General features: G+C 67.8%; 56 protein-coding genes, 1 tRNA gene and 1 pseudogene. 27 read left to right on the top strand and 31 right to left on the bottom strand.

All coding sequences use genetic code 11. The features are described 5' to 3' along the window. Nucleotides 1-362: 362 nt before the first annotated feature. Nucleotides 363-2156, bottom strand: coding sequence for a 2-isopropylmalate synthase (gene leuA / locus IU459_RS11455; RefSeq protein WP_195129473.1), 1794 nt, complete (start codon nucleotides 2154-2156; stop codon nucleotides 363-365). Nucleotides 2157-2422: 266 nt separating this feature from the next. Between leuA and IU459_RS11450 the strand changes: the two genes are divergently transcribed. The 5 genes from IU459_RS11450 (at nucleotide 2423) to IU459_RS11430 (ending at nucleotide 7647) form a co-directional block, all read left to right on the top strand. Further along, on the top strand, nucleotides 2423-3190 hold the full coding sequence (locus IU459_RS11450) for a sulfite exporter TauE/SafE family protein (RefSeq protein WP_195129472.1): 768 nt from the start codon (nucleotides 2423-2425) through the stop codon (nucleotides 3188-3190). 7 nt (nucleotides 3191-3197) lie between these two features. Next, on the top strand, nucleotides 3198-3275 hold the full coding sequence (locus IU459_RS40050; RefSeq protein WP_195129697.1) for a DUF1272 domain-containing protein: 78 nt from the start codon (nucleotides 3198-3200) through the stop codon (nucleotides 3273-3275). A 94-nt stretch (nucleotides 3276-3369) separates the two neighbouring features. Beyond that, nucleotides 3370-4965, top strand: coding sequence for an alpha/beta hydrolase (locus tag IU459_RS11440; RefSeq protein WP_324198835.1), 1596 nt, complete (start codon nucleotides 3370-3372; stop codon nucleotides 4963-4965). A gap of 76 nt (nucleotides 4966-5041) precedes the next feature. Then, a complete protein-coding gene (locus IU459_RS11435) occupies nucleotides 5042-6658 on the top strand; it encodes a GMC oxidoreductase (protein ID WP_195129470.1) in 1617 nt (538 codons plus the stop codon). A gap of 113 nt (nucleotides 6659-6771) precedes the next feature. Next, entirely contained in the window at nucleotides 6772-7647 is an 876-nt protein-coding gene (locus tag IU459_RS11430) for an ion transporter (RefSeq protein WP_324198834.1), read from the top strand. On the opposite strand, the gene IU459_RS11425 is transcribed toward IU459_RS11430, so the two are convergent. Continuing rightward, nucleotides 7625-8836, bottom strand: coding sequence for a low temperature requirement protein A (locus tag IU459_RS11425; RefSeq protein ID WP_195129469.1), 1212 nt, complete (start codon nucleotides 8834-8836; stop codon nucleotides 7625-7627). The genes IU459_RS11430 and IU459_RS11425 overlap by 23 nt on opposite strands. Before the next feature lie 103 nt (nucleotides 8837-8939). Next, complete coding sequence (locus IU459_RS11420) at nucleotides 8940-9398, bottom strand: SRPBCC family protein (protein ID WP_195129468.1); 459 nt, start codon at nucleotides 9396-9398, stop codon at nucleotides 8940-8942. A gap of 262 nt (nucleotides 9399-9660) precedes the next feature. On the opposite strand from IU459_RS11420, the gene IU459_RS11415 reads away from it, so the two are divergent. Next, nucleotides 9661-10065 (top strand): spore germination protein GerW family protein, encoded by a 405-nt coding sequence (locus IU459_RS11415; protein WP_195129467.1) that lies wholly within the window; start codon nucleotides 9661-9663, stop codon nucleotides 10063-10065. 130 nt (nucleotides 10066-10195) lie between these two features. Here the strand turns inward: IU459_RS11415 and IU459_RS11410 are convergent, their stop codons facing one another. Beyond that, nucleotides 10196-10381: a DUF1918 domain-containing protein gene (locus IU459_RS11410; RefSeq protein ID WP_040773002.1), complete on the bottom strand. Its 186-nt coding sequence runs from the start codon at nucleotides 10379-10381 to the stop codon at nucleotides 10196-10198. A gap of 64 nt (nucleotides 10382-10445) precedes the next feature. Further along, a complete protein-coding gene (locus IU459_RS11405) occupies nucleotides 10446-11024 on the bottom strand; it encodes a TetR/AcrR family transcriptional regulator (protein ID WP_195129466.1) in 579 nt (192 codons plus the stop codon). Between the two features lie 72 nt (nucleotides 11025-11096). Between IU459_RS11405 and IU459_RS11400 the strand changes: the two genes are divergently transcribed. Then, on the top strand, nucleotides 11097-11672 hold the full coding sequence (locus IU459_RS11400; RefSeq protein ID WP_195129465.1) for a dihydrofolate reductase family protein: 576 nt from the start codon (nucleotides 11097-11099) through the stop codon (nucleotides 11670-11672). A gap of 33 nt (nucleotides 11673-11705) precedes the next feature. Next, nucleotides 11706-12281 (top strand): dihydrofolate reductase family protein, encoded by a 576-nt coding sequence (locus IU459_RS11395; RefSeq protein ID WP_195129464.1) that lies wholly within the window; start codon nucleotides 11706-11708, stop codon nucleotides 12279-12281. A 43-nt stretch (nucleotides 12282-12324) separates the two neighbouring features. Here the strand turns inward: IU459_RS11395 and IU459_RS11390 are convergent, their stop codons facing one another. Continuing rightward, nucleotides 12325-12738 (bottom strand): secondary thiamine-phosphate synthase enzyme YjbQ, encoded by a 414-nt coding sequence (locus tag IU459_RS11390; protein ID WP_195129463.1) that lies wholly within the window; start codon nucleotides 12736-12738, stop codon nucleotides 12325-12327. A 164-nt stretch (nucleotides 12739-12902) separates the two neighbouring features. Between IU459_RS11390 and IU459_RS11385 the strand changes: the two genes are divergently transcribed. The 4 genes from IU459_RS11385 to IU459_RS11370 all read left to right on the top strand — a co-directional run bounded on the left by IU459_RS11385 (nucleotide 12903) and on the right by IU459_RS11370 (nucleotide 16387). Further along, a complete protein-coding gene (locus IU459_RS11385) occupies nucleotides 12903-14168 on the top strand; it encodes an aspartate kinase (RefSeq protein ID WP_040773009.1) in 1266 nt (421 codons plus the stop codon). A 3-nt stretch (nucleotides 14169-14171) separates the two neighbouring features. After that, the gene (locus IU459_RS11380; RefSeq protein ID WP_195129462.1) at nucleotides 14172-15206 is read left to right on the top strand and encodes an aspartate-semialdehyde dehydrogenase; all 1035 of its coding nucleotides are present in this window, start codon (nucleotides 14172-14174) and stop codon (nucleotides 15204-15206) included. Nucleotides 15207-15245: 39 nt separating this feature from the next. Beyond that, nucleotides 15246-15383 (top strand): hypothetical protein, encoded by a 138-nt coding sequence (locus IU459_RS11375; RefSeq protein WP_195129461.1) that lies wholly within the window; start codon nucleotides 15246-15248, stop codon nucleotides 15381-15383. Nucleotides 15384-15469: 86 nt separating this feature from the next. After that, nucleotides 15470-16387 carry an aminotransferase class IV gene (locus IU459_RS11370; protein WP_195129460.1) on the top strand — a complete coding sequence of 306 codons (918 nt, stop codon included), beginning with the start codon at nucleotides 15470-15472 and terminating at the stop codon, nucleotides 16385-16387. Nucleotides 16388-16488: 101 nt separating this feature from the next. Here IU459_RS11370 and IU459_RS11365 read toward each other — a convergent pair whose 3' ends face one another. The 3 genes from IU459_RS11365 to IU459_RS11355 all read right to left on the bottom strand — a co-directional run bounded on the left by IU459_RS11365 (nucleotide 16489) and on the right by IU459_RS11355 (nucleotide 19441). Beyond that, nucleotides 16489-17838, bottom strand: coding sequence for a serine hydrolase domain-containing protein (locus tag IU459_RS11365; RefSeq protein ID WP_195129459.1), 1350 nt, complete (start codon nucleotides 17836-17838; stop codon nucleotides 16489-16491). A 67-nt stretch (nucleotides 17839-17905) separates the two neighbouring features. Next, nucleotides 17906-18175, bottom strand: coding sequence for an aromatic-ring hydroxylase C-terminal domain-containing protein (locus IU459_RS11360; RefSeq protein ID WP_195129458.1), 270 nt, complete (start codon nucleotides 18173-18175; stop codon nucleotides 17906-17908). 21 nt (nucleotides 18176-18196) lie between these two features. After that, entirely contained in the window at nucleotides 18197-19441 is a 1245-nt protein-coding gene (locus IU459_RS11355; protein WP_440446485.1) for an APC family permease, read from the bottom strand. 156 nt (nucleotides 19442-19597) lie between these two features. Between IU459_RS11355 and IU459_RS11350 the strand changes: the two genes are divergently transcribed. Further along, a complete protein-coding gene (locus IU459_RS11350) occupies nucleotides 19598-20023 on the top strand; it encodes a hypothetical protein (RefSeq protein WP_228837765.1) in 426 nt (141 codons plus the stop codon). A gap of 99 nt (nucleotides 20024-20122) precedes the next feature. Here IU459_RS11350 and IU459_RS11345 read toward each other — a convergent pair whose 3' ends face one another. Further along, the gene (locus tag IU459_RS11345) at nucleotides 20123-20758 is read right to left on the bottom strand and encodes an HD domain-containing protein (protein WP_195129455.1); all 636 of its coding nucleotides are present in this window, start codon (nucleotides 20756-20758) and stop codon (nucleotides 20123-20125) included. Between the two features lie 71 nt (nucleotides 20759-20829). Between IU459_RS11345 and IU459_RS11340 the strand changes: the two genes are divergently transcribed. Then, a complete protein-coding gene (locus tag IU459_RS11340; protein ID WP_195129454.1) occupies nucleotides 20830-21765 on the top strand; it encodes a GlxA family transcriptional regulator in 936 nt (311 codons plus the stop codon). Nucleotides 21766-21857: 92 nt separating this feature from the next. Here IU459_RS11340 and IU459_RS40045 read toward each other — a convergent pair. Beyond that, nucleotides 21858-21980: pseudogene (locus IU459_RS40045) on the bottom strand (hypothetical protein); the annotation flags it as partial. Further along, nucleotides 21949-22368 (bottom strand): nitroreductase family deazaflavin-dependent oxidoreductase, encoded by a 420-nt coding sequence (locus IU459_RS11330; RefSeq protein ID WP_195129453.1) that lies wholly within the window; start codon nucleotides 22366-22368, stop codon nucleotides 21949-21951. The pseudogene IU459_RS40045 and the gene IU459_RS11330, both read right to left, overlap by 32 nt. 95 nt (nucleotides 22369-22463) lie before the next feature. On the opposite strand from IU459_RS11330, the gene IU459_RS11325 reads away from it, so the two are divergent. Then, a complete protein-coding gene (locus tag IU459_RS11325) occupies nucleotides 22464-23033 on the top strand; it encodes a TetR/AcrR family transcriptional regulator (RefSeq protein ID WP_440446481.1) in 570 nt (189 codons plus the stop codon). 305 nt (nucleotides 23034-23338) lie between these two features. Here IU459_RS11325 and IU459_RS11320 read toward each other — a convergent pair whose 3' ends face one another. After that, nucleotides 23339-23728: a VOC family protein gene (locus IU459_RS11320; RefSeq protein ID WP_195129451.1), complete on the bottom strand. Its 390-nt coding sequence runs from the start codon at nucleotides 23726-23728 to the stop codon at nucleotides 23339-23341. An 859-nt stretch (nucleotides 23729-24587) separates the two neighbouring features. On the opposite strand from IU459_RS11320, the gene IU459_RS11315 reads away from it, so the two are divergent. Next, complete coding sequence (locus IU459_RS11315; protein ID WP_195129450.1) at nucleotides 24588-25814, top strand: cytochrome P450; 1227 nt, start codon at nucleotides 24588-24590, stop codon at nucleotides 25812-25814. 61 nt (nucleotides 25815-25875) lie between these two features. Then, the gene (locus IU459_RS11310) at nucleotides 25876-26466 is read left to right on the top strand and encodes a TetR/AcrR family transcriptional regulator (protein ID WP_195129449.1); all 591 of its coding nucleotides are present in this window, start codon (nucleotides 25876-25878) and stop codon (nucleotides 26464-26466) included. A gap of 8 nt (nucleotides 26467-26474) precedes the next feature. On the opposite strand, the gene IU459_RS11305 is transcribed toward IU459_RS11310, so the two are convergent. The 4 genes from IU459_RS11305 to IU459_RS11290 all read right to left on the bottom strand — a co-directional run bounded on the left by IU459_RS11305 (nucleotide 26475) and on the right by IU459_RS11290 (nucleotide 33943). Next, nucleotides 26475-27710, bottom strand: a complete 1236-nt coding sequence (locus tag IU459_RS11305) for an FAD-dependent monooxygenase (RefSeq protein ID WP_195129448.1) — start codon at nucleotides 27708-27710, stop codon at nucleotides 26475-26477. Between the two features lie 173 nt (nucleotides 27711-27883). Beyond that, a complete protein-coding gene (gene atzF, locus IU459_RS11300; RefSeq protein WP_195129447.1) occupies nucleotides 27884-29611 on the bottom strand; it encodes an allophanate hydrolase in 1728 nt (575 codons plus the stop codon). After that, nucleotides 29612-33223 carry an urea carboxylase gene (gene uca / locus IU459_RS11295; RefSeq protein ID WP_195129446.1) on the bottom strand — a complete coding sequence of 1204 codons (3612 nt, stop codon included), beginning with the start codon at nucleotides 33221-33223 and terminating at the stop codon, nucleotides 29612-29614. A 12-nt stretch (nucleotides 33224-33235) separates the two neighbouring features. Then, nucleotides 33236-33943, bottom strand: a complete 708-nt coding sequence (locus IU459_RS11290; RefSeq protein WP_195129445.1) for a GntR family transcriptional regulator — start codon at nucleotides 33941-33943, stop codon at nucleotides 33236-33238. 180 nt (nucleotides 33944-34123) lie between these two features. Between IU459_RS11290 and IU459_RS11285 the strand changes: the two genes are divergently transcribed. Beyond that, entirely contained in the window at nucleotides 34124-34582 is a 459-nt protein-coding gene (locus IU459_RS11285) for a hypothetical protein (protein WP_195129444.1), read from the top strand. A gap of 8 nt (nucleotides 34583-34590) precedes the next feature. Here the strand turns inward: IU459_RS11285 and IU459_RS11280 are convergent, their stop codons facing one another. From IU459_RS11280 to IU459_RS11255, 6 genes are all read right to left on the bottom strand, one after another. Then, on the bottom strand, nucleotides 34591-35319 hold the full coding sequence (locus IU459_RS11280; protein WP_195129443.1) for an SDR family NAD(P)-dependent oxidoreductase: 729 nt from the start codon (nucleotides 35317-35319) through the stop codon (nucleotides 34591-34593). A gap of 72 nt (nucleotides 35320-35391) precedes the next feature. Beyond that, complete coding sequence (locus IU459_RS11275; protein WP_195129442.1) at nucleotides 35392-35970, bottom strand: hypothetical protein; 579 nt, start codon at nucleotides 35968-35970, stop codon at nucleotides 35392-35394. 151 nt (nucleotides 35971-36121) lie between these two features. Next, nucleotides 36122-36760, bottom strand: coding sequence for a Uma2 family endonuclease (locus IU459_RS11270; protein WP_195129441.1), 639 nt, complete (start codon nucleotides 36758-36760; stop codon nucleotides 36122-36124). 140 nt (nucleotides 36761-36900) lie between these two features. Further along, a tRNA-Pro gene (locus tag IU459_RS11265) sits at nucleotides 36901-36974 on the bottom strand. A 66-nt stretch (nucleotides 36975-37040) separates the two neighbouring features. After that, entirely contained in the window at nucleotides 37041-38222 is a 1182-nt protein-coding gene (locus tag IU459_RS11260; RefSeq protein WP_195129440.1) for a hypothetical protein, read from the bottom strand. A 1085-nt stretch (nucleotides 38223-39307) separates the two neighbouring features. Then, nucleotides 39308-40270, bottom strand: a complete 963-nt coding sequence (locus tag IU459_RS11255) for a metallophosphoesterase (RefSeq protein ID WP_195129439.1) — start codon at nucleotides 40268-40270, stop codon at nucleotides 39308-39310. Between the two features lie 133 nt (nucleotides 40271-40403). Between IU459_RS11255 and IU459_RS11250 the strand changes: the two genes are divergently transcribed. Then, entirely contained in the window at nucleotides 40404-40868 is a 465-nt protein-coding gene (locus tag IU459_RS11250; RefSeq protein ID WP_195129438.1) for a GatB/YqeY domain-containing protein, read from the top strand. A gap of 127 nt (nucleotides 40869-40995) precedes the next feature. Here IU459_RS11250 and IU459_RS11245 read toward each other — a convergent pair whose 3' ends face one another. Next, nucleotides 40996-43365 carry a penicillin-binding protein gene (locus tag IU459_RS11245; RefSeq protein WP_195129437.1) on the bottom strand — a complete coding sequence of 790 codons (2370 nt, stop codon included), beginning with the start codon at nucleotides 43363-43365 and terminating at the stop codon, nucleotides 40996-40998. Between the two features lie 367 nt (nucleotides 43366-43732). Here IU459_RS11245 and IU459_RS11240 point away from each other — a divergent pair, with 367 nt between their 5' ends. Continuing rightward, complete coding sequence (locus IU459_RS11240; protein WP_014981178.1) at nucleotides 43733-44056, top strand: WhiB family transcriptional regulator; 324 nt, start codon at nucleotides 43733-43735, stop codon at nucleotides 44054-44056. A gap of 95 nt (nucleotides 44057-44151) precedes the next feature. On the opposite strand, the gene IU459_RS11235 is transcribed toward IU459_RS11240, so the two are convergent. Together IU459_RS11235 and IU459_RS11230 are read right to left on the bottom strand one after the other, a co-directional pair. Then, entirely contained in the window at nucleotides 44152-45291 is a 1140-nt protein-coding gene (locus tag IU459_RS11235; RefSeq protein ID WP_195129436.1) for an ArsA family ATPase, read from the bottom strand. Continuing rightward, nucleotides 45288-46307 carry an ArsA family ATPase gene (locus IU459_RS11230; protein ID WP_195129695.1) on the bottom strand — a complete coding sequence of 340 codons (1020 nt, stop codon included), beginning with the start codon at nucleotides 46305-46307 and terminating at the stop codon, nucleotides 45288-45290. The genes IU459_RS11235 and IU459_RS11230 overlap by 4 nt, the downstream gene beginning before the upstream one ends. Nucleotides 46308-46464: 157 nt before the next feature. On the opposite strand from IU459_RS11230, the gene IU459_RS11225 reads away from it, so the two are divergent. The 3 genes from IU459_RS11225 to IU459_RS11215 all read left to right on the top strand — a co-directional run bounded on the left by IU459_RS11225 (nucleotide 46465) and on the right by IU459_RS11215 (nucleotide 47956). Then, a complete protein-coding gene (locus tag IU459_RS11225; RefSeq protein WP_157129445.1) occupies nucleotides 46465-46629 on the top strand; it encodes a DUF4177 domain-containing protein in 165 nt (54 codons plus the stop codon). Between the two features lie 13 nt (nucleotides 46630-46642). After that, nucleotides 46643-47101: a RidA family protein gene (locus IU459_RS11220; protein WP_195129435.1), complete on the top strand. Its 459-nt coding sequence runs from the start codon at nucleotides 46643-46645 to the stop codon at nucleotides 47099-47101. 63 nt (nucleotides 47102-47164) lie between these two features. Beyond that, nucleotides 47165-47956 carry an MBL fold metallo-hydrolase gene (locus tag IU459_RS11215; protein ID WP_195129434.1) on the top strand — a complete coding sequence of 264 codons (792 nt, stop codon included), beginning with the start codon at nucleotides 47165-47167 and terminating at the stop codon, nucleotides 47954-47956. 115 nt (nucleotides 47957-48071) lie between these two features. Here the strand turns inward: IU459_RS11215 and IU459_RS11210 are convergent, their stop codons facing one another. Together IU459_RS11210 and IU459_RS11205 are read right to left on the bottom strand one after the other, a co-directional pair. Further along, nucleotides 48072-48746, bottom strand: a complete 675-nt coding sequence (locus IU459_RS11210) for a Crp/Fnr family transcriptional regulator (RefSeq protein WP_039794544.1) — start codon at nucleotides 48744-48746, stop codon at nucleotides 48072-48074. Between the two features lie 209 nt (nucleotides 48747-48955). Continuing rightward, a complete protein-coding gene (locus tag IU459_RS11205) occupies nucleotides 48956-49198 on the bottom strand; it encodes a hypothetical protein (RefSeq protein WP_040686056.1) in 243 nt (80 codons plus the stop codon). A 223-nt stretch (nucleotides 49199-49421) separates the two neighbouring features. On the opposite strand from IU459_RS11205, the gene nth reads away from it, so the two are divergent. Genes nth through IU459_RS11185 form a run of 4 tightly spaced genes read left to right on the top strand, consistent with a single transcriptional unit; the run spans nucleotide 49422 to nucleotide 52693 of the window. Continuing rightward, nucleotides 49422-50123 carry an endonuclease III gene (nth, locus tag IU459_RS11200; RefSeq protein ID WP_228837790.1) on the top strand — a complete coding sequence of 234 codons (702 nt, stop codon included), beginning with the start codon at nucleotides 49422-49424 and terminating at the stop codon, nucleotides 50121-50123. After that, complete coding sequence (locus IU459_RS11195; RefSeq protein ID WP_324198833.1) at nucleotides 50120-50767, top strand: TlpA family protein disulfide reductase; 648 nt, start codon at nucleotides 50120-50122, stop codon at nucleotides 50765-50767. The genes nth and IU459_RS11195 overlap by 4 nt, the downstream gene beginning before the upstream one ends. Before the next feature lie 19 nt (nucleotides 50768-50786). Then, on the top strand, nucleotides 50787-51503 hold the full coding sequence (locus tag IU459_RS11190) for an NUDIX hydrolase (RefSeq protein WP_195129433.1): 717 nt from the start codon (nucleotides 50787-50789) through the stop codon (nucleotides 51501-51503). Then, nucleotides 51500-52693: a MarP family serine protease gene (locus tag IU459_RS11185; RefSeq protein WP_195129432.1), complete on the top strand. Its 1194-nt coding sequence runs from the start codon at nucleotides 51500-51502 to the stop codon at nucleotides 52691-52693. The genes IU459_RS11190 and IU459_RS11185 overlap by 4 nt, the downstream gene beginning before the upstream one ends. A 470-nt stretch (nucleotides 52694-53163) precedes the next feature. On the opposite strand, the gene IU459_RS11180 is transcribed toward IU459_RS11185, so the two are convergent. From IU459_RS11180 to nhaA, 3 genes are all read right to left on the bottom strand, one after another. After that, complete coding sequence (locus IU459_RS11180; protein ID WP_195129431.1) at nucleotides 53164-54099, bottom strand: alpha/beta fold hydrolase; 936 nt, start codon at nucleotides 54097-54099, stop codon at nucleotides 53164-53166. Between the two features lie 45 nt (nucleotides 54100-54144). Continuing rightward, nucleotides 54145-54645 carry a phage holin family protein gene (locus IU459_RS11175; protein WP_195129430.1) on the bottom strand — a complete coding sequence of 167 codons (501 nt, stop codon included), beginning with the start codon at nucleotides 54643-54645 and terminating at the stop codon, nucleotides 54145-54147. A 115-nt stretch (nucleotides 54646-54760) separates the two neighbouring features. Further along, nucleotides 54761-55978 carry a Na+/H+ antiporter NhaA gene (nhaA, locus tag IU459_RS11170; protein WP_195129692.1) on the bottom strand — a complete coding sequence of 406 codons (1218 nt, stop codon included), beginning with the start codon at nucleotides 55976-55978 and terminating at the stop codon, nucleotides 54761-54763. Nucleotides 55979-56310: the final 332 nt, after the last annotated feature.

Genomic DNA, 56310 nt, shown 5'->3' with positions numbered 1-56310 from the left:
TCCCCCATCTGCTCGGGAGTTCGAGCAGAGAGCTCGGCGCTTGGAGTGCGAATCCACGCTAGCACGGGGTTCGCTACGCCGGGTCGCGGTAGGTAGGGCAGACGCGCCGAGCGACACGCCATCGACAAATGGTCTGCGACAGCGAGATCGGGCGCCGCGCGGACGAACCGCCACGGCGCCCTCGCCAGACGCGTTCCGGGACAGGCGTACCTCCGCCTTCGCTCCGGCCATGCGCGCGGCTGAGGACGGACTACGTCCGACTGCGTCCTTTATGCGTACCTCCGCCTTCGCTCCGGCCGTGCTACCTCCGCCTTCGCTCCGGCCGTGCTACCTCCGCCTTCGCTCCGGCCGTGCGACGGGAATCAGTGCGCCCGGTTGACCGCCGACACCACCGCACGCAGCGACGCGGTGGTGATCGAGGTGGCGATGCCGACGCCCCACACCACCTTGTCGCCGATCGCGCATTCCACGTAAGCGGCGGCCTGCGCGTCGTCGCCCGCGGACATCGCGTGCTCGGAGTAGTCCAAGACCTCGACGTTGTAGCCGACGCTCGCGATCGCGTCGACGAACGCGGCCAGCGGTCCGTTGCCCTTGCCGGTGATCTCCTGCTCGACGCCGTCGACCTTCACCACCGCCGCGATCGAGTCGACCCCGCCGTCGGTCTCCGACGCGGTGACCCGCTGGCGCATCCGCTCCAGCGGACGGATCGGGCTCAGGTACTCCTCGGAGAAGACGTCCCACATCTCCTTGGGCGTCACCTCGCCGCCCTCGCCGTCGGTGATCCGCTGGATCGCCTGGGAGAACTCGATCTGCAGACGCCGCGGCAGCGCCAACCCGTGATCGGTCTTCATGATGTAGGCGACGCCGCCCTTGCCGGACTGCGAGTTGACTCGGATGACCGCCTCGTAGGTGCGGCCGACGTCCTTCGGGTCGATCGGCAGGTAGGGCACTTCCCAGACGATGTCGGCGACGTCCGCTCCGGCGGCGTCCGCCGTGGCCTTCATCGCGTCCAAGCCCTTGTTGATCGCGTCCTGGTGGCTGCCGGAGAACGCGGTGTAGACCAGGTCGCCGCCGTAGGGGTGGCGCTCGTGCACCGGCAGCTGGTTGCAGTATTCGACGGTGCGGCGGATCTCATCGATGTCGGAGAAGTTGATCTGCGGGTCGATGCCGCGGGAGAACAGGTTCATCCCCAGCGTGACCAAGCAGACATTGCCGGTGCGCTCGCCGTTGCCGAACAGGCAGCCCTCGATCCGGTCGGCGCCCGCCTGAAAGCCCAGCTCGGCCGCGGCCACGGCGGTGCCGCGGTCGTTGTGCGGGTGCAGCGACAGCACGATCGCGTCGCGACGGGCCAGATTGCGGCTCATCCACTCGATCGAGTCGGCGTAGACGTTCGGCGTCGCCATCTCCACAGTGGCGGGCAGGTTGATGATCAGCGGCTTGTCCGGTGTCGGCGCGATGATCTCCGAGACCGCGTCGCACACCTCCTTGGCGTACTCCAATTCGGTGCCGGTGTAGGACTCCGGGCTGTACTCGTAACGCCAGTTGGTGTCCGGGTAGCGCTTCTCGGTCTCCAGGCACAGCGCAGCGGCGTCGGTCGCGATCTTCTTGATCGCCGCGCGATCGGCGCGGAAAACCACTTTCCGCTGCAGGATCGACGTGGAGTTGTAGAAGTGGACGATCACGTTCTGCGCGCCGGCGCAGGCCTCGAAGGTGCGTTCGATCAGCTCGGGGCGACACTGGGTCAGCACCTGGATGGTCACGTCGTCGGGGATCGCGCCGTCCTCGATGATCTCGCGGACGAAATCGAAGTCGGTCTGGCTGGCGGAGGGGAAGCCGACCTCGATCTCCTTGTAGCCCATCCGCACCAGCAGATCGAACATGCGGCGCTTGCGCGCCGGGCTCATCGGGTCGATCAGCGCCTGGTTACCGTCGCGCAAGTCGACAGCGCACCAGCCGGGTGCCCGGTCGATGACTTTCTCCGGCCAGGTGCGGTCGGGCAAGGTGATCGGCTCGACCTCCTCGGCGAACGGCCGATAGCGGAACGTCGGCATCGAGGAGTTCTTCTGCTTGTTCCACGCCGGCTGGTCGGCGGGGGCGGGTTTGCTCGGCGCCGTGATGGTCTTGGCGCCGGATACGAACGCGTCAGCAGGGGACATGGGGAATCTCTCCGTGGGTGTGGTTTTTCCCAAAGGGCTGGGTCGACCGGCGCGGCGAAACCCCGCGACGGGAGCCGGTCCGATCAGACCCCGTCGCGGCGGCCGAGAAGAAGTGCCCGCTGCATGATGTTGCGAGCTTACCGTGCCGCGACACCGCCGGGAAGGGCGGTCCTGTCGTCGGGTGATCCGATGACCCGCTACGGTTCGGTCCGGTAGTGGCACGCTTGTACGGGCCCAGCGGCCCGACGGGACGTCGAAGGATAGCTATGACCTGGCTGGAGCAACTGGCCGTCTTCGGTGCGGGTATCGCGGCGGGCGGTATCAACACGATCGTCGGCTCGGGCACCCTGATCACTTTTCCGGTTCTACTCGCCTTCGGGTTGCCGCCGGTCACCGCGAATGTGTCCAACACCATAGGTCTGGTGCCCGGTTCGCTCAGCGGTGTGCACGGCTACCGCCGCGAATTGGCCGGGCAGCGGGACCGGCTGCTGCGGCTGGGCACCGCGTCGCTACTCGGCGGCATCACGGGGGCGGTGCTGCTGCTCGTGCTTCCGCCCGCGGCGTTCAAGGCGATCGTGCCGGTGCTGATCGCCGTGGCGCTGGTCCTGGTCGTGGTGCAGCCGCGGCTGGCGAGCTGGGTGAAGCGCAGGCGGGAGAACGACGGCGCGCCGGTCCCGGAGCATGGCGGCGCCATCCTCTTCGCCGCGATCTACGCGGCCGGCGTCTATGGCGGGTACTTCGGCGCCGCCCAGGGCGTACTGCTGATCGGGTTGCTCGGCGTCTTCGTGCACGACGACATCCAGCGCCTCAACGGGACGAAGAACGCGCTCGCGTTGATCGTGAACGCCGTGTCCGCGGTGATCTTCATCGTGATCGCCGACGTGGACTGGCGGGCGGCCGCGTTGATCGCGCTGGGTTCGATCATCGGCGGCCAGCTCGGTGCCAAGATGGGCAGGCGGATGCCGCCGACCGTGCTGCGCGCGGTCATCGTCGTGGTCGGTCTGCTCGCGGTGATCCGCCTGGTGACGTCTTAGGCGTGCGGTGCGATGCGAGTTGCAGGGCGTCTGCCCGACCTGCGGTGGCGAGCTGGTGTGGCGGCCGCGGCGGGCGTCGGGGTAGTGCGCATCCCAGGAGGACGTTCGGGGAATCTCAGGGTCCGATGTCAGCCCTGAGGAGGACGACGCCCACCCGTGCGTGGGCACAGGATGATTTCGTGCGTAGCTGGAAGTTGGTCGTCGTCGCCCTCGCCATCGTGCTACCGGCGGTGAGCGCCTGTGCCGGAACGCCGAGCCGCCATGAGTCGGCTATCGCCGATCTGGTCGCACAGGCCGACGCGGCGCCGACACCACGGCTGGACTGGGCGCGGTGCGCCGAGCCACGGCTGAGCAAGTTCGAGTGCGCGACAGCGGCCGTGCCGGTGGACTACGCCCGTCCCGACGGCCCGACCCTCCCACTCGCGGTCGTGCGCCAGCGGGCCACCGACCCGGAGCGGCGGATCGGCACGTTGTTCGCGGCGGTCGGCGGTCCTGGTGGTTCGGGATTGCGCTGGGCGGCGGAAGGGGAGTTCCTCGGCGGCGAGATCGCGCGCCGGTTCGACGTGATCACCTTCGACCAGCGCGGTGTCGGCCGCAGTGGGCAGGTGCGTTGCTTCCCGAACGCCGAACAGCAGCAACGGTTCTGGTCCGGGGTGTGGCTGCCGCCGGCCAATCCGGAACAGGAGCGCGCCGCCGCCGTGGCGAGCCGTGAGCTGGCAGCGGGCTGTGCCGGGCACGGCGGCGAGCTGCTCGGGCACCTCACCACCGTCGACGTCGCGCGCGATCTCGACCTGCTGCGCCGCGCGGTCGGCGAACCTCGGCTGACGTACGAAGGCGGTTCCTACGCAAGCTATCTGGGCCAGGTGTACGGCGCGCTGTTCGGCGACCGGGTACGCGCGCTGCACCTGGCCTCGATGATCGACCCGAACGCCTACACCAACGACACGCGCAGCTTGATCGAGAGCACCGCCGCCGGTACCGAGCAGGTACTGAGTGAGTTCCTGCGACTGTGCGCGGAGGCGGGACGCCCGCGCTGCGCCTTCGCGGCCGAGGGTGGCTCGAACGAAGCCGCAGCGCAGGGGAGCGCCGGCCTGCGTTCCCGCAACGATGCTGTGCTGCAACGTCTTCGGCAGGCACCGATCGTGGTCGGGACGGGCGAGGCGGCGCGCACGGTCACCTACTCCGAGGGGATGTCATCGCACGCGCTGCTGCTCTACGACCCGAACGAGGGCTGGCCCGCGCTGGCCGAATTGCTGGCCGAGCTGGAGCGCGGTCCGGAGGGCGATCCGCACGCCGTGCGCGAGATCTTGACGGGAACGGCGGCAACGGACGACTTCCTCGACTCGTTCACCGCGATCTCCTGCGCGGACAACACATTGCCGCGCGATCCTGACCAATGGCCCGCGCTGGCAAAGGATCTCGCCGCTGTCAGCCCGATCTACGGCGCGTTCTGGCTGTACATGCGCCAGCCCTGCGCGTCTTGGCCGTCGCCGCCGGAAGGGTATGGCCAGCGCTACACCGGACCGTGGATCCTGCGGTCGGACACCCCTGCGCTGCTGGTCAACAACCGATTCGATCCGGTCACGCCGCTGACCGCCGCACGGCGCGCACAGGACGAATTGGTGAACGCCAGGCTGGTCGTCGTGGACGGGGGCTATGGGCACACCCCGCTCAACGACTGCACCCGGAAGTTGCGGGAGCGCTACCTCATCGACTTGCAGCTGCCTGCTCCCGGGGCCACCTGCCGCGCCGACGAGACGCCGTTCGGTCGATAGCAAAACCGGATATATGTTCACAAAACAGGAATAACGGTAGTCTGCGCACGCTAGGCGTGAAGATGGAAGGTGACTGGTGCGTAGACGTGCCTTGTTCAGGGCGGCGGGCACGGCCGCGCTGCTCGGTGCTGTGGGAACCACCGCCGGTACCAGCGCGGCGTCCACGGACCCGGCGTGGGAGTCCTTGTTCCGCGGTTGGGTACCGGAAATCTTTGCGCCGCTTCCCGATGCACCTCAGCACTCGCCCGCGATAGTCATCGGTTCCGGCTTCGGCGCCGCGGTCACCGCGCTGCGCCTGGCCGAGGCCGGTATCGCCACCACCGTGCTGGAACGCGGTTCACGCTGGCCGAACGACCCGTGGCGGGAGATCTTCACCGGCGACGACCTGCCCGACGGTCGCGGCTTCTGGCACCGCACCCACTTCACCGGCGTCACCAAGGTGCCGATGCGGTTCGCCAGCTTCGGCGGCGTGCTGGACTGCACCGAGTACCCGGGCATCGATGTCTGGCGTGCGGCGGCGGTCGGCGGCGGCTCGGTGATCTTCAGCGGAGCCATGATCGCCCCGGAACGCCGTTTCTTCGACCACGTCTTCCGTGGCACCGTCGACTACGGCGAGATGGAGCGCGTCTACTACCCGCGGGTGCGGGGGATGCTGCGGTTGAGCGCGATGCCCGCGGACATCTACCAGTCCTCGCCGTTCGCCCACTCCCGCGCCTGGGACGATCAAGTGCGCAAGGCGGGCTACCACCCCCAGCCGAACGACTCGATCTTCAACTGGGACATCCTGCGCGCCGAACTATCCGGGGCCGCACGGCCTTCGGCCACCGCGGCCAGAAGCAACCTGGGCAACTCCAACGGCGCCAAATTCGACCTGAACCAGAACTACTTGAGGAACGCGCAGAACACCGGCCGCTGCGCGATCTTCCCCGGCCACCGTGTCGACGCCATCGCGCAGGACGGCGACCGTTACGCGGTTACCGTGGCGAAACTCTCGCCCACCGGTGAAGTACTGGCCACCCGCACTGTCACCTGTGATCGGCTCTTCCTCGGCGCGGGTTCGATCGGTACCTCCGAACTGCTGGTCCGCGCCCAGGCCACCGGTGCGCTGCCCCGTCTTAACGAGCACATCGGCGACGGCTGGGGCACCAACGGCGACGTGGTCCTGGCCCGTGGCGCAAGCGCGCTGGCCGGGCACGGCCAAGGAGTGCCGAGCGCGAGCCGGATCTTCGATGAATCCGGTGCGCCCCTCACCCTGGAGAGCTGGTACATCCCCGGCATCCCGTTCGAGACCGGCGCGCTTGCCTCGCTCGGCATGGTGCTCGACCCGACCCGCACCCGGTTCGGCTACAACTCGGCCACGAACGGCGTGGGGCTCAGTTGGTCGGCGAAGAACCGCGACGACATCGTGGCCGCGGCGCGCGCGGTCGACCATCGGATCGCCGAACGCGCGGGCGCGCTCGTCGAGTACGGCGCTCTCGGTTATGACGCGAACGCGTTGTTCACCGCGCATCCGCTCGGCGGCGCGGTGCTGGGACGTGCCACGGACAACCACGGGCGCGTGCACGGCCATCCCGGGCTGTACGTGATGGACGGCGCCGCGGTGCCCGGCAGCACCGGAACGGTCAACCCGTCGCTCACCATCGCCGCACTGGCCGAACGCAATATCGAGGCGATCATCCGCGCCGGTCGCTGATCGCATCGGCACCGGCGGCCCGTCCGCTCGGCGCGGTGTTCCGCAACCGTGCCGAGCGTGCTTTCCGCGTACTACTGTCGGCGGCACCGTTCGGCGTCGAAGGGATCCCAGTAGTGTCCGCTCCCACCTCCAGTTCGGGCATCGGCGGCTCGCCTCGCGAGCGATACGGCCTGCGGGAAGCGCCGCAGCCGCAGGACTATCCGCGCAAGCCGCCCATGCTGTGGACCGATTTCGTGATGCTGGCGCTGGCCATCGTCTCGGTGGCGCTGGTCGTCTGGATCACCGTCTTCCCGGTCTCCGGGCACACCTACCGCGTGGTCGTGTTCGTCGACTGGTCGTTGTGCGCGGTGTTCGCCGCGGAGTTCCTGTGGCGCTGGCGCCGCGCGGGCTGGCCGTGGACCTTCCCGCTGGTCTACTGGTACGAAGTCCTCGGCATGATCCCGGTGACCAGCCCGTTCTTCCGCGGCTTCCGGCTGCTGCGGATCGTGGTGATCGCCGTCCGCCTCGCCCGGGTGGCCGACCGGCTGTTCGGCGACCGCGTGACCGCCGCGGTGGTGAATCACTTCGTGGCGACCATCGTGGACACCATCCGCCGCCCGATGACGATCGCGGTGATGGACGAGGTGGCGAACGTGCTGCGCACCGGCCACTACACCCGCAATATCGCGGCGGCGCTGGAGGAGAACCGCGCCGAACTGGACGAGATGATCCTCGAACTGATCAAGAAGGACCCGCAGGCGGGCCGGGTACGCTACATCCCGTTCCACGACGAGATCATCCGGCTGATCGCCGACACCACGTTCCGCATCGTGTTCCAGGTGCTGGAAGACCCGCGGACCGACGAACTCGTCTCGGACATGTTGCGGGAGAACATCGATCAGATCCGCGACGCGGTCCGCGACGGCGTCCGGGTGCCGCCGTCCGCGTACGGCCCGACGCCGCGCGAGAACGGCGTGCGCCACCAGCTCAGTCGGCTGCCGCGTGCCTGATCTCGTCCCTCGACTGCGCGAATCGGACGGTCTCCCAAGCGATCAGCCCGATCAGGACGACGCAGAGCAGGGACAGCGACGCCAGCGCGGGGAGCGCGCAGGCCAGCGGGATGAGCGCGAGCAGCACCGCCGCGGCGACCACCCGGGGCACCGTGACGATGCCCGTGGCGTAGTGCTTGAACCCCACGAGTGCGATCAAGTACAGCGCGACGCCGCCGTAGAGCGAGTACAGCGGAATTCCGTAGAGCGCGTCCTTCAGAGTGTGGTGCGCGGAGTCGCCGACGTAGTAGAGCACCTTCTTCAGACCGAGCGACAGCGCGATGATCCCGACGATCATCGGGAAATGCCAAAAGGTGTAGGAACCCGTCGCGATCTTGATCTGACGTGCACCTTCGGCGCGAATGAGCGCGTGCTCCACCGATAGTGCGGCCACGTCGAAATACGCCCACCACAGCAGACCGGAAATGGCCAGGCCCAGCATCGAGCCGAGTGCGATCGGCCAGGAGATCGGCAGCCCCGCCACTCCGATGCCGATCGAGACGATGGATTCACCGAGCGCGACGATGATGATCAGCCCGTACCGCTCGACGAAATGTTTGGCCGAATTCAACCGCCAATCGGTCCCCGCGAACAGCGTCCACAGGTAGTCGCCCGCGATGGCGGCGATCCACAGTGCGATCTGCGCACGGCCGGACGTCATCGCGGCGATGACCAGCAGCGTGGTGCCGATGCTGATCGAGCCGAGCGCCCAGCGCAGTACCTGGTTCCGCAGCTTGGGGTCCTCGGAGCTGGCCAGCCAGAACATCCCGACATGCACCAACCGGACGATCAGATAGGCGATGGCGAAGACCAGCGGGCCGAACCAGCCGCCGGGCTTGTCGGCGAACGCCTCGGGAATGGTGAGCGCCGCCAGGAAGCCGCCGCCCATCGCCGCGAACATCGCGAGCCGTGCGATGCCCTCGTCAGCGCGAACCACGTTGCCGAGCCAGGAGTAGGCGATCCACAGCCACCACATCACCGCGAGCACCAGCAATGCGCGCAGCATGTTCTTCGCGCTGGTCTCCTCTGCGGCCAGCCCGGCGACCATGGTGAACGCGAAGACGAGCACGAGGTCGAAGAACAGCTCGAGCTGGGTTACCGATGCATCTTCCGCCACCGGCTGAAACCGAACCCGTTTGGTACCGATCATGGTGCATATCGTCGCACTCCGGCCGATTCGGCGCCGGTTCGCTACCGGGAGGAGCAGGCGATTTCGCGCAGAGCGCAGCGCCGCGGGCAATTATTCCCTTTTGCTATATGTGTTGATAGGTTTCCGGTTCCGGGAAACGCTCGGCGAAATCGATGAAGCACTCCACCACTACTTCATTGGCCTTGCGGACGGTGCGTTTGAGCAGAAATCCGGGAATCGGGAGGGGTAGATACAGCTCGACGTGGTACCAGACATGCGTGCCGTCGACGCGGTCGGACACCTCGAACCAGCCGCCGCCCCGCACGCCGCGAGTGCTGTCGGCGACGACCCATGAGCACCGGTCATGGGTCCAATCGTATTCCAGCACTTGCAGATCGCCGCTGCCGAGCAGCTCCGCCCGGACGAAGACGCGCAGCGGCCTGCGCCACCGGTCGCGCGTCGCGACCCGCACGTCGCTGTAGGAGGACGACCATTCCGGTAGTGATTCGACAGCGATCAGGGCGTCCATGACCTGGGCGGGGTCGGTGTCGACGAAGAATCGGATATCTGTTTTGGTGCGCATGGCATACCTCCGACCCCCGGGTGGACAAGTCGGCCGATTGTGGCCGCCATTTGTCGGCGTCGTCAACCTGACCGCTGACACCGATTCTGGATTACCCTGGGTAACATGCCGTTATCTGCTCGAGATCGGGGATTGGCCACTGCCCGAACAACTTCCGAGTAGCAGGTTTCGTGTGGAAGGGCTCGCGCTCGGCCCGCTCGCATACGATCGGATCGGAAAGATCGTCGCTGTCCGACGCCGTCGGCACGGGTGGGAGGTTGTCATGAAGTACGCCGAACTGCTGGCGCAGGTGCGGGACACGATCACGGTTCGCCGGGTCTACGGGGAGCCGTATGAATCCGATGGGGCAGTGATCATTCCCGCCGCCTCGGTCGGAGGCGGCGGCGGTGGTGGCGGTGGCGGCGGAAAAGATGGCCAGGGGGAGGGCGGGGGCGAAGGAGTGGCGTTCGGTGTTGGCGCCAAGCCCGTCGGCGCGTACGTCCTGCGCGACGGTCGACTCACCTGGCACCCGGCCGTGGACGTCAACGCGATCATCGAGACGGTCGGCAAGGTGCTGATCGCGGGAATCCTCGCTTTTGCGCTGGCGCGCCGCGTACGCGACACGACTGACGGGCGCATCACGACGCGGTTCGTCCGTAGCCTGCGCCGGGCGACGAAGGGGTGGTAGCCCCGGCAGCACGGGACCGAGCGCAGGCGAGTAGCCGCATGAAGGGCGCTGCCGGACGGAGTCCGTCGATAGCCTGCGCCGGACCGAGCGCAGGCGAGGTAGCCGCCTAGCGCTCGATCCGGCGTGGCGTTCAGTTGGCGGGCTCGACCACCGCATCAGGTCCTGGATACACCAAGGACTCGTGACCGTCGGAGTAGCGCACCAAGTAGGGCGGCGTCCCGTCCGGGCCGCGGACCTCGATGATCTCGGCCAGGTGATCCACTTCTCCCACCACGTGTCCGTGTACGCAGAGTCGATCTCCTACATGTGCGATCATCGCCCCATTATCGAACGGAGTGCTGCGCGTCACAACCGTTCCGCAAAGCTATGGGCGCGTCGATTCAGTCGTCTCCGCCGATGACCCGCTCGACGGCGGCCTCGATCAATGCCTGGCTCTGTTCTTCGGTGAACACCTCGGGCAGGGTGAGCCGATCCACGATCAACCAGTTCAGTGCCAGATAGAGCAGCAGCACCGATTTCTCGTCGCCGGGCAGGCCGGACTCGAGGTGGTTGCGCACGTTGAACTCGATGTCCTGGCGCACCCGCTCGGTCAGCACTGCGCGAAGCTCCGGTCGCCGAGTCGCCTCCAGTCGCAATTCGAGCAGGGCCAGGTAGCCGGTGCGGAAGGCCTCGATGCGCCCGACCGTCTCCCGCATCAGCTCGGTGATATTCGCACGGGTCTTCGGCCCCTCGGTCAGCTTGGCCATGGTCGCTTCACTCGGCTGTAGCCGCTCGTAGAACCGGCCGCCTGCCTGGGTAAGCAGGTCATCGCGATTGGCGAAGTAGTTCGACGCCGTGCCCGCTGGTACCGCGGCCTCTTTGTCCACCGCGCGGAAGGTCAGTCCGCGTGCGCCGTCGCGCGCGAGAACTTCGATCGCCGCGTCCACCAGCGCCTGTCGTCGTTCCGGGTTGGTCCGCACTTGACACCACTCCAGTCGTAGTACTACATTTCAAATCACTATAGACAGAGTACAACGTGTTAGGCGGTATGGATGCGAAAGCTTGTCTACTACGTGGGTGTGTCGCTCGACGGCTACATCGCGGGCCCCGGGGGAGAGTTCGATTTCTACCCTCTCGACGACGCGATGACGGCTTGGGCCATCGGCGAATATCCGGAGTTCGTGCCCAGCTTCCTGCGGACGCAGGCTGGAATGGCGGTGGATGAGCCGAACAAGCGGTTCGACACCGCGGTGATGGGCAGGGGCAGCTACGAGCCCGCGTTGTCACTCGGTGTGACCAGCCCGTACGCGCACATGAAGCAGTACGTGGTGTCCAGCACGCTCGGTCCAGTCGACGATCCGGCCATCGAGGTGGTCGAACGCGACCCCGTCGAGCTCGTGCGGGGGCTGAAGCGGGCCGAGGGTGGGGACATCTGGCTCGTCGGCGGCGGCAAGCTCGCCGCCGAACTGCTCGGCGAGATCGACGAGATGATCATCAAGAGCTACCCGGTCGTCGCGGGCGGCGGCGTGTCCGTGTTCTCCGGCGCGTTCCGTCCGACGCTGTTCACTCCAGCTCAGCGCCAGGAATTCGGCAACGGCGCGCAGGTCACCTGGTTCACCCGCGCCTGACCGCCACCGAAATCCACAGAAAGAGGTAATCCCATGCGAAAACTCGTCTACTTCGTCGGTGTTTCACTCGACGGCTACATCGCGGGCCCGAATGGCGAAATCGACTTCTACCCGGTAGCAGACGATATGTGGGAATGGATGCGCGCGGAGTATCCGGAGACGCTGCCCACCCATGTGCGCCCCCACGTCGGGCTCGACGTGGACGCGCCGAACCAGAAATTCGACACGCTCGTGATGGGTCGCGGCACCTACGATCCGGCCCTGTCCATCGGCGTGACCAGCCCGTACGCACACATGAAGCAGTACGTGGTGTCGAGCACGCTCGGCCGGATCGATGCTCCCGGCGTGGAGGTGGTGGAGGGCGATCCCGTCGGCTTGGTCCAGGAACTGAAGCGGCAGGACGGCATGGACATCTGGCTGGCGGGCGGCGGCAAGCTCGCCGCAGCGCTGCTGGAGGAGATCGATGAACTGGTGATCAAGAGCTATCCGGTGGTCGCGGGCACCGGCGTTCCCGGGTTCGCGGGCGAGTTCCGTCCGACCCTGTTTCGCCCGACCGAGCGAACGGAGTTCAGCAACGGCGTCCAGGTCACCTGGCTCACCAGGGCCTGAACCGCGCGGTCGCGGCCGCGCGCAGGGCCGTGGCCGGGTCGGCTCAGCTCGCGTCGGAGAGGAAGGACAGCCGTACCTGGCGGTCGGGGTTGTCGATGTTGAGATCGACCAGCGCGATCGACTGCCAGGTGCCGAGGGCCAGCTTCCCGCCGAGCACCGGGACCGTCGCGTACGGCGGGATCAGCGCGGGCATCACGTGCGAGCGCCCGTGGCCGCGGGAGCCGTGCGCGTGCCGCCATCGGTCGTCGGCGGGCAGCAGATCGCGCAGCGCGGCCAGCAGGTCGTCGTCGCTGCGTGCGCCCAATTCCATGATCGCGATCCCCGCGGTGGCGTGCGGCACGAAGACGTGCAGCAGCCCGTCGCCACCCGCTTCGCGGACGAATGTCGCGCACTGCGGCGTGATGTCCTGCACCACCTCGCTGTGGCCCGTTCTCACCTCGAGCAGCGTGCTCTTCATACCCACATGGTCCCGCATCGGGCGCGGGCCGCGCGTCCGCCCCGGGATCGGATGCGGCTGTGGGCTTTTGCACAAGCCGGGTAGGTATCGGCAAAACCGCTGGCCCCCGGCCGGTAGTCTGGATGACTGTTACCAGTTTGTTGTCGATCTTGGAGGACCCTGTCGTGGCTCTCGTGGTTCAGAAGTACGGAGGATCCTCGGTGGCGACCGCCGAGCGTATCCGGCGCGTCGCTGAACGGATCGTGGAGACCAAGAAGCAGGGCCACGACGTGGTGGTCGTCTGCTCCGCCATGGGCGACACCACCGACGAACTGCTCGATCTCGCCCAGCAGGTGGCGCCCGCGCCGCCCGCCCGCGAGATGGACATGCTGCTCACCTCCGGGGAGCGCATCTCCAACGCGCTGGTCGCCATGGCCATCCACTCCCTTGGCGCCGAGGCCCGCTCCTTCACCGGCTCGCAGGCGGGTGTGATCACCACGGGCGCGCACGGCAACGCCAAGATCATCGACGTGACCCCGGGCCGGGTCCGGGACGCGCTCGACGAGGGCCTCGTCGTGCTGGTCGCCGGCTTCCAGGGCGTCAGCCAGGACAGCAGGGACGTCACCACGCTGGGCCGCGGCGGTTCGGACACCACCGCGGTAGCGCTGGCCGCCGCGCTGAACGCGGACGTCTGCGAGATCTACACCGACGTGGACGGCGTCTTCACCGCCGACCCGCGGATCGTGCCCGACGCGCAGCGGCTCGAGCAGGTCTCCTACGAGGAGATGCTGGAACTGGCGGCCTGCGGCGCCAAGGTGCTGATGCTGCGCTGCGTCGAATACGCCCGCCGCTACAACGTGCCCGTGCATGTGCGCTCGTCCTACACCGACAAGCGGGGCACCTACGTTTCTGGATCGATGGAGGACATCCCCTTGGAGCAAGCAATCCTCACCGGCGTCGCACATGACCGCAGCGAGGCCAAGGTGACCGTGGTCGGGCTGCCGGACGAGCCGGGTTACGCCGCCAAGGTGTTCCGCGCCGTCGCCGACGCCGAGATCAACATCGACATGGTTCTGCAGAACATCTCGAAGGTCGAGACCGGTAAGACCGACATCACCTTCACGCTGCCGAAAACCGAGGGTGCCCGCGCGGTCGAGATGCTGACCAAGCGGCAGGCCGACATCGGCTTCTCCCAGGTGCTCTACGACGACCACATCGGCAAGGTGTCGCTGGTCGGCGCGGGCATGAAGAGCCACCCGGGGGTCACCGCCACGTTCTGTGAGGCGCTGGCCAAGGCGGGTGTGAACATCGATCTGATCTCCACCTCGGAGATCCGGATCTCCGTGCTGGTCAAGGACACCGAACTGGACGAGGCGGTCAAAGTGCTGCACAAGGCGTTCGACCTCGGCGGCGACGAGGTCGCGGTGGTCCATGCGGGAACGGGGCGATAAGCCATGGGCATTCGGGTAGGAGTCGTCGGCGCGACCGGACAGGTCGGCGCCGTCATGCGGAAGCTGCTGGACGAGCGCAACTTCCCCGCCGACGAGGTGCGGTTCTTCGCCTCCGCGCGTTCGGCGGGCAAGACGCTGCCGTGGCGCGGCCGCGAGATCGTGGTCGAGGACACCGAGACCGCCGATCCGTCCGGCCTGGACATCGCGCTGTTCTCCGCCGGAGCAACCATGTCCCGGGTGCAGGCCCCGCGTTTCGCGGCGGCCGGTGTCACCGTGATCGATAACTCGTCGGCCTGGCGCAAGGACCCTGAAGTCCCGCTGGTGGTCAGCGAGGTCAACCCGGAGCAGACGCGCAATCTGGTCAAGGGCATCATCGCCAATCCGAACTGCACCACCATGGCGGCGATGCCGGTGCTCAAGCCGCTGCACGATATCGCGGGTCTGCGCCGCCTGATCGTGTCCAGCTACCAGGCGGTGTCCGGCAGCGGCCTGGCCGGTGTCGAAGAGCTGGCCGGCCAGGCGCGTGCGGTGATCGATGACGCCGAGCAGCTGACCCAGGACGGCCGCGCCGTCGACTTCCCCCCGCCGAACAAGTACGTCGCGCCGATCGCGTTCAATGTGCTTCCGCTGGCCGGTTCGCTGGTCGACGACGGCTCCGGCGAGACCGACGAGGATCAGAAGCTGCGCAACGAGAGCCGCAAGATCCTGGGCATCCCGGATCTCGCGGTGAGCGGCACCTGCGTGCGCGTCCCGGTGTTCACCGGCCACTCGCTGTCGGTGAACGCCGAGTTCGCCGAGCCGCTCTCCGTCGAGCACGCCAAGGAGATCCTGGCCAAAGCCCCCGGCGTCAAGCTGGTCGACGTGCCGACCCCGTTGGCCGCGGCCGGTGTCGACGATTCCCTCGTCGGCCGCATCCGCCAGGACCCCGGCGTCCCCGGAGGTCGCGGTCTCGCCCTGTTCATCTCCGGTGACAACCTGCGAAAGGGCGCCGCGCTCAACACGATTCAGATCGCCGAGGTGCTGCTCAGCAACCGCTGAGGGATCACAACCTGTAAGCCGTTACGCGAGGGGAATGGCGTGCCGACGTCCGAGGAAGATGATCGCTCGCTGTCCACGACCCTCGCGTTGCTGAGCGGGCCCGACGGGGCGCGCCTACGTCGATCCGTTCAGGAACTCGAGGCCGGTGGCGGCATCGAACGCGACCTCATCGAATGAGAATGGGCCTTGGCGACATGGCGGGTGTCGGCGGGCGGTTCGAAATAGGTTCGCGCACCGGCTCGTCGCGCTGTTAGCCTGCGGCGATGGCTAACCCTCATCCCCACGTGTATCTCGGCGACCGGATCGTTGCGGCCGATGCGGCCGTGGTCGGTGTCGCATCGTCCGCGGTGTTGTACGGACTGAGTGTCTACACCGTCTTCCCGGTGCACGTGGAAGGGGCGGCACGGACCGCATTCCGGCTGGATGATCATTTCCGGCGGCTCGAGGAGTCGTGCAAGATCATCGGGATCGATCAGTTCCCCGTGGAGTGGGATTTCGCCAGGTTTCGCGCCGCCGTCGTGGAACTGATCGCGGCGAACGCCCCCACTGAGGATGTCTTCGTACGGGCGACGGTGCACGTGGTCGAATCCATTCCGGGCACTCGCGTGCGCGGCTGTGCGATCCAGGTGAGCATCTTCGTCTACGACGCGGTGCCGATCGTCCCGCAGGACGGGATGCGGCTGAAGTCCAGCCCGTGGCGGCGGATTCCGGACAACGCCATCCCGTCCCGCGCCAAGGTCAATGGCGCCTACGTGAATTCGGTTCTGGCCAAGCAGGACGCGATCGACAGCGGATACGACGACTGTGTCTTCCTCGACGGCAACGGCCATGTCTGTGAGCTCAGCGCGGCCAATATCTTCCTGGTCCGGGGCGGCACGCTGATCACCCCGGACGTGTCCTGCGACATCCTCGACGGCATCAACCGCAGGACCGTCCTCACCCTGGCGGCCGAGGACGGCATTCCGGTAGTCGAACGCACTGTGGACCTCACCGAGCTGTACATCGCCGACGAGGTCTTCGTCACCGGAACCTCAGCCGGTGCGGCTCCGGTCGTCGAGGTAGACGGTCGCGTGGTCGCCGACGGCGCACCGGGACCGATCTCGCAGGCGCTGCGCAAGCGCCACTACGCCGCGCTGCGCACCGACGAGATGCACGGATGGGTCACGAATCTGTCCGGTTAGATGTGGGCGCGAGTCCTTGCGGTCGGGCCTGGATCGGCCGGGTTTGCGCAGCCCAGCAAGGTCTGCGAAGGGCAGGTTCAACGCGCCAGGGTGATACCGCGTCAGCGGATGCCAGGGGTGCGCGGGTCCGGCCCGAGGCAGGCCACGATGGCGCAGCCCGGCGGGGTGTCCGCGAATGGCGGCTCCAACGGGTAATTCAGGCAGGCGAAGACGTTGCAACCCGGATAGGCGGCGGGCCCGATGCCGAAGACCGCGATCAGGATGTCGTTGTCGACGAAGCGGCGGGGGTCCAGCCGGACCGGCGGCTCTATGTAGGGGCCCGGGTCGCGCACCGGCCGCTCGTCGAACGCGTCGAATACTTTGCGGAAGAATTCGTAGGGTAGTTCCTGGGTGTTCTGGATGATCCCGCTCACTCCCTGGCTGCTGACGTTTCCGAAGACTCCGGTCCACACAACGGTGAGATCCAGACTCGGAATGATGAAGACGTTCTGCATTCCGAGACCCGCCATCGTGTAGACGTCGCGGGGCAGGAAATCCGCGGTCTCGGCGCATCCGGGCCCGAGCCAGAACAGGTATCCGTAGCACGGGTTCGTGGGCGAGGGCGTGCGCGCTTTCCGCAGGTATTCGGCGGAGACGATCCGCTGGCCGCCCCACTGTCCGTTGTTGCTCACCAGCAGGCCGAGCTTGGCGAAATCCTTCGGCGGAATCATCAGGTGTGCGTAGCCGTAGGTGTGTCCGGAGCGGTCGCGGGCCCAGTAGTAGTCGCCGCGCGGAATGCCGAGCGGGTCGAACAATTCCCGCTGCGCGAACTGTTGCAGTGGTTCACCCATGGCCAGCTCGATTACGTAAGCCAGGAGGTCGACGTTGCGCTGGCTGTAGGTGAATACGGTGCCCGGCGGATTGTCCAGCGGCACACCGAGCGCCTGCACCGCGCTGTTCGGATCGATCGGGACCACGCCGGTGATGCCCTCGGTCACCACCCCGACTCGCATGCCCGACGTCTCGGTGAGCAGATTCTCCACGGTGATCGACCGGTGCGTGGGGCCGCCGAGCCCGGCGGGCAGATACCGGTCGATCGGCGCGTCGAGTTCGAGTTGGCCTTGGTCCCAGGCGATTCCGGCGAGCACGGAGACGATGCTCTTGGTGGCGCTCCAGATGTTCCACGCGACGTTGTCGGTCTGATTGTTCGTCAGCCCCTCGCCGATCAGGCAGTTGTGCCGGAACACCTGCACGTTGAATCGGTTCCGCCCGGAGGCGAAGCGCAGCGCTTCGTGCAGCCGCCCGGAATCCAACCCGACCTGCTCCGGCGCCGCCCGCTCCAGGTCACGGCCCGAGGTTACGGCGCACCGCACCTGATCGCCGGGCGCGGCGTGCGCGCTCCCGGCGAGCAGATTGCCCGCCACCAGCGAAACCGCCGCGATTCCGGCTAGGAATCCACCCATACGCCCCATGTGCACGAGGCTAGCGCTCCTGGGCGCCATCGCACGCTCAACAGGCGGGACATCACGATCCTCGCGATCAGCCGATTACCGGGGCCGGGGTGCTCGCCGAACCGAACCAGCGGGTCGATGCCGTGGCGAGACCGTCGTGCTCGGGATTTGTCGCGGCCCAGGCGACATAACCGTCCGGGCGGATCAGCAGCGCGGCAGCGGGCGCGTCCGCGGCGGTGGCGGTAATGATGTCGATGCGGTCAGCCCGGTCTCCGCCGGTGTCGCCCACCGAGCCGGTGAGATCTACGAGCAGCGGTCGTGCCTGCCGCGGCAACTCGGCGACTCGGCGCCGCCCCATTGCCGCAGCGCTTCCTCGTCCCTACGAACGTGACCGGACACGCAGCACGTAAAGCACCGCGCCGAAGGCGAGTGTGCCGAGTCCGGCCAGGACGGAGCCGAGGGGCAGCGAGAATCCCACGATGACACAGCCCGCTGCGCCGACGACGGGAATCCAGCGGGCCGGGCGGTTCTCCTCGGCGGTCAGCGTCGCGGCGGAGATATTCGCGATCAGGTAGTAGACGAGCACCGTGAACGAGGAGAAGCCGATCGCCGCACGCAGATCGAAGACCGCGGCGACCACCGCGACGACCGCGCCGACCACCAGTTCGGCGCGATGCGGCACCCCGAAGCGCGGATGCACCGCGGCCAGCGCACCCGGCAGATAGCGATCTCGCGCCATGGCGAGCACCGTGCGGGACACTCCGAGGATCAGCGCCAGCAGCGATCCGGCCGCTGCCAGCACCGCGCCGATCCGCACCACCGGGGCCGCCGCCGGAAAACCCGCCGCGGTGACCACTCGCGCCAGCGGGTCTGTCGCCTGGGCAAGTCCGGCGGATCCGAGCACGCTCAGCGCCACGACCGCCACCAGTGCGTAGACCGCGAGAGCGAGTCCGAGCGCGATCATGACAGCGCGTGGAATGGTCCGTTCCGGTTCGCGCACCTCCTCGCCGAGGGTGGCGATGCGGGCGTATCCCGCGAACGCGAAGAACAGCAGACCGGCCGCCGTGAGAACGTCGCGCGGACCGATCCGGTCGGGCAAGGCCGTTGCCGCCGAGTGCGTTCCGAAGAACCCGGCCACGACCACCACCGCGAGCACCGCGAGCACCACCGCGACGAGCACCCGGGTGGCCAACGCCGATTTCTGCACCCCGGTGTAGTTGATCGCGGTAATCGCCACCACCGCGCCGACCGCCACCGCATGCGCCTGCTCGGGCCAGGCGTAACTACCGACCGTCAACGCCATCGCCGCGCATGAGGCAGTCTTTCCCGCGACGAAGCCCCAACCGGCGAGGTAGCCCCAGAACGGGCCGAGCCGCTCCCGCCCATACACGTACGTTCCCCCGGACACCGGATAGCGCGCCGCCAGCCGCGCCGACGACATCGCATTGCAGTACGCGAGCAGCGCCGCCACCGCGAGTGCGAGCAGCAACCAGCTCCCGGCCGAGGCCGCCGCAGGCGCCAACGCCGCGAAGATGCCCGCCCCGATCATCGCCCCGAGCCCGATGATCACCGAATCGGTGAGCCCGAGCCTGCGGTGCAAGGTCCCATCATGCGACGCCATGATCTGCATCCTTCCGCACTCTCGTCGCCGACGCAGGGCCCCATCGACTCCGTGCAGGCCACCGAGCTCGATCGGACGAACCGGCTCCGCATGGTGCCAGCCGAGTACGCTCGTCGAGTGATTGCGTGCGACGGGCTGTGCTCTCGTCCCCTCGACGCGATGGAACTCCGTGCCTTTCTGCGGAGGTGCTTCGAGGTTCCGGAGTCGGAAATCTTCGTCAGCAGTGACAACCTTGTAGAAGAGGCCCTTCGGAATGTCCACCGGGACGGCCCGTTCCCGGCCTTCTGCACATATGGGCCGGTCGGCGGGGACTTCGCGGCAGCGTTCTCGGTCAGTGCCGATCTGCCACTATCCGGACCGGATGCGCTGGACAGCCAAGGATTCGTCGTCCTGCTCGCAGCACAGATCGGCTGCGACATCCTTTGCAGCTTCGGCGACGAACCGCAGCCGTGGTTGTGGACACTCACCCGATCCGATGGTGCGCGCGTGCTGGTCCACCTCGACGAAGACGTCGATGGATTCGACGGCGAACCTCCGTGCCCTTGCGAATACGCACATCGCAAAGTCGTGTACCCCGAGTCTTGAACTCACCGGACCGACCTGGACGAAGAGGCTCGGTTGAGCCGATCCCGTTGTGGCTGCGCAGGGGTGAACAGCCGCCGTCGACGTCCTGGCCCGAGGTCTCTACTCTCCCCAGGGAAACCGGCCCGCTACGAGTCTCTCCAGCTGTGTCGCGCCATTCGCGCGTCGTTCGAGCCGGAATTGATACTCCATCGAGTAGATCGGTGCCGCGGTTTCGGATCTACCCGCGTGGTCGACTACCGCGTCGGTCAGTGATTTCACCATGTGCAGGCGCGGATAGGCAGCGTGTATCGCTGCCTGATGCGACTCGGTCAGGTGGGCGTGAAAGCCGATGTCCATCTTGCTGCCCTCCGCCGTCAGGTAAGCCAGGAGCCCGCGCCGTTCGGCAATGCCGGGTGAGGTGTGCAGCGCGATCGCCTCCCACACTCGGTCGACATCCACTTGCGGAACACCGTGATCGGAGAGGATTTCGGCGGCGAGATCGGCACCCTCGACCTCGAAACGTTCCTTGCCCGAGGCCAATCCGCTCGTTCCGAGATCGTGCATGGCCGTGGCGGCGAACAATAGCTCGCGGTCATAGCCTGGATCGGCGTGCAAGCCCTGGTGTTCGGCGAGCAGCTCGGCGAAGAGGTAGCTGCGGACACTGTGGTTGACGATCGCTTCGTCCTCCGACCGCCGCACGACCGCCAAGGCGGCATCGGCCAGTCGAGTAGATGGTAATTCGATACGGAAAGTCACGAACGCGAGGCTATTTCGGCATTTCCTATCTCAGGAGTGGCTCCAGTGCCACGAAACGCTAGCATCGGGCCATGTCAGCCGGGGTGGGGAAGCGGCGCGTCGCCGTTGTGGTGCCAGACAAGGTCGTCATGCTCGACGCCGCGATTCCGATCGATGTTTTCGGTTCCGACCCCAACTACGACCTTGTCGTGTGCCCGACATCGAGAAGTGCCCCCATCCCCTGGCTATCGGGTGAAACGATCACGCTGGATGTCCTGGCTGATGCCGACACAATCGTGATGCCCGGTTATGCCGGTTTCGACCGGACACCGCCAGATCCGCTCACGGATGCCCTCGGTCAGGCGCATTCGGGCGGCGCGCGGCTGGTATCGATCTGCACCGGAGCTTTCGCCTTGGCCGCCGCAGGACTGCTGGCCAACCGGCCGGCCACGACCCACTGGCGCGCCGCCGCCCTGCTACAAACCAGATATCCGGACATCGACGTGCAACCCGATCGGCTCTTCGTCGACGATGGTGACGTGCTCACCTCGGCAGGCGTCACCAGCGGGATCGATCTGTGCCTGCACATCATCCGCAAGGACTTCGGCGCAGCCGTAGCCAACGAGCGTGCCCGCGACCTTGTCGCGCCGCCGGTACGCGAAGGGGGCCAAGCGCAATACACGCGCCAGTTTCTCCCCACCGCCACCTCCAGCACCCTCGAGGAAACCCGCGCCTGGATGCTGGGAAAGCTGGACCACCCGCACACGCTCGATGAACTTGCTCGCCGATCGCACCTGTCGCGACGAACCTTCATCCGGCGGTTCCGCGACGAGACCGGAACCTCGACCCGCGCCTGGCTCACCGCCGCCCGCATCGACCGAGCTCGCGAGCTCCTCGAAACCACGGACCTCCCCGTAGACCGAATCGGATACCGCGTCGGGCTAGGCAGCCCGGCCAACACCCGCGCCGTCTTCAACCGCCATGTCGGGATCAGCCCTGGAAAATATCGCCGCCTCTTCAAAGGCTGAACCATCGCGCCCGAAGAAGGCGTGGACTCCGCTGATCTGCACGCGATGCTCGCCGCCGCCCGCAGGCGGTACAGATGCTCGTCCTGCCCCGGCCAAATCAAGGCTTCGAGCCAGCGCAGGTCGTCATCGCCGGTTACGCGTAAGGGGTTCAGGTCGACACAGGCGCTGAACGATGTTCGGAGTTCAGCGGGGGATGGGTGGGCCTGTCGGTGCATCCAGTTCGCGTACCACCTCGACGCTGAGGAATTCGGGAGCCTTGATCACTTTGCGAAGCATGAAGCGGATGAACGCCGGCATGTCGGTGGCGTTCTCGTCCCGGTAGACGCGGGGAGTGCCGACCGCATAGTGCCTGCGTCTGGTTTGTAGTTCACAGCCGTCAGCGGAGAGGACATTGCGCACCCAGTCCGCGTTCGATCCGTACGTCAGTGCGATCACGTAGCCATCTCCGCGGCGGAATGCCCACAGCGGTGTCCGGAAGATCCGGCCCGACTTGCGCCCGCGATGGATTACCACCGCCCACCCCGGCGCCCACGGGGCGATGAACTTGGTGACTCGATTGAGCCCGATCTTGTTGGCTCGGGCGATCCATCGTGGAGCCGGCATCAAAAATTCCTCACTCGTTGAGTTTTCTCTCTACAGCCTAAGAGCGGTTCGGCCGGAAAGTCAACGGCTGTAGAATTCTGGGCACTATGCCTCCGATGGGACGACGACCCGGCAAGACTGACACCCGAGATGTGCTCCTGGCGACCGCGCGCCGCAAGTTCGCCGAATTCGGTTACGACAAGACGACCGTGCGGGACATCGCGGCTGCGGCCGGAGTCGACCCGGCGCTGATCCGGCACTATTTCGGCAACAAGGCGGAACTGTTCCGCGCCACGATGGGATGGCCGTTCGAGCCCGCCGACGTCGCCGCACGGATAATCGACGGTGCGAGCGGAAGGATCGGTGATCGGCTGACACGGGTGTTCTTCGAGGCGTGGGAACAGCCGGAATCACGCGGCCCGCTGCTGGCGATCCTGCGCGGCGCGGCGACCCATGAGGAGTCCGCCGGTCTGGTGCGGCAGTTCATCCAGGGCCGGCTGTACCCGCAGCTCGCCTCCGCCCTGCCCGGTCCTGATGCCGAACTCAGGATCGATCTGGCGATGGCCCAACTGCTCGGCATCGCCTACCTCCGCCATGTCCTGAAGGTCGAGCCGGTCGCCTCGGAATCGGTCGAGGAGCTGATCGCGCGGGTCGCGCCGGTGGTCACGACGCATCTGAGCGGCTAGTCAGCGCGTCGAGGCGGCGTTCCGGCGGGAATCTACTGGCGAAGAAAAACGCCGCCAGGTCGCGAAACCTGACGGCGTTCAGCTGCCGGACGCCACGCCAACGTCACGACTCGGGTCGACGTCCCACAAGCGCCTCTCGGCGAGTGGTCGCTCGAAGCGACAAAGGGTGCGGCCCGGGGCTGTCCGGACGCCGACAGGGAGCTTCAACGACCGTTCGCCGGAACCTATTCCGCCGTGAATTCGTGATGCGCGCCACTACATGTGTTCGATGGGTTCGACGGTGCTGGCCATGCACCGACCGGGTGTTACTCGTTCGGCATTGACAAGGCCGACGCGGACGCCCGGGCGACGTCCATGTCGATCTCCTGGATCTGCAGCGTCACGCCGTCCGGATCGACGACCCGCAAGCTGCGACCGAAGTCCTCGTCGAAGATCTCGTAGTCGTAGCCCTGCTCGCGCAATCGGCTTGCGACCACTTCCAGCTTCTCGTCGGTCGCGAACCCGAGTTCGACCGATCCGGCCGGTCGTCCCTTCGACACCCTGAAATCGTGCAGTCCGACTGCCCCGGCATCGGTCGAAAGTTGAGCCCACACATCGACACTCGCATCGGAATCGAAGACGAGTCCGAGACCGGCGTAGAACTTCCGGCACGCTTCCACATCCGAGACGTACCTGATGGGCAGCACGGTCAGCATTGCTCACTCCTTCTTGGAACGGTTGCGACCGAGTGTGGACCGACATCGCACGCCGGGACCGTTTCCGTGGGGGATGCGCTGGGATCCGACACGTAACGCTGTCGATATGACGGATTCCGTCATTGTGACTATGGCCCGGCACCGAACGGATCGTGGTCGTCGTGCCACACGGGCAGGTCGGAACAGTGGCCCGATCGGTGGTGGGTTCACGCATGAGGCAAACCGAGGGCGACACCTGTCGGCGAAGTCTTCGAGCGGGAAGCTATGCGACGGTTGTAGTAGACCTGGCCGGGTGGGACGGCCAGGTTCGTTCAGTTACAGCAAGCCCCACCAGTAGAGCAGGCTGGCCAGAATCCAGACCACCACGGTTTCCATCGTCGCTCCCAATCTTCTTGGCGCACTTGTCTCCATCATCCCGCGATTGCGGCGGTGCGGCAGGAGCTTGCCGCGTCACCACTTGGTAACGCTCCGCTACCTGCGGATTCGATCTTGCAAGGTGTTCTTAAGGGTGCGCTAAGCCCGCGCTTGCATTCTTGGTCTCGCGGGGAAGCAAGCCGCCACCGGGGAGCGACCTGTCTCGAGGGGTGACAGGTCGGCCCTCGGAGGTGGTGTCCGCCGGGCCGGTCTACGAGGGGTGGCCGGCCCGGCGGACATAGGGTGCGGAGCGGTCGCTCGCGCTGGCTCTTCCTGAAGCTGACCGGCAACGAATCGGTCCTTGCGGCTGCCGAAGGTAACCCACGGGTGTGCGGCACCGAACCCGACGCGGGGAAGGGGATGGCCGGGCTGTGGTGAAGGTGATCGGCCCGGCTAACTGAAACCAGTTCTAGACAGTTTCAATATTTTGTCTTACCGTCGATACATGGCGAACCTTGCGTATCGGACGGCTCCCGTTTTCGAACTTCGTTCCGGCCCCAGTTGGGCGTCGCCGTGGGAGATGTACGCCGCGCTGCGCGAGCAGGACCCGGTGCATCACGTCGTCCCGGCCGCGCGACCGGAGAACGACTACTGGGTGCTCACCCGGCACGAGCACGTGTACGCGGCGGCGCGCGACAGCGAGACGTACTCCTCCCGCGACGGGCTCACCGTCGAATACGGCGAACTCGACGAACTCGGTCTCACCGGCAATCCGCCGCTGGTGATGCAGGACCCGCCGCGGCACACCGACTTTCGCAAGCTGGTCGCCAGCGGGTTCACGCCGCGCCAGGTGGAGGAGGTCGAACCGGTGGTCCGCCGATTCGTGCGCGACCGGCTCGACGACATAGCGGGCAACGGCGGCGGCGACATCGTCCAGCAGCTGTTCAAGCCGCTGCCCAGCATGGTCGTCGCGCACTACCTCGGCGTCCCTGCGCAGGACCGGGCGCGGTTCGACGGGTGGACCGACGCGGTCGTCGCGGGCAGCATCGACCGGACGAACACCCGAGCCCAAGCGGCGTCGGCGGAGATGATGGGCTACTTCGCCGAGCTGATCAAACGCCGCCGCACCGATCCCGGGGACGACACGGTGTCTCTGCTCGTTCGAGCGGGGATGGCCGCCGACGACGCGGACGTGCGCGGACTGGTCCAAATCCTGGCCTACACCTGGACCATGGTGGCGGGCGGAAACGACACGACGACGGGTCTGCTGGGCGGCGCGGTGCAATTGCTGCAACAGCATCCGGACCAGCGCGCCGCTCTTGCCGCCGATCCGGACCGGATTCGGGTCGCGGTGGAGGAGTTCGCCCGGCTGACGTCGCCGGTCCAGGGGCTGGCGCGAACCACCACGCAGGATGTGGAGCTGACCGGAAAGACGGTGCCCGCCGGGCGCAAAGTTCTGTTGGTGTTCGGGTCCGCCAACCGGGACGAGCAGGCGTTCGGCCCGAACGCCGCCACCCTCGACATAGACCGGAATCCGCAGCGCATCCTCACGTTCGGGCATGGGCCGCACCACTGCCTCGGCGCGGCCGCCGCCCGGATGCAGGCCCGCGTCGCGCTCGAGGAACTGCTCGACCGGTTCCCCGAGTACCTGGTCGACATCGACGCGGTCGAGTACGCGAACGGTCCCTATGTCCGCAGGCCGACCACCCTCCCGTTCCGGTGCACGGCATGAGCGGTCAGGCGTGGAGGCGCCAGCGAAGTGTGACCGCGGAGCCCTCCGGAAAGGACGTCGTATGAGTGGCGACTGGCTGGCCGACGGTCGCGCCGAGCTGGCCGGTGAGCGCATCCTCGACGCGGTCCGTGCGCTGTTCATCGACAAAGGGGTCAGCGGAGTGGGAATGGCCGAAGTCGCGGAGGTCGCGGGCTGTTCCAGGGCGACGCTGTACCGCTACTTCGAGAATCGACAGGCGCTCTACGTCGCCTTCGCAGGGCGCGAGGCGCGTCAACTGATCCAGCGGGTGTGGCGGGAACGGGCTGTCTCGGCGAGTGCGAAGCCGGAGGAGCAGCTGCTCGACACATTGACCGCGCTGCTCGCCGAGGTGCGCAAGACGCCGCATCTGGCGGTCTGGTTCGAACCGGCCAACGCGGGAATCGTTGCCCAGCTCGCGAATTCGCCGGGCGTGGTCGACGCACTCGCCACGGACTTCGTCGCCGGGTTCCGCCCCGAACTGTCCGCGTCCGCGGCCAAGCGTGTGGGCCAGTGGATGGTGCGCGCGATGGTATCGCTGCTGACTTTGCCCGGTGCGGGCGAAGACGACGAACGCGCTGTGCTGCGCACCTTCGTGCTGCCTTTCGTGCTCGATGGTCGGACGCTGATCGACTGACGGGGTGGTCAGCCGACGTTCACGGCGGAGTAGTCGGGCAGGTCGTAGGACTCGGTCTCGCTGATCATCCGTAGCAAAACCGGCCGCATCGGTTTCGACATCATCAGCTTGCTGAAGGCGTGCCCCGCGCGAATGCCGAAGCGGGTCTTGGGTGTCATGGCCTTCACCCCGCCCGGCTGCAACTTCTGCGCCTTCCGCACGAAGGGACGCAGAACCTCTTCGTAACGGGCCAAGCCGCGTCCAGGATCGGCTGCGTGCGCGGCGATCTCACCGGCGAGCACATACGCGCCGACCAGCGCCATAGCCGTCCCTTGGCCGGTCAGCGGCGAGCCGCAGTAGCCCGCGTCGCCGAGCAGCACCACGCGGCCCTGAACCCAGCTCGGCATGTCGATCCGCGCCAGCTCGTCGAAATAGAAGTCCGGGGCTTCGGTCATCGCCGCGACGATGCGGGCGGACTCCCATCCGCCACCGGCCAGCCGCTCGCGGATGAACTGCTGCTGCGCTTCGACGTCCCGGCGCAATGCGGGATTCGCCTCGGCGCGGATGACGACGAGCGCCTTGCAGGTGGCGGGGTCGGCATCGGGGCGCATGCCCAACCCGGTGGCTCCGACCAGAGAATGCATCGTGAACCAGTGCGGCTCCAGGTCTTCCGGTCGCGGCAGGGTGAAGAAAGACATGTATCCACCCAGGTAGGTGGTGAATTGCTGCTCGGGGCCGAACACCATGCGGCGGGTCGCGGAATGCAGGCCGTCCGCGCCGATCACGATGTCGAATCGCTCGGTGCCGCCGGAGGCGAACGTCACCTCGGCGCCAGCACCGTCCTGCTCGATCTCGGTGATCCACTCCCCGTAGCGGTAGTCGACGCCGCCCTCGGCGGCGAGTAGATCGAGCAGAACCTGATTGAGATCCCCACGGGTGATCTCGATTTCGGCGACCGCGCCCTTGCCGTCGAACAGTTCGGCGGGCATGCGCAGGATCTCGCGGCCCGCGTCGTCGACGTACTTCATGCCGCGCTCGTCGAGCTGATAGCTACGGATACCCGGCATCATCCCCATCCGCTCGGCCACCTCGCGGCTCGGCCCGCGCAGGTCGACGGCCTGCCCGCCGGGCCGCGGCGCTGCTGCCCGCTCCACGACGGTGGCCCGTATACCGGCCCTGAGCAGTTGCAGCGCAACGGCATTGCCGCCGATGCCGCCACCGGCGACGAGCACTCGGAGCTGGCTGCTTTCGGACTTGGCGCTCATGACTTCCTCGATTCCCACTGTGTTGTCCAAACGTCTCAGACATATGTCTAACACACATCTAGCACATTCGTCTAGTACAAATGTCTAAATCTCCGGGCATGCAAGCGAATGGCACATGGGCCGCGGTGAAGTCCGAGTGGACTCAACCACCATGTGCCACTCGCGGAGAGGAGTTATGCGCGGTGGTGGAGGTAGGTTCGCCAGCTGGCGTAGGGGGTGATGTCGAGGGCGGTACGTGCGGCGTCGTGGGTGCAGGTGAAACCGATGACGCTGCGGCCGTCGGCGAGGTCGATGCTGGTAAGCGCCATGGGAGCTGGGAGGTCTGCGAGGAAGCGGCCGAGCCCGGCCTCGGAGACGCGGAAGAGCTCTCCCGCGATCGGTGCGCCGAGGCCGGGTCCGTGACGCACCAGGCCCGGCTTGGGCGGTGTCGTGTCCAGCGCGGCAAGGCGGTAGGCGTCGGTGGTCCGGATCTCGCCCAGGAAGCGGGCGCCGAGCTGCTCGAGCTGGAAATGCAGCGGTTGCCCGCGCAGGTGCGCGCCGAAGACGGCGAGATCGACGCCACGATCGACCAGCAGCGGCGCGCTCTCGTCGCCGAGCAGGCGAGCGGCCAGATCTATGGCCACTTGGTCGGCGAAGGCCGGAGCGACCAGCATGACGCCGAACGGCGCACCGTCGGCGGTCGGTGCGCCGGGGATGGCGACAGCGGCCATATCCAGCAGATTGCAGAAGTTGGTGTAGGTGCCCATCCGCCGGTTGATACCGATCGGATCCGCTTGCACCGCCGCGATACTGGGGTGTTCGGTGGTGGTGGGCAGCAACAACGCGTCGAAGCCGTGCAGCAGGTCGGCGGCTGCCGCTTTGGCGTGGGCGAGCGTGTCGAGGTCGGCCGCGAACGCGGGGCCGGTCTTTTCCCGCGCCGCGCCGATAATGGCGGCGACCGTGGGGTCGGCGCCCGCCGGTGCGGTGTCCAGGAACGCGCCGACCGCCGCATAGCGTTCCGCGACGATCCCGCCGTCATAGAGCAGCAGCGCGGCGTCGAGCAGGACGGAGATATCGATCTCTTCGGTTTTCGCGCCCGTCTCGGCAACCCCGGCGACGGTGCGAGCGAACGCCTCCCGATACGGCTCGCTCAGCGCGGCCAAGTCCTCGGCGCGCGGCACGGCGATGCGCGGCGCGAGCGGAGCCGACAGCCGGACATCGGCGGGCCAGGTCCGGCTGCGCGGGTCGCGCGGCTCCGGCCCGCTCATCACCGCGGCGGCGGTCACGGCCAGATCCAGGTCGGCGGCGAACACCGTGACGGCGTCGTAATCCGCACAGGCGGGTACGGTTCCGTGCGCCGGGATGACGCCCAGCGTCGCCTTGATGCCGACGATCCCCTGCAGCGCGGCGGGCACCCGCCCGGAACCCGCCGTGTCGGTGCCGATACCGAGGTCCGCGACGGCGAGCGCCACCGCCGCCGCGGACCCCGAGCTCGACCCGCCGGACACCAGATTCGGGTCGAGAGCGTTGCGCACCGGGCCGTATGGACTGCGCGTCCCGACCAGGCCGGTGGCGAACTGGTCCAGGTTCGTCTTGCCCAGCACGAGCGCACCCGCCGCGATCAGCCGCTCGATCGCCGCCGCGGTCACCTCCGGGTTGTAGGCGAATTCGGGACAGGCCGCGGTCGTCGGCAGACCGGCCACATCGATGTTGTCCTTCACCGCCACCAGCACCCCGGCCAGCGGCAACGTCGCACCGGCCGCGAGCCGCTCGGCGACCACGGCCGCTTCCGCGGTGACCTCGCCTTCCGGCCGCAGCGTGATCCACACCTCCGGACGATCCACCTCGGCTATCCGCCGGTAGGCGGCCGCGACCCGTTCGACGGGGTCGGCCGCCGTGCTGCCTAGGACGCCTGGGGGCATTCAGTCGACTCCGATCACTACAAGTGGTGTGCCCGGTTCCACCTTGGCGCCGGGGGCCGTCAATACCTTCAGCACGGTGCCGTCGCCAGGGCTGTGCACCGGTAATTCGAGTTTCATCGCCTCCAGCACGGCGACCGGCGCACCGGCCGTGAGTCGTTGTCCCGCTTCGACTTCCACCCGCCAGACATTGCCGATCATCGGTGCGGTCACCACGGTCGCGTCCGCGGGCAGGCCGGCCAGTGGATCGTCGATCGGTGCGGCGACGGGTGCGACGGTGGTGCGCTCGAATTCGCCCGCCGCGCGCCACGCCGCCTTCTCCGCCTCGAACGCGGCGGTCTGCCGGGCTTCGAACTCGGCGATGGAGTCGGCCTCGGTACGCAGCATTCGCACATGGTCGGCGAGGGCGAAGGCGCCGTCGCTCACTTCCGCGTCGAACCGGCCCGCTTCGGCCGCCGCCCGGTACTCGAGCAGTTGCTCCGGGCTCACCGGTTCCCAGACGATGCGATCGAAGAACCGGAACAGCCAAGGCGTGCCAGGTTCGAACGGCGCGGACTGCCGGTAGCTCGACCAGATCGGCACGGTGCGGCCGATCAACTGGTAGCCGCCCGGCGAGGCCATCCCGTAGACACACAGGTATTTGCCGCCGATGCCGACGGCGTCGGAGGGCGTCCAGGTCCGGGCCGGGTTGTATTTCGTGGTGACCAGGCGGTGGCGCGGATCGAGCGGAACCGCCAGCGGCGCACCGAGATACACGTCACCCAGACCCAGCACCAGGTATTCGGCGTCGAATACGGTGGTGCGCACGTCCTCGACGCTGTCGAGCCCGTTGACGCGACGAATGAACTCGACGTTCGACGGCAGCCAGGGCGCGGTATCGCGCACGCCGCTGCGGTAGCGGTCGATCGCCTCGGCGATGGACGGGTCGTCGAACGACAGCGGTAGCCGGATAGTGCGGCTCGGCACCACGAGTTCGGTGGTGGCGGGTGAGTCGAGTTCGAACTCGGCCAGCGTGCCGAGCAGCCGATACCGCGGTAGCACCGCGGGATCGAAGTGGATGTGCAGCGATCGGACGCCCGGGGTGACGTCGAGAATGCCGGGTAACCCGGCGGCCGCGAGTGCTTCGGCCAGCGCGTGCACCCGCATGCGCAATCCGAGATCGAGCACCATCTCGCCGTATTCGACCAGGACGTTGTCGTCCCCGCCGCGCAGGTAGCGCACGCGCGGACGGTCTGAGGACGCCTCGACGCCGCCCAAGATGCCGCGATCGGCAAGGGCTGCGATGGAATCGGGAACGAGGTCGGGCACGCGGCTGCCGTTGGCCGAGCGCAATTCGGCCGCTTTGTCGTCGTCGACCGGCACGAACCGCACCGTGTCACCGGGACGGAGCTGGCCGAGTCGCCAGCGATGCGCGGACACCACCGTCAGCGGGCAGGCGAAGCCGCCGAGACTCGGTCCGTCGGGGCCGAGCAGGATCGGCGTGTCGCCGGAGACGTTCAGCGCGCCGACGCTGTAGGGGTTGTCGTGCAGGTTGGACGGGTGCAGCCCGGCCTCGCCGCCGTCGGTGCGCGACCAGGCCGGTTTCGGGCCCTCCAGGCGGATGCCGGTGCGGTTCGCGTGGCTGCCGACCCGCCACGGATGCGTGCAGAACTGGGTCATGTCGGCGTCGGTGAAGTACGCGGGCGCGGTCTGCGGTCCCACGCCGACGGCGAGCCGCCAGTCGTGGGTGAATTCCGGCCGCTCGCCCGGCGGCACAGTGGCAGGCGCGCCGAGCGCGTCGCCCGTGATCCGGGCGATGCCGAGTACGTCGCCGGTGGCTATCGCTTTTCCGGTGACACCGCCGAATCCGCCGAGTGTGAAGGTGGCGGCGCTGCCGTGATACAGCGGAGCGTCGATACCGCCGCGCACCGCCACATAGGTGCGCAGACCGGTGTCGGAGGGCGCGCCGATATCGAGCACGGCACCGGCGGGCACGGTGATTGGCTCCCACATGTCCACGGGGCTGCCGTCGACAGTCACGGGGGCCGGCGCACCGGTTACGCACACGATGGTGGTGTCGGCGAAGCGCAATTGCGGCCCGTGCAACGTGCATTCGAGCGCGGGGACGCCGATCGGATTGCCGACCGCGGTGTTGGCGAGGCTGAAGGAGAGGTCGTCCATCGGGCCGGACGGCGGAATGCCGACTTCCCACAAGCCGATTCGGCCCGGATAGTCCTGCACCGTGGTCGTCGTCCCGCCGCGCAGCACATCGATGCGATGCCCGGTCGGGCGGATCTCGGCCAGCGTGGTCGTGGTGTGCTCGGTGCGCTGAACTCGGGCGTCGTCCGCCGCCTGACGCAGTTGCGGCAGATTCGTCTGGACGCCGTAGATCCGCGTCGTGCCGAGCGCGGCGCGCAACGCGGCGAAGGCGTCCGCGCGGTCCGCGCCGGAGCTGATCACCTTGGCCAGCAGTGGGTCGTAGTACGGGCTGACCTCTGAGCCGGTCTCGACCCAGGTGTCGACCCGGGCGGCGGCCGGGAACTGCGCGGACGTCACCAGACCCGCGCTGGGCCGGTAATCGTGCCCGGGGTCCTCCGCGTAGACGCGAGCCTCCACGGCATGGCCCGTGATCGGCGGCCCGCTCTCGGGCAGTTCGTCCACCATCGAGGTATCGCCGCCCGCCAGCCGGAGCATCCATTCCACCAGGTCGACTCCGGTGACCGCTTCGGTGACCGGATGCTCGACCTGCAGGCGGGTGTTCATTTCGAGGAAGGAGGCGGTGTCGTGGTCGGCGTCATAGACGAACTCGACCGTCCCCGCCGACCGGTAGTCGACCGATCGGGCGAGTTCTCGTGAAGCGGCGAGCAAGCGCTCCGACAGTTCCGCGCTGAGTCCAGGTGCGGGAGCCTCCTCGATCACCTTCTGGTTGCGGCGTTGCAGCGAGCAGTCCCGGGTTCCGAGACTGACCACCCGGCCGTGGCCGTCGCCGAACACCTGCACCTCGACGTGCCTGGCCCGCGCCACGAAACGCTCCAGGAAGACGCCGGTCGAGCTGAAGTTCGCCGCCGCGAGGCGCTGCACACGCCGGTAGGCGGCGCGCAGCTGGTCCGGGCCGAAGCATGCCTGCATGCCGATGCCGCCGCCTCCGCCGACCGCCTTCAGCATCACGGGGAAGCCGATCCGCTCCGCCTCCGCCACCGCGTGATCGGCCGAATCGAGCAGGCCGCTGCCCGGGATGAGCGGCACGCCGATCACATGTGCCTTCGCCCGCGCGGTGTGTTTGTCACCGAAGACGCGCAGCTGTTCCGGAGTGGGTCCGACGAATGCGATCCCCGCCGCATCCACCGCGGTGGCGAAATCCGCGTTCTCCGAGAGAAATCCGTAGCCGGGATGGATGGCGCCCGCACCGGTCGACAGCGCCGCTTCGATCACCGCGTCGGCCCGAAGATAGGACTCCGCCGCGGGGCTCGGCCCCAAGCGCACGGCCACGTCCGCCATTTCGACGTGCGCGGATCCCACGTCGGCGTCGGAGTACACGGCGACCGTCTTCAAGCCGAGCGTCCGTGCGGTGCGCATGATGCGGCAGGCGATCTCCCCGCGATTGGCGACGAGTACGGTGTCGAATTCCAGACTCACTGCTGCTCCCCGCTAATCGGTGGCCAGCGACATCGCCGCGATCGCGCGCGTGACGCGTTCGAGCACCACGTCCAGCGACTCGCCGATGTGCCTGTGCAGCAGCCGGTAGGCCAGTGGGAGATCGTCCGCCAGCACCGCTTCGAGAATGCCGAGATGCTCGGCGATGGTGGTCTCGATCCGGTTGTTGACCATGAAGTCGTACATCCGAACATGGCGGATGCGCGAGTTCACCGCTTTCAGGGCACGCACCATCTCGGTGTTGCCCGCGGCCGTGAGCAGCGTGACGTGGAATTCCTCGTCGCGCACCACGAAACCCGGTTCTTGTTCCGGAGGATCGGCGCGCAGTTCCAGCCACGCGGCGCGTTCGGATTCCAGCAGTTCCCGGTCGTGGCTGACCGCCGGGTTGGTCATGGCGCGCTGTAAACCGCCCAGTTCCAGGGTGATTCGCAGCTCATACAGGTCACGAATCAGCGGAATGCTCGGCCGCACCGGGCTGAAGCCGTATTCTTCCCGTTGCAGCAAGCCGTCCGAGCACAAGACGGTCAGGGCTTCGCGAATCGGTGTGCGCGAGATGCCGAACCGCGCCGAGAGTTTCGGCTCGGTCAGGCGTTCGCCGAACTTGATGTCCCCATTCATGAGTTCGCTGCGCAAGGCCGCGTACACCACGTCGCGCAGCGGTTTGCCTGCCGCGTCCGCCAGAGTCGCTATCCGTGTCGACATGGCTGTATACGCTATTGACCTCGGATGTCGATGACGTGTCCGTAGGTTATCGCCGCGTTAGCGTCTCCTCACCGCGCCTGTCGCGGCGCTGTGCCGGGGGGCCGATGGCGCGAAACGGAATCCGGCGCCGGACCGACAGAGTTATCGGGTCGGTCAGCGAATTCACCAAGGAGAGAAGGCATGAAGCGCAGCACGAAGTTCGCCGGAGCACTCGCCGCCGCGGCCGTCGCGCCGCTCATCGCGGCCGGGAACGCCCAGGCCGACGCGGGCACGGTCTATTTCGCGGCGGGCAGCACGAACTGCGCGATCTTCGGAGACGGGTCCGTGGGATGCGATTTCGGCTACCCGCTGTTCCTGAGCTACCGCGTGGGCGACACCTACCTTCCGATGCCGGTGAAAGTCAGCGAAATGGTGATCGACCAGCCCTGGCTGCCCGCGCATCCCACCTTCGACCCCGGCACGCCGTACACACTGCCGGGCGGCAACCCCAGCATCTACGACGTGAAGACCGGCTCGGGCCAGTGGGGGCCGATCATCGAGCACGCGGGCTCGACGTGTGCGGTGGGATTCCACGGGAGCTTCACCTGCCAGGCGAAGGGGCGCGGTTTCAGTGCCTTCGGTGGGAACGTCGTCGCGTAATCGGCCGTCTACCGCGGCGCCTGGGCGGCCCCGCCCAGCCGGATGGCCTGCGCCGTCACCGTGCTCGCCGCTTCGCCGGCCAGGTAAGCCACGACGGCGGCGGGCTCGGCCGGATTCATGGCGGCGATGGCGGTCTCGAGCTCCGCATTGTCGGTGGTGCCGACGCCATGACTGATCGTGTTGACGGTGATCCGCCGCGGTACGAAGTCCGGTGCCACGGCCTGGCCGAGTTGCTCGACCGCGCCCCGGGTCGCGTCGTAGACCGCGCCGCCCGGGTTCGGGGAGTCGCAGACGGTGACGATCCGGCCACCCTCGGCGAGGTGCTGCGCGGCCAGCTGCATCCCGTGGAACACGCCCCGCACCGTCGCGGCGAATCCTGTGTCGAACGCGTCCGCGCTGACCTGCGTGAACGGCACGGCCTCCGGCACCGCCGCGGTGTGGACCAGCAGGTCCCACCTGCCGCAGTCCTCGAGCACCACCTCCACCAACTCCTGATACTCGGCGCGGTCGGCGACGTCCGCCGCCAACGCGAGCGCCGCACCACCGGCGGAGGTGATCTCCTTGACCACGTCCGCCGCCCACTCCGGTATATGCGGATTGTGGACCACTACCTGAGCCCCTTGAGCCGCAAGCGTTTTCGCGATTTTCTTACCTATTCCGGTGTGGGCCTCCGTGACCAGCGCGGTTTTCCCGGCTAGCGGTTTGTCTGCGGGCGCACTATCGACCGGCTCGCTCATTTGCCGACCTTCCGTCGATCGCTGGAGTACTGATTCAGCGATGGTAATTCCCGCAGATCATCTGACGACGCCTTACGAAGGACTATCGATCATCATCGTGTCGGATTCGTCGGCGGTGCCGAGTGCCCGCAGTGGCTGGGGAGCGGGAAGTGCGGTATGAATGCCCAGGTCGGGTCGCGCGCAGGCGTAGAAACGGTCCCTGGCGTCCGATGCTCGGGCCAGCGCTTGACGTATGGTCTCGGCGGAAGCCGCGTCATCGTTGTGGAGTACGCGCAATTCCCAGACCTTTTGCTGCCAGTCGCGTGCCGCCTCGACGGTGGGCCCGTCAGCGAGCAGCAGTATCGACTCCAGGAGGTCGGCACGCGTGTCCTCGGCCGCCGCCAGCAGTGGCCAGCCTTCCTCCACCGGCAACGTTTCATGCCCGGGCCAAAGGTCGGGATGCTTTGTGGCAGCCATCTTTACATGCAGCCGGATCTCCCGTTTGATCGCGGCCGCGAACGCTACGTAGGCCTCATGCCGCGCACTGTCCCAGCGAGTCGCATGATTCCGGTTCCATTGCAAGCGGTCCTTGCGGACATTGAAGTAGTAGCCGATCCAGGCCGAGGTCGCACCGGTGACAACCGCGATCGCCGCACTGTAGATGGCAAGCACCACCTGAGCGTACGTACTGGGCCGCGCATTTCCCGAATGTGCTGGTGGGCAAGCGGATTGGGATGCCGCCGAGTAACCGCCACTCGCCTCCGGCGCCGGGACTGTCGAAGCCGCGATCTATTCGTCCCGAGCAAGTGCGCTGACGGCAGGATCAGTCGACGCCGACGTTGAGGTCTTCCCAAGTGATCCGCACATCCAATGGGCTCAACGTTTCGATGGCAGCGGCGAACGGTTTCGTACGGGTTCGATGGCCGTCGGAGAAGTACTTTCCATCGGAGTTCAGGGTCAGCATCTCGACCGAGATCGCGGGGCCATCGTCATTGGCCATGCGGACGATCCAGTAGTGCTGAATACCGAAGCGCGCATATTCTGCCCGCTTGTCGATCATGTCCGCCGTAACGGTGGTGGGCGAGACCACCTCGACGACCAGGAGGGTATCGGCGATGGTCGGCTTTCGTTTCCAGCGCCCGCGGGATTCGTTGATGCAGTGGTAGACGATGACGTCAGGCCGCTTGAAATGGTACGGAACCTCCGAGACGAGCATGTCGACGTCGTGGTTGACCCGCAGGCACGGTTCTGCCGATGACCGTTTTTCGTTGGCATCTCGCAGCGCCCGCTCGATGTTGTACGCGATCGCATTGTGATTGGGGGAGGCGGACTCGCAAAAGACGATCATCCCGTCCTTGACCTCTATGGCGCGGGACACGTCCTCAGGCATGGACAGATAGGTGTCCATGTCGATGGGGAAGGTATAGGTCTTGAGTGGAGACCAGTCGAACGCATCCGACACGGTGATCCGTCCTTCAGTGGGTAGGCGCTGCCATCGTAAGGCACAGCCGACCTCGGATGTGCCGACGAGCGGGTCCAAGGAAACAGAACGGCTCCCAGCCGGTGGAGGCTGGGAGCCGTGTCGTGTCTCAACCACACGAGTCGGGGTGACAGGATTTGAACCTGCGACCTCTTCGTCCCGAACGAAGCGCGCTACCAAGCTGCGCCACACCCCGTGAAGCGAACCTGGAGTAGCTTACAACAGCGGGGGGTGAGACGTTAAACCGGCAGGTCAGTCAGCCTTATAGGGGGCGGATGCTGGTGCAGATGCGCTTGGCGGTTTCGGCGTCGAGAGCGCGCGGAACGCCGGTGTCGGCGGCGATCACCATGACGAAGGTTCCGCTGTCGGTGGGGTAAGCGGCGGTGTAGATGGAGTACGCCGTCGCGCAGCCCGGCTTGGCCTCGGTGACGGTGCCGGTGGTCTCCACGAACACACCGTGCTGGGATCCGTCCAGCGACGCCAGTGGCACGGGCGCGCCGGGTGTGCCGCCCGGGGTGCCCTGGTATGCGAGTGCGGCGGTCTTGGTGCCCAGTTCGATTGCCGCGCGGGCCGGATCGGTGGTGTCCGAGCCGGTGAGGAAGGCGACCGTGCGGGTCGAGCCAGGGCAATAGCCCTTGCCCTCGCTGGCATAACCCTTGCCCGCGACGGTGTCGGGTGGGTGGCCGAAGCCGCCGATGGTTTCCTGCGGAGCGATGGTCCACCCGGCGGGCACGTCGTAGGCGGCGCCGTTGCTGGGCGCCGGGACCACCTGGAAGCCGGGGATGAGCGGGGTCTTGCCGTTCGCCGGGCCCGCAGTGGTCGTCGGCGGCGCGCTCTTGGTGGCCGGTGCGGGCGATCCCGTCGAGGTGAGCGCGCTCACCAGCGCGGGGGAGTCGTCCTGGGCGGAATCGCTCGATTCCCGCTTGGTCAGCGCCACGGCGCCCACCGCGATACCGGCTACGAGCAGCACGACCAACCCGGCCAGCAGCAGCGTCTTACCTCGGCCGCTCCCGCGCGGGCGGTGGTAGGGCGGCGGTCCACCGGACCCGCCGTACGGGCCGTAGCTGGGCTGGTACTGCTCGCGCGGGGGAGTGCCGTGGGCTCCCGGCCCGTCTGCCGGTCGCCATTGGTAGTTCTGCTGCGCGAACCGATCGGCGGTCGGGTGCCGGAGCACGACCGCGCCACCCCCTTCCGGCTCGGGACCCGAGTTCGGGCTGCCGAAGGGCGCGGGTTGGTCGAACGCGCCCACTGGGCGAGCCAGCATGGTCGGATCCGCCTGCGGCGGCCACTGCCCGGACGACGCGTCCTCGCCGAGGGAGCGCGCAAGCATCGTCGGATCGTTGCGGCCGGTCGAATCCGGCTCCGGGTGCGGGCGGCCGTCACCCAGCCGGGCGATCATCGTGGGATCGGCCGTGCTCGGTGCCGAAGCACTATTCGGTGGCATGACGGGAGCGCCCTGAGCTGCAGACCACTCCGGCAGCGCGGGTTGTCCATGCGGCGGCCATTGCGAACTCGGGTCAGGCAGGCGCGGCGCGGGTTGCCCGTGCGGCTGCCACTGCATGGCCGGGTCGGGCTGGGGATTCGGCTGCCCCGCGCCAGATTGTCGGCGCTCGCTTCCGTCACCGGAGGTACCTGGCTGCCATTGCATAGTGGGATCGCTCTGCGCCGTCGATCCGGACCCGGTTTGATTCGGGTGACCTAGTTGCTGTGCGTCCGGCGATTGTCCCGCGTTCCCCGCGGCTCCGTGGTAACCGGCTGGCTGCCAGGGAAAGGACGGTGCGGGTCCGTCACCCGTCGCGTGCGAACCGGGCCACCGCGACGCCGGGGGATACCCCGCCTGCTGGAATCCGCCCGTGCTCGGCCGCCACTGCTCCGAATCATGGGCGGAACCTTGTTCATTCGCGTCACGCCGCCATGGAGTGACAGGGCGCGCGGGTTCGTTCACTCCAGGTGGCCGGCTGCCGGTCGGCTGCCATTGCGAAAACGGTTGCGGTCCTTCGGATGGTGCGACCGGATGCGCTCCGGAGGCCGGACGCCGCGCGGCATCGGGATCGTCATGCGCGGGGTGAGGGTCGAAATGCGGTGCGCCGAACGGCTGTTGCCGGGGAGTCCGGGGCGCAGCGGGCCGCCCGAGAACCGTCGGGTCGTCGCGCCGGTCGTCGAATTCGCTCACGACTGCGCCTCGCTGGCGCTCGGCTCCGTCGTGCGCGAGGGCGCGCTGTATTCTCGGTTCACTCGCTGGCGCTCGCTCACGACTGCGCCTCGCTGGCGGTCGGCTCCGTCGTGCGCGAGGGCGCGCTGTGTTCTCGGTTCACTCGCTGGCGCTCGCTCACGACTGCGCCTCGCTGGCGGTCGCTCCGTCGTGCGCGAGGGCGCGCTGTGTTCTCGGTTCACTCGCTGGCGCTCGCTCACGACTGCGCCTCGCTGGCGGTCGCTCCGTCGTGCGCGAGGGCGCGCTGTGTTCTCGGTTCACTCGCTGACGCTCGCACACAGTTTTCCCCTACCTGACACAGCTCTTGGCAGGGGACCTTAGCGGGCGACGGCCTCCGATGCCGACACACCCTGGCCCGTGTCTGCTCCCGGCCGTTTCGGTGGCGCGGCGACCAACGTCAACAGGGTTGCCTCCGGACGGCAGCAGAATCGGTAAGGTGCCCACGGCGAGGTACCGACGCCCGCGGAGACGTGCAGCTGAGTGTGCTCGCCCCACTTCGACGGACCCTTCACCCGGGACCGGTCGATTCCGCAGTTGGTGACCAGGGCGCCGTAGCCGGGCAGGCACAGCTGGCCGCCGTGCGTGTGTCCGGCCAGCACCAGGTCGTATCCGTCCTCGGCGAAGCGGTCCAGCACCCGCGGCTCGGGCGAGTGGGTGAGTCCGATCCGCAGGTCGGCCATCGGATTCGGGGCGCCTGCGATGGTGTCGTAGCGGTCGCGCTGCAGGTGCGGGTCGTCCACACCGGCGGTGGCGATCCGGATACCGGCCACCTCGAGGTCGCGACGCACATGCGTCAGGTCGAGCCAGCCGCGCTCGGTGAAGGCCGCGCGCAGGTCCTTCCACGGCAGTGGCGCACCGAAGGTCCGGCGGTGGTCCTTCTTGAAGTACTTCAGCGGGTTCTTGGCCACCGGCGCGAAGTAGTCATTGCTGCCGAAAACGAAAAGGCCAGGGCGGGAAAGCAATCCGCCGAGGGCCTGAACCACCGCGGGCACCGACTTCTGGTGCGACAGGTTGTCGCCGGTGTTGATCACCAGATCCGGTTCCAGCCGGTCCAGCTCCCGCAACCACTGCTGCTTGAGCTTCTGCCCCGGCATCATGTGCAGGTCACTGAGATGCAGCACCCGCAGCGACGACGACCCCGGCGCCAGCACTGGCATGGTCGCCTCCCGGAGGATGAAGGCGTTGCGTTCGACCAGCGAGGCGTAGCCGATTCCGGCTACCGCGGCCCCGGCGGCTCCCAGTGCGGTCGTGCGTACAGCAGAGGTCGAGATCACGGGCATTTGCCCAGCATAGGTGACCTCGCTCGGGAGCGCCGAGTGTGTTTCGGCACAAGCGCCCAGTTCGGGCCCGGGAAATCGGACGCCGCGGCAAATGTAGTGTGACCGCCGCGCCGAAGCGGCTACCGTGAGCGGCATGTCGGAACTCAAATCGCAGCTGCGCGCGGACCTGACCGCCGCGATGAAAGCCAAGGACACGCTGCGCCTTTCCACGTTGCGAATGATGCTGTCGGCGATCCAGACCGCCGAGGTCGCCGGCACCCAGGCGCGTGAGCTCACCGACGCCGAGGTCATCGCCGTGCTGCAGAAGGAGTCGAAGAAGCGCAACGAATCGGCCGAGGTCTACACGCAGGCCGGGCGCGGCGAGCTGGCGGCGAACGAGCACGCCGAGGCCCGCATCATCGACGAGTACCTGCCGACGCAGCTGACCGACGCCGAGGTCGCCGACCTCGCCGACACCGCCATCGCGCAGGTCGCCGAGGAAATCGGCGAACGGCCGGGCATGCGCCAGATGGGCCAGGTCATGAAGATCGCCACCGGACTGGCGGCGGGCAAAGCCGACGGCTCGCGCATCTCGGCCGCGGTGAAGGCGCGGCTGTAGCGTCGAATCCGCGCCGCGACCCTCAGGCCCGGAGGCGGTAGCTTGCGTGGCCACGGAGGGCCAGGGACCGGCGCATGTCGAATACAGAAAGGGGCCGCGAACCAGGTTCGCGGCCCCTTTCGTCTGCTCAGCGAGGGAGCGGAATCGGGATCGGGATCGGTGGCAGCCGCGGCAGTGGCGGCAGCCCCGGCGCTCCCGGCGGCGGTGGCGCCGGACCCGGCGGTGGCGCGGCCCGCACGGTGCCGTCACTGATGTACAGCGTGATCACCGAGCCGGGAATGGCCGAGCCGTTCGGCGCGGTGCCCATCACGGTGCCCTTGGGCCGGTCACCGGCGCCGGTCACCGGTGATACCTGGAAGCCCGCCGCGACCAGCGCGGCGGTGGCCTCGGCCTGCGTCTTGCCGACGACGTCGGGCACCTGGGCGTTGTTGGCGCCGCGCACGTACTTGTCGTCCAGCGGCGGCAGCGCGGGCGGCGGGAACAGCGGGATCACCGGTTTGATCGCGTTGAACCAGGTCCGCGCCGGTTCGTTGCCGCCGAACAGGTTGCCGTCGCCGCAGTTGCGCAGCGGGAACGAGCAGATCTCGCCGGGCGTCGGGCTGTCGCCGTAGACGTAGGCCGCGGCGGCCAGCGCGTTGGTGAAGCCGAGGAAGGCTGAGGAGCGGTGACTCTCGGTGGTACCGGTCTTGCCGGACATCGGGTAGTTCCATTGCACCGACTGGGCCGCGGCCGTCGCGGTGCCCGCGGTGTCGTCCTTGCTCATCGCGTGGGCGAGGGTGTTCGCCAAGCCCGGCTCGACGACTTGCTCGCACGCCTGCTGGGTCAGCGGCACCTGCTTGCCCTGGCGGTCGATGACCTCCTTGATCGGGTTCGGCGGGCACCACCGGCCGCCGGAGCCAAGCGTCGCGGCGACGTTGGACAGCTCGAGCGGGTTGATCGCGACCGGGCCCAGGGTGAACGAGCCGAGGTTCTGGTCCTTGATCATGTCGGCCAGGCTCTGGTTGCCGTGACCGGAGGAGCCCGGTTCGGTGAACGAGCGCATGCCCAGCCGGATCGCCATGTCGACGGTCGGGGTGACGCCGACGGCCTGGATCAGCTTGACGAACGCGGTGTTCGGCGAGGTGGCCAGCGCTTCGGTCACCGACATGGGCGACTTGTACCTGCCCGCGTTCTCCACGCAGTAGGTGGCGGGCGGGCAGCCGCGTGCGCCGCCGTTACCCATGCCCCTGGCCTCGAAGCGGCCTGGCACGTCGAGCTCGGCGCTGATGCCGAGGCCCTTCTCCATGGCCGCGGCGGTGGTGAAGATCTTGAAGATCGATCCGGCGCCGTCGCCGACCATCGAGAACGGCTGCGGCTGCACGGTCTCGGCCGCGTCCCGGTTCAGGCCGTAGGTGCGACTGCTGGCCATCGCGACCACCGGATGTGAGTCCTGCCCGGGCGCGACCACGGACATGACCTCGGCGATGTTGTCGAGGTTCGGGTTGGCCGCGTCGGTCACCGCCCGCTTCACCGAGTCCTGCACGGCGGGATCCAGGGTGGTCCTGATCAGGTAGCCACCCTTGTCGATCTGCTCGCGGCTGATGCCGGCATTGGCCAGGTACTGCAGTGCGTAGTCGCAGAAGAAGCCGCGATCGTTGGCGGCGATGCAGCCGCGCGGCAGACCCTTGGGCTCCGGCAGCACGCCCAGCGGCTTGGTCTTGGCCTCGCGGAACTCGTCGGCGCGGCTGGGGATGTTCTGGATCATGGTGTCCAGCACCGTGTTGCGCCGGGCCAGCACGCCGTCGGGGTTGGTGTACGGGTTCAGTTTCGACGAGCTCTGCACCATGCCCGCCAGCATCGCGGCCTGCGACACGTTCAGCTCGGCGGCGTCGACGCCGAAGTAGGTCTTCGCGGCGTCTTGCACGCCGTAGGAGGAGTTGCCGAACGGGACGAGGTTCAGGTAGCGGGTGAGGATCTCGTCCTTGGTCAGCTCGCGGTCCAGCGTCAGCGCCATCCGGATCTCCCGGATCTTGCGCGCCGGGGTGGTCTCGATGGCGGCGCGGCGCTCGGCGTCGGTCTTGGCGACCACGAGCAGCTGGAAGTTCTTCACATACTGCTGGTCCAGCGTCGACGCGCCCTGCTGCACCTCGCCGCTGGTGGTGTTGGTGAGGAACGCGCGCAGCGTGCCCTGCCAGTCGACGCCCTCGTGCTCGGCGAAGCGGCGGTCCTCGATGGACACGATCGCCAGCTTCATGTCGTTGGAGATCCGGTCGCTCGGCACCTCGAAGCGGCGTTGCTCGTACAGCCAGGCGATCGGATTGCCCGCCGCGTCGACCATGGTCGAGACCGCGGGCACCGTCCCCTCGACCAGCTCGGCGGAGACGTTGTCGACGGCGTCGGCGGCACGGTTGGAGACGAACCCGAAGCCGCCGGCGAGCGGGAACAACAACCCGGCGACGAGCACGGAGGCCAGCACGCAACTGCCGGCCAGCCGCGCGAGCGTATGTGTGATCGGCACGAAACTAGATTACGGGTTGGGATTCGAGCGTTCCTGGCGGCATTTGTCCGACGCCTGGAACTGGTTGTTCCCGAACCAGAATCGGCGTGTCGCGCGAGCGCATTCGGCGTGTCGGATGACGGCGCGCGCGCAATCTGCCTGACCGTCCCGTGTACGCCGCCGTTTGCAGGCACGGACGTACCAAAAAATCTCGGGACGGTCTTGCGCAAGCGCCATACCTTTACCTAGATTGAGAACCCAGTGTGATAGAGCTAACACTCAAAGTGGAATGTGGTGCACTTCGCAGCGGGGTTTGGGTGCTGCGCGGTGACAACGCGATTCTGGAGCGCCGTTGACCCGGTGTTCGGACTGCAAAGGGGCACACCAAATGCACATGACAACCCCCATCGCTCGATTGGACGTGGAGCAGGCCGAAGCAAGGATCGCCTGGGTAGCCCAGGCCCGATGCAAGGAAGTAGATCCCGATCAGTTGTTCGTCCGCGGCGCGGCGCAGCGCAAAGCGGCGACGATCTGCAGGCACTGCCCGGTGCTCATGCAGTGTGGCGCCGATGCGCTGGACAACCGCGTCGAGTTCGGCGTATGGGGCGGCATGACCGAACGCCAGCGACGCGCCCTGTTGAAGCAGCACCCGGAAGTGACCTCGTGGGCCGATTTCTTCCAGGCCCAGCGCCAGCATCAAGTGGCGATGTAGTCCCCGAGAACCCCGAAACGGAGCCCGCGCAAGCGGGCTCAGTTTCGTTTCGGGGCCGATATTTCCATTCGAGATATAGCGGATACGCCTAAGTATCAGGCGGTCGCCCGCACCGTTCGGGTCAGCTGATCGCCCACGGCGCGCAGCGCGTCGAGATCGGATACTTCGAACGGCAGCGCCGTGACCGAGACGATCGACACCCGCGGGTGCGCGCCCGTGAATCGATACAGCAGGTGCTGTTCCCGCTTGTCGGTGGCAACGCGGCGGGCGTGCACGCGCAACACCGCCGCGGTGAGCGGGTCGTCCTGGTCGAGCTGGTCGGCGGCGGTGAGCGCGTGGTCGGCCTGCAGCGAGCTGAGCACCGGATGCGTGCGGTTGAGTACCAGCCCTGCCAGCGGCATGCGCTCGGTGGAGAGCCGGTCGACGAAGAACGAGGCTTCCCGCAGCGCGTCCGGTTCCGGCGCGGCGACCACGAGAAAGTGCGTGCCGGGCTTGGACAACATCGCGTAGGTGCGGTCGGCCCGCTCCTGGAAGCCGCCGAACAGCGACTCCAGGGACTGCAGGAAGTTCGACGCGTCCTTGAGCATCTGCCCGCCGACGATGGTGGACACACCGCGGACCGCCAGGCTCATCGCGCCGGTCACCAACCGGGTCACGCCGCGACCGGGCGCCATGATCACCCGGATCATGCGGCCGTTGAGGAAGTTACCGAGTCGTTTGGGGGCGTCCAGGAAATCGAGGGCGTTTCGCGAGGGCGGAGTGTCGACCACGATCAGGTCCCACTCGCCCCGGTGGGCCAGCTGGCCCAGCTTTTCCATCGCCATGTACTCCTGAGTGCCGCCGAAAGAGGAGGCAACGGTCTGATAGAAGGGATTGGCGAAAATCTGCTCCGCTTTCTCCGGGCTGGTGTGCTCGAGCACCATGTCGTCGAACGTGCGACGCATGTTGAGCATCATCGCGTGCAGCTCACCCTTCGCCTCCGGGCCGAGGGCCACCCGCTGCGGGGTGTTGTCCAAGTCGGCGACGCCGAGTGACTGGGCCAGCCTGCGCGCGGGGTCGATGGTGAGCACCACGACCTTGCGTCCCTGCTCGGCGGCGCGCAGCGCGATGGCGGCGGCGGTGGTCGTCTTGCCGACGCCGCCGGAGCCGCAGCAGACCACTACGCGAGCCGACGGATCGGCGATGATCCGCGAAATGTCCAGCGGGGCAGCCACGGGGTGGGTCGGGGTACTCATCGGACTCCCTGCGCGCTGAGATGTTCGGCCAATTCGTACAGTCCGCCCAGGTCCATCCCGTCCGGGAGGGTAGGCAGATACAGCCGCGAGATGTCGACCTTGGCCAGTTCCTCAGCGCTGTCGTCCTGTGCTTGCAGAGTGGCGGAGTGCTCGATGGTTTCGGTGAGCAGCCCGCGGAAGTCGCTGTCCGGCAAGGTGATCCCCGCGGACGTCAGACCAGCGCGAATGGCGTCGGCGTCGAGATCGCCCTGAGCGGCCCTGGCGCGCAGTTCGAGCGGCAGCTCGCCTTCGGTCGCGCGGTTCACGATCACGGTGCCGATGCGCAGGTCGGCGGCGGTGAGTTCGGCGACGGCGTCGGCGGTTTCCTGCACCGGCAGTGCTTCCAGCAGGGTGACCAGGTGAACCAGCGTCTCGTCGGAGTGCAGCAGCCGCGAAACGCCCTCGGCCTGCGAGGCGATCGGCCCGCCTTTGGCTACCTCGAGCATCGCCTTGGTGACGTCGAGGAAGCTGGCGATGCGACCGGTCGGCGGCGCGTCCACCACGATCTCGTCGTAGACCCGCCTGCCGGACTTGTCCACGCGGACCGCGCATTCCTTGATCTTGCCGGTCAGGATGACGTCGCGCAGACCAGGGGCGATCGTGGTGACGAACTCGATGGCGCCCATTCTGCGCATCGCCCGCCCTGCGAAGCCCAGGTTGTAGAACATCTCGAGGTACTCGAGGAAAGCGTGCTCGATGTCCAGCGCCAGCGCGACCACTTCGCCGCCGCCGTCGGCGGTGGCGATCCGTGTCTCGGTCGGCGGCAGCGGCGGCAGATCGAACAGCTGCGCGATCGACTGCCTGCTCTCCACCTCCACCAACAGCACGCGGCGCCCGCCCGCGGCGAGCGCCAGCGCCAGCGCCGCGGCGACCGTCGACTTACCTGTGCCTCCCTTGCCGGAGACGTAGTGCAAGCGGGCCTGCTCGGCGCGCTTCGGCCACCGTGCGTCCGGCCCGGTCTCCGCCGAAAGCGGCACTGCTGTTGGTACTCCCACGATCGCGAGCCTATAACCAATCCAACCCTCCGAGTTTTTGGCCGTACCAGACGGGTGGGTGTGGCGTCGTCTCGGGATCCCGCGTCACCTGCTAGTACGGCCTGAAGTCCCGCAGGGGCGGGGGAGCTACGCTTCGCACATGAGTGATACGACCCTGTGGGAGTACGCGACCGTGCCATTGCTGACGCACGCGACGAAGCAGATTCTCGACCAGTGGGGAGCCGACGGCTGGGAACTGGTCAGCGTGCTGCCCGGACCGACCGGTGAACAGCACGTCGCCTATCTCAAGCGGCCCAAGAAGTAGGGCGGGTGGCGCAGTGACTCAGTGGGAGAAGAACCTCGCCGAGCTGGGACTCACCCTGCCTCCGGTCGTGCCTCCGGTCGCGGCCTACATTCCCGCGATCCGCACCGGGTCGCTCGTCTACACCTCCGGCCAGTTGCCGTTCGTGGACGGCCGGTTGTCCGCGGTCGGCAAGGTCGGAGCCGAGGTGTCGATCGAGGAGGCCAAGGAGGCCGCCCGGTTGTGCGCGCTGAACGCGCTGGCCGCGGTGCACGACCTGGTCGGGCTGGACACGGTGGTGCGGATCGTGAAGGTCGTCGGATTCGTCGCCTCCGCACCGGGATTCGGCGACCAGCCGGTGGTGATCAACGGCGCGTCGGAATTCCTCGGCCAGGTCTTCGGTGACGCGGGCAAGCACGCGCGTTCGGCCGTCGGCGTCTCCGAACTGCCCAAGAACACCCCGGTCGAGGTCGAACTGATCGCCGAGGTGCGCTGAGGCGTACCTCCGCCTTCGCCCATTGAGCCGGACTTTCCGGCACCGTTCCAGCCGAGGTTTGCGATGACGTTGACACACCCCGCCTACGGGCAGCTACGGCAGGTCACCGAGACGGCGTCGGTGCTGCTGGCCGACAATCCGGGCCCGATGACCCTGGATGGAACCAACACCTGGATTCTGCGGGCACCGGGGCGGTCGGACTGTGTGGTGATCGATCCGGGGCCGAAGGACGAGGCGCACAGCGCCGCGATCGCCGAGGCCACGGGAGGCCGGATCGCCCTCACCGTGATCACCCACCGCCACCACGACCACACCGGCGGCATCGATCGGCTCACCGAGCTGACCGGGACAACGGTGCGGGCAAAGGACCCCGGCTTTCTGCGCGGCTCGGACGTGCCGCTGGCCGACGGCGAGGTGATCGAGGCCGCAGGCCTGCGGATCACCGTGCTGGACACGCCCGGCCACACCGCCGACTCGGTGAGTTTCGTCCTCGACGACGCGGTGCTGACCGGCGACACCATCCTCGGCGCGGGCACCACAGTGCTGGATTCCAGCGACGGCACGCTGGCCGACTATCTGTCGTCGCTGGACCGCCTGGTCGAGGCGGGCCGGGGCAAGGCATTGCTGCCCGCGCACGGCCCGGATCATCCGGACCTGGAGCCGGTCGCGCGGTACTACATCGCCCATCGGCACGAGCGCCTCGATCAAGTGCGGGAGGCATTGCGCGTGCTAGGCCCGGAAGCGGAGGCGATGGCGGTGGTGCGGCAGGTGTACACCGACGTGGACAAGCGGCTGTGGCCGGCCGCGCACAGCTCGGTGCAGGCGCAGCTGGATTATCTGCGGGTGCACGGCTAGGCGGCTGCTTCGCCTTCGCTCTGGCGGAATCTCCGGCTGCCGCGCTTCGCGGGAAACGACAGCACGCCGGGTTCAGTGGAGCGCTGAATCCGGCGTGCCGTATGGCGTTCGTGGGTTACCGGGCGCGGCGGGCGAGGCGCTCGGAGTCGGAGATGAGCACGCTCTTGCCCTCCAGCCGCAGCCAACCGCGATGCGCGAAGTCGGCGAGCGCCTTGTTGACGGTCTCGCGGGAGGCGCCGACCAGCTGGGCGATCTCTTCCTGGGTCAGGTCGTGGGTGACCCGCAGGGCACCTGCCTCCTGGGTGCCGAACCGCTGCGCGAGCTGCAACAGGGCCTTGGCCACCCGGCCGGGAACGTCGGTGAAGATCAGGTCGGCCAGGTTGTTGTTGGTCCGGCGCAGGCGGCGGGCGAGCACGCGGAGCAACTGCTCGGCGATTTCGGGACGCTGGTCGATCCAGGTTTTGAGGGCGTCGCGGTCCATCGTCACCGCGCGCACCTCGGTCACCGTGGTGGCGGTGGAGGTACGCGGGCCCGGGTCGAAGATCGACAGCTCGCCGAACATGTCGGACGGGCCCATGATGGTCAGCAGGTTCTCGCGGCCATCGGGCGAACGACGGCCGATCTTCACCTTGCCGGACGTGATGATGTACAGCCGGTCGCCCGGCTCACCCTCGTTGAAAATGACGTGGCCGCGCGGGAAATCCACCGGCTGAAGTTGCTTGGCGAGGGCGGCCACCGCAGTGGGCTCGACGCCCTGGAAGATGCCTGCTCTGGCGAGGGCCTCGTCCACGAATGTGCTCCTTATGGGAAATGGCTCTGTACCGGACCGAAGCGACTCGGCCAACAGCGCAGTCTACGCGGCGTGGTGGCAGCGTAGTGATGGACACCACGTAACGAGTGGATTGCGTGGTGCAGCGCAGAACCGTACCAGTGTGATCAGAGGCGCCCGCGAGCGCCTGCGGAGTTACCGGATCCGGGACACCTGCGTCAGCCGCCGCCTCAACTCGCGCGAGCCACGTCCAGCTCCTCGCCGCGGGAGCGGCGCCTGCGCATCCGTGCCACGGCGGCGGGCAGACCGAGCTTCGTCAGCTCCTTCACTTCGGCGTTGCTTGCTTTGTCCAGGTACTGCTGAACCTCTTCGTCGGGTTCGAGAAGCTTGCGGAGCCGATTCTCGACCCGCTCCATACCCAGTGCGAACAGCATCAACACCACTGGGAAGAGCACCACAGCGAGTCCTTGCATGACGAGCAGTAAACACGGTCCAGGTCTCAGATGGAACACGGCAACTGAACTGGAAGGGCAACGTTGGTCGGCGGTTCCGTATGGTGGACGCGTGCGCGTCTCCCCCTCCGTCTCCGCCGGGAACGGCCTTCCGTCCGCCTCCGAGTCCTCCGAAGCACAGTCGGGCGCCGCCGCGGCTCGGAAACGGAAAACCAGGGCGCGACAGGCGGAAACCCGGCTCGGGCTGGTCCGAAGGGCGCGCCGGATGAACCGGGAACTCGCCGTCGCCTTTCCCGATGCGCATTGCGAGCTCGACTTCACCACGCCGCTCGAATTGGCGGTCGCGACAATACTTTCCGCCCAGTGCACCGACGAGCGCGTGAATCTCACCACGCCCGCGGTGTTCGCGCGCTATCCAGACGCCCGCGCCTATGCCGAGGCCAACCGCGCGGAGCTGGAGGAATACCTCCGGCCGACCGGGTTCTTCCGGAACAAGGCCGCCGCGCTGATCGGTCTCGGACAGGCGTTGCTCGAGCACCACGACGGTGAATTGCCTCACACCCTGACCGACCTGGTGCGGTTGCCGGGCATCGGGCGCAAAACCGCCAATGTCATCCTCGGTAACGCGTTCGGCGTCCCGGGCATCACCGTCGACACCCACTTCGGCCGTCTGGTGCGCCGCTGGGAATGGACCGGCGAGGAAGACCCGGTGAAGGTCGAACATGCCGTCGGCGCGCTGATCGAGCGCAAGGACTGGACGATGCTCTCGCACCGGGTGATATTCCACGGCCGGCGCGTGTGCCACTCCCGCAAGCCCGCGTGCGGCGCGTGCATCCTGGCCAAGGACTGCCCGTCCTTCGGGGTGGGGCCGACCGAGCCGGAGGCTGCTGCCAAGCTGGTGAAGGGGCCGGAGCGGGAGCATCTGCTCGAGCTGGTGGGCCGGTGAGCTCGAAGCCCTCGGGCGGAAGCAGTGCGGGGCATGCGTGGCGCTGGGCACTTGCCGGGCTGATTGCGGTGGTGGCGCTGGCCGTCGCGGTGTGGCCGCGCGGGGACGACGCCGAGACGCCCACGCCACAGTCGACCCAGATCACCTCCGGCGTATCCGGCGAACTGCGCGCCGCGGCGGGTCTCGCCGCATGCCCGGCTACCGCCACCACGGGGAACGGTCCGCTGGCCGGGATAACGTTGGCATGCCTGGCAGACGGCGGGCCGGTCGACTTGGCCGCCGCGCTGGCGGGCAAGCCCGCTCTGCTGAACCTGTGGGCCTACTGGTGCGCACCCTGCGCCCAGGAGCTGCCGTATTTGCAGCAATACGCACAACGAGCTGGGAACGCGATTACCGTGCTGACCGTGCACAGCGACCCTGATGAAGCCAAGGCACTGGCCAGGCTGGCCGGACTGGACGTGAAGCTGCCCGGCGTGCTCGACGCGGACACGCGGGTGCGCACGGCGGTCGGAGCCCCGGCGGTATTGCCGGTCTCGGTGCTGGTGCGGGCCGACGGTTCGGTCGCCGATGTCGTCGTCCGGGCGTTCGAAGGGGTCGATGACATTGCGAACACCGTCGCACGCGAACTCGGAGTGGCCGCATGACAATGCGGGGAGGGGTGCGATGACCGTCGAGATACCGCAGGACATTCCGAAATGGCTGCTCAGATCCGCCGAGCCCGCTGACGACTCCGCCGACACGTTGACCAAGGCGCGTGCCCTGCGCCGGGCCCTGACCTTGACCTCGACCCCGCGCCAAGCCGCGGTGCTCATGCTGTTCGGCGGCTCGCCCGAGGCGGACCCGGAGGCGCCGGGCGGATTGCCCGCCGACGCGAACGTACTGCTCACCCAGCGCGCCTCCACCATGCGTCAGCATCGCGGTCAGGTCGCGTTTCCCGGTGGTGCGGTGGATCCCGGCGATGCCGGGCCGATCGACACGGCTCTGCGCGAGGCCTGCGAGGAGACCGGGCTCGACCGCTCGGGCGTGGAACCGTTCGCGGTGCTGCCGAAACTCTTCGTGCCGCCATCCCGGTTCGACGTCACGCCGGTGATCGCGTACTGGCGCACGCCGGGCGAGGTCCGCGTCGTGAGCGAGAGCGAGACCGAGCGGGTGGTGCGCGTTCCGCTCGTCCAACTGCTCGATCCGGCGAACCGCTTCCTGGTCCGCAGCCCGCTCGGCTACCAGAGCCCGGCCTTCCAGGTGGACGGAATGCTGGTCTGGGGGCTGACCGGCGGCCTCCTCGCGGGGATCAGCAAAGCCTGCGGCTGGGACCGCGAGTGGGACCACGAGGACGTTCGTGACTTGGAAACCGCACTCGCCGCTGTGGGGATGACCTTATGAGTTCGTCGGCCTGGCTCGACATCGCCGTCGTGCTGCTCGCCTTGCTCGCCGCCTCCTCGGGGTGGCGGCAGGGGGCGGTGGCCTCCGCGCTGGCCTTCCTCGGCGTGGTGCTCGGTGCCGTCGCGGGCATTTTGATCGCGCCGCACATCCTGGTGCACGTCGACGAGGGCCGGACCAGAGTCCTGACCGGCGTGCTGCTCATCGTGGTGCTGGTGATCGTCGGCGAGGTCGCGGGCATGGTGCTCGGCCGCGCCGCCCGCAGCGGCATGCACCATCCGTTCACGCGCAGCGTGGACAGCGTGGTCGGCGCGGGGTTGCAGGCGGTCGCCGTGCTGGTCACGGCGTGGCTGCTGGCGTTGCCGCTGGCCACCTCGTCGCAGCCGGCCATCGCGACGGCGATCAACGGCTCACGGGTGCTGGCCGACGTCAACGGCGTCGCGCCGAACTGGCTGCGCCGGCTGCCCAACGAGTTCTCCAAGCTGCTCAACACCTCGGGCCTGCCGGACGTGATAGGCCCGTTCGGGCGGGCACCGATCGCGGCCGTCGAACCGCCCGATCCGAGCGTGCTCGCCAGCCCGGTGGCCGCGTCCCTGCAGCAGAGTGTGCTGCGTATTCGTGGCGTGGCGCCGAGTTGCCAGCGGGCGCTGGAAGGCTCTGGCTTCGTGATCGCGCCGGAACGCGTGATGACCAACGCCCATGTCGTCGCTGGCACCACGAGCGTCTCGGTGGACACGCCGCGCGGCCCATTGGACGCGAATGTGGTCCTGTTCGACCCGTCCAAGGACGTCGCGGTACTCGCGGTCCCCGGGCTGACCGCTCCGGTGGTCCCGCGCGCGCCCGTGCCCGCACGCTCGGGCGACAGCGCCATCGTGCTCGGCTACCCGGGTGGCGGCCCGTACACCGCGAGCGCGGCCAGGGTCCGGGAGACGCTGGATCTGACCGGCCCGACGATCTACCGCAACGGCACTGTCGAACGCGAGGTCTACACCGTGCGCGGTCAGGTCAGGGCGGGCAATTCCGGTGGACCGCTCGTGGACACCGAAGGGCAGGTGCTCGGCGTGGTCTTCGGCGCGGCGGTCACCGACGACGACACCGGCTACGTCCTCACCCTCGCCGAGGTCCGCGCTCAGCTGGACGCGGCCACAAGGACCGACATCGCGGTCGACACCGGAGCCTGCGTCCTCAGCTGAGTCGAGCCGGGGACATCCGGTGGGTGGCAGCGCCCACCTCCGCTCGGCTGGGCGCCGCGGGCTGCGGACGCTTTGGTCCGGCGGTTGCCCTCGAGGCGGCTGTCTCAGCGTTGGCTCGGCTGTGTGGGGACTACCGGACGGGCCTTTGGTCCAGCGGCGCGCTCGATGGCGGCTGTCTCGGTGTTGGCTCGGCGGTGTGGGGACTACGGACGGGCCTTTGATCAGGCGGCGCGCTCGATGGCGGCTCACCTCGGCTTCGCTCGGCTGAGCGCGGGCGGTAGAGGAGCTTTTGTCTGGCGGCGTTCTTCGAGGCGGCTGCCCTGTCTCGGCCCGGCGCGGGCTACGGACTTTTGTCGGGCTGCGTCCTCGTCGAGCTGCGCCCCTTGCGAGTCATATCGGCTTTCGCTGGCCCAAGCGCGGCACCGCGGCGGACGTCACCCGGGCTCCTTGTCGAGGGTTCGATGCGGCGTTCAGGCGAGGAGTTTGGTCAGCTCGGTCGTGACGGCGTCGGGGTTCTCCTGATGGGCGAAGTGCCCGGCCGCGGGGATACCGACCAGACGCCGTTCCGGCGAGAGGTACTGGGCGCGACGGAACGTTCCCGGCAGCACGTAAGGGTCGAGATCGCCGCGCATGGTGAGGACCGGGATGTGGATGGGTTCGCGCATGGTCGCCATGAACCGGCGGCCGTCCGGACGCCACTGGCTGCGGAAGGCCCAGCGCTGGTATTCCAGCGCGCAGTGCGCGGCGCCGGGGATCTGGATGGCCGAGCGCATCCGCCGGGCCGTGTCGACGAATTCGGCGGTGCCCGCCCAGCCCGGGCTCACCCGTTGCCGCAGCAGCCGTTCCACCTCGAAGCCGTCGGCGGTGGTCAGCAAGTGCTCGCCGTAGCGGGGGAGCTGGTAGCGCAGGAAATTGGGCAGCCAGGCCGCGCGCTGACGGCGGTTGCGCAGCACGGCGCTTTTCAGCGCCGCCGGATGCGGTGAGCTGACCAGCGCGATCGAGCGAACCAGCCGCGGGTGCAGCACCGCGGTGGTCCAGCAGACCAGTCCGCCGTCGGCGTGCCCGACCAGTGTGGCCTCGGTGTAGCCGAGGGCGCGGATGAGCCCGGCGACGTCACCGGCCAGCGTCCAGCCGTCGTAGCCGCGCGGCGGCTTGTCGCTGTCGCCGTAGCCGCGCAGATCGACGGCCACGGTGCGATAGCCGAGCTCGGCCAGGCCGGTCAGCTGATGCCGCCAGGACCACCAGAAGTCCGCGAATCCATGCAGCAGCACGACCAGTGGCGCGTCGGACCGCTCGGGCGCCGCCTCCACGACGTGGAATCGAATGCCGTTGGCATGAACGTCCCGATGTGTCCACGGTCCGTCGTAACGGACGCTGGACGGATCCGGAAGGAAGTTCGCCGACACGCCGATCGAGCCTAGTAGCCGCCCCACCGGCTTGCGAACGCGCGCCTAGGAAGGCCGCTTCTCCAGCGCGGGATGGTCCTCGGGTCCGCCGAGCGCGTGCGGCAGCACCGTGCGCGCTTGCTTCAGCGAGTCGATGGTCTTCTCCGGCGCGCGCAGCTTCTTCACCCGCCGGTAGCCGAGGAACGCGAGCACCGCGGTCGCCACGATCATGAGCCCGAAGACGATCAGGAAGGCCGCCCAGCGCGCGAGCCACACGTCGAGCAGCTCGCCGAGGAAGAAGAAAAAGAAGAAGGTGCTGAACAGCAGCACGGTCAGCGCCAGGATGAAGTAGACGCTGCCCTGCAGGCCCTTCTTGATCTCGCCGGTGACCTCGGCCTTGGCCAGTTCCACCTCGGCGCGGACCAGGGTCGACATCTGCTCGGCGGCGTCGCGGACCAAGGTCCCGAAGCTTGCGGAGCCGAGTGGATCGGCGTCTGTGAGGGGGATGGAGGTCACCGTACGACCGCGTTGCGCGTCGTTCCCGTTGCCGCCGTGGTTGAAACTCACTTGGTCGACCCTTCTCCCTATCCGGGCACTGCTTCGGCCCCGTTCGCCGCGGCGCTCCCGGTGCCCTCCACCGGTCACGCAGGCTACCGCTTCCGGGCACGTCGCTCGCGCCGCCTTACTCTTCACGTTCTAGCGCACGGGCGTCCCGCCGCGCTTGGTGGACACGCCCGCGCCGCAACAGTAGCGCCGAACCGGCGAGCGACGCCGCCATTGATGCGACCAACACAGCGGTCTTCGCCAATTCGACGGAGGAACCGCCCGCGACATCGGCGAGCGCGAGTTCCGCCACGAGAAGGCTAACGGTGAAGCCGATTCCGCCGAGCACCGCCAGGGCGACCATGTCCCGCCAGCCGAGTTCGCTCGGACGGGTGGCGACGCCGAGCCGGATCGCCACCCAGCTCAGCCCGAAGATGCCGAGCGGCTTGCCCACCAGGAGGCCGAGAATCACGGCGAGGGCGATCCTGTCACTGAACAGCTCACCGAAAACGTTGGTGCTCAACGGAACTCCGGCCGCGAAGAGCGCGAACAACGGAACGCATACGCTGGCGGAAACCGGTTGGATCAAGTGCTCCAGTCGCGTGGCAGGCGCCTGCTCCTCGGCGGGGTCGGGACGCACCCTGGTGAGCAGACCGAGCACGACACCAGCGATAGTGGGGTGGACACCCGCCTCATGCAATGCGTACCAGGACACCAGAGCCAGCGGGACATAGAGCAACGGCGAGCCGATCCGTTTGTGCTGTGCCAGCGCCCATGCGGCGAAGCACCCGGCCGCCGCGAGCAGCCACAGCAGCGACACCGTCGTGGTGAACAGGACCGCGATCAGGACGATCGCCATCAGGTCGTCGACCACCGCCAGGCTGAGCAGGAAAACGCGTGCGCCCGCGGGGATACGCGAGCCGGTCAACGCGAGCACGGCCAGCGCGAACGCGATGTCGGTGGCGACCGGAATGGCCCAGCCCCGGTCCATGCCGGGGACGCCGAACCCGACCACCGCCGCGATCAGCGCGGGGACCACCACACCACCGATCGCCGCGATCACCGGTAACGTGGCGCGCTTGCGGTCGGCGAGTTCGCCGACCACGAGTTCCCGTTTGAGCTCCAGACCGGCGACGAAGAAGAACACCGCGAGCAGGCCGTCCGCGGTCCACTCGGCGAGGGTGAGTTCCAAATGTAACGGCGGGATCGCGACAACTGTCTCGGTCATCGTCTGATAGCTCGCGCTCCACGGCGAGTTCACCCACAGCAACGCTGCCGCCGCCGCGATCAGAATCAGTGCGCCACCGACGGTTTCGGTGCGGAGATAACGGGATAGCTCCGAGCGCACCTGTGTGATCACGGGAAACCTTTCGGGCGATGGTCAGGCCGAGGGGACGCGGCAACCACCGACTTCGGCGGATGATGCGCGCCCCTTTGCCGACCAGACTTCCCGGCACTCCTTACGCAATTCTAACGGGTGCGGCCGGTGACGAAGTCCGCCACCGGCCGCACCCGAGCTGTCCGGGTCAGGCCTTGCCCGCTCGGATCGCCTCGAAGACCCCCGGGTCGAGGAGGGTGGAGGTGTCGCCGAGTTCGCGTCCTTCGGCGACGTCGCGTAGCAGGCGGCGCATGATTTTGCCGGAGCGGGTTTTGGGGAGTTCGGGCACGATGTGGATTTCGCGGGGTTTG

Origin of the sequence: Nocardia amamiensis, assembly GCF_015477605.1 — a bacterium.
GTDB lineage: Bacteria > Actinomycetota > Actinomycetes > Mycobacteriales > Mycobacteriaceae > Nocardia > Nocardia amamiensis_A.
This window is presented reverse-complemented; position numbering and strand designations above follow the sequence as displayed.

Bases quoted from the DNA above. Each gene is read 5' to 3' on its own strand.
- leuA (WP_195129473.1), bottom strand. From the start codon at position 2,156: ATGTCCCCTGCTGACGCGTTCGTATCCGGCGCCAAGACCATCACGGCG.
- IU459_RS11450 (WP_195129472.1), top strand. From the start codon at position 2,423: ATGACCTGGCTGGAGCAACTGGCCGTCTTCGGTGCGGGTATCGCGGCG.
- IU459_RS11425 (WP_195129469.1), bottom strand. From the start codon at position 8,836: ATGATCGGTACCAAACGGGTTCGGTTTCAGCCGGTGGCGGAAGATGCA.
- IU459_RS11420 (WP_195129468.1), bottom strand. From the start codon at position 9,398: ATGCGCACCAAAACAGATATCCGATTCTTCGTCGACACCGACCCCGCC.
- IU459_RS11415 (WP_195129467.1), top strand. From the start codon at position 9,661: ATGAAGTACGCCGAACTGCTGGCGCAGGTGCGGGACACGATCACGGTT.
- IU459_RS11410 (WP_040773002.1), bottom strand. From the start codon at position 10,381: ATGATCGCACATGTAGGAGATCGACTCTGCGTACACGGACACGTGGTG.
- IU459_RS11400 (WP_195129465.1), top strand. From the start codon at position 11,097: ATGCGAAAGCTTGTCTACTACGTGGGTGTGTCGCTCGACGGCTACATC.
- IU459_RS11395 (WP_195129464.1), top strand. From the start codon at position 11,706: ATGCGAAAACTCGTCTACTTCGTCGGTGTTTCACTCGACGGCTACATC.
- IU459_RS11390 (WP_195129463.1), bottom strand. From the start codon at position 12,738: ATGAAGAGCACGCTGCTCGAGGTGAGAACGGGCCACAGCGAGGTGGTG.
- IU459_RS11380 (WP_195129462.1), top strand. From the start codon at position 14,172: ATGGGCATTCGGGTAGGAGTCGTCGGCGCGACCGGACAGGTCGGCGCC.
- IU459_RS11370 (WP_195129460.1), top strand. From the start codon at position 15,470: ATGGCTAACCCTCATCCCCACGTGTATCTCGGCGACCGGATCGTTGCG.
- IU459_RS11365 (WP_195129459.1), bottom strand. From the start codon at position 17,838: ATGGGGCGTATGGGTGGATTCCTAGCCGGAATCGCGGCGGTTTCGCTG.
- IU459_RS11360 (WP_195129458.1), bottom strand. From the start codon at position 18,175: ATGGGGCGGCGCCGAGTCGCCGAGTTGCCGCGGCAGGCACGACCGCTG.
- IU459_RS11350 (WP_228837765.1), top strand. From the start codon at position 19,598: ATGGAACTCCGTGCCTTTCTGCGGAGGTGCTTCGAGGTTCCGGAGTCG.
- IU459_RS11340 (WP_195129454.1), top strand. From the start codon at position 20,830: ATGTCAGCCGGGGTGGGGAAGCGGCGCGTCGCCGTTGTGGTGCCAGAC.
- IU459_RS11330 (WP_195129453.1), bottom strand. From the start codon at position 22,368: ATGCCGGCTCCACGATGGATCGCCCGAGCCAACAAGATCGGGCTCAAT.
- IU459_RS11325 (WP_440446481.1), top strand. From the start codon at position 22,464: ATGGGACGACGACCCGGCAAGACTGACACCCGAGATGTGCTCCTGGCG.
- IU459_RS11320 (WP_195129451.1), bottom strand. From the start codon at position 23,728: ATGCTGACCGTGCTGCCCATCAGGTACGTCTCGGATGTGGAAGCGTGC.
- IU459_RS11315 (WP_195129450.1), top strand. From the start codon at position 24,588: ATGGCGAACCTTGCGTATCGGACGGCTCCCGTTTTCGAACTTCGTTCC.
- IU459_RS11310 (WP_195129449.1), top strand. From the start codon at position 25,876: ATGAGTGGCGACTGGCTGGCCGACGGTCGCGCCGAGCTGGCCGGTGAG.
- IU459_RS11305 (WP_195129448.1), bottom strand. From the start codon at position 27,710: ATGAGCGCCAAGTCCGAAAGCAGCCAGCTCCGAGTGCTCGTCGCCGGT.
- atzF (WP_195129447.1), bottom strand. From the start codon at position 29,611: ATGCCCCCAGGCGTCCTAGGCAGCACGGCGGCCGACCCCGTCGAACGG.
- IU459_RS11290 (WP_195129445.1), bottom strand. From the start codon at position 33,943: ATGTCGACACGGATAGCGACTCTGGCGGACGCGGCAGGCAAACCGCTG.
- IU459_RS11285 (WP_195129444.1), top strand. From the start codon at position 34,124: ATGAAGCGCAGCACGAAGTTCGCCGGAGCACTCGCCGCCGCGGCCGTC.
- IU459_RS11280 (WP_195129443.1), bottom strand. From the start codon at position 35,319: ATGAGCGAGCCGGTCGATAGTGCGCCCGCAGACAAACCGCTAGCCGGG.
- IU459_RS11260 (WP_195129440.1), bottom strand. From the start codon at position 38,222: ATGCCACCGAATAGTGCTTCGGCACCGAGCACGGCCGATCCCACGATG.
- IU459_RS11255 (WP_195129439.1), bottom strand. From the start codon at position 40,270: ATGCCCGTGATCTCGACCTCTGCTGTACGCACGACCGCACTGGGAGCC.
- IU459_RS11250 (WP_195129438.1), top strand. From the start codon at position 40,404: ATGTCGGAACTCAAATCGCAGCTGCGCGCGGACCTGACCGCCGCGATG.
- IU459_RS11240 (WP_014981178.1), top strand. From the start codon at position 43,733: ATGCACATGACAACCCCCATCGCTCGATTGGACGTGGAGCAGGCCGAA.
- IU459_RS11235 (WP_195129436.1), bottom strand. From the start codon at position 45,291: ATGAGTACCCCGACCCACCCCGTGGCTGCCCCGCTGGACATTTCGCGG.
- IU459_RS11225 (WP_157129445.1), top strand. From the start codon at position 46,465: ATGAGTGATACGACCCTGTGGGAGTACGCGACCGTGCCATTGCTGACG.
- IU459_RS11215 (WP_195129434.1), top strand. From the start codon at position 47,165: ATGACGTTGACACACCCCGCCTACGGGCAGCTACGGCAGGTCACCGAG.
- IU459_RS11205 (WP_040686056.1), bottom strand. From the start codon at position 49,198: ATGCAAGGACTCGCTGTGGTGCTCTTCCCAGTGGTGTTGATGCTGTTC.
- IU459_RS11190 (WP_195129433.1), top strand. From the start codon at position 50,787: ATGACCGTCGAGATACCGCAGGACATTCCGAAATGGCTGCTCAGATCC.
- IU459_RS11185 (WP_195129432.1), top strand. From the start codon at position 51,500: ATGAGTTCGTCGGCCTGGCTCGACATCGCCGTCGTGCTGCTCGCCTTG.